This is a genomic window from Stenotrophomonas sp. YJH_SMC_91 (genome assembly GCF_059368495.1).
Window position 1 is genome coordinate 1 of sequence record NZ_JCAFRT010000016.1, and the last position, 56,059, is coordinate 56,059.

Genomic DNA, 56,059 nt, shown 5'->3' on the forward strand with positions numbered 1-56,059 from the left:
CCTTGGCGCGCATCCCGGTAGTGCCGGCCGCTGGCCGGCAACCTCATGGACCTTGGCGCGCATCCCGGTAGTGCCGGCCGCTGGCCGGCAACCTCATGGACCTTGGCGCGCATCCCGGTAGTGCCGGCCGCTGGCCGGCAGCCCCATGGACCGTTGCCAGTTTCCCTATGGTTGCCGGCCAGCGGCCGGCACTACCTTTATGAATGGGCGATATTTCCCACCCTGCCCGCCCCGCCACGGCTTCGGTATGCTGGCGCCCTTTCCTGAATCCGGCGCCGCGAGCGCACTGCCGATGAGCCTGTTCCGCCCCCGCATGCTGCTGTCCGTCGCCCTGATCGGCCTGCTGGCCGGCTGCGGTGGCGATCCGGTCCGCCCCACGCCGCCGCCGGCGCCGACCGTGGTGCCACAGGCCAAGCCGGTGAAGATCGGTATCGCCCTCGGCGGTGGCGCGGCCAAGGGCTTTGCCCACATCGGCGTGATCAAGATGCTGGAAGCCAATGGCTTCGAACCGGCGGTGGTGTCCGGCACCAGTGCCGGCAGCGTGGTCGGCGCGCTGTACGCCAGCGGCATGGACGCGTTCCAGATGCAGAGCAAGGCGGTGGCGCTGGATGAAGCCAGCATCCGCGACGTGCGGCTGTTCTCCGGTGGCCTGGTGCAGGGCCAGAAGCTGCAGGACTACGTCAACGAACAGGTTGCCAACCGTCCGGCCGAACGCCTGAAGAAGCCGTTCGCCGCCGTCGCCACCCAGCTGGAAACCGGCGAGCGGGCGATCTTCGTGCGCGGCAACGTCGGCCAGGCGGTGCGCGCGTCGAGCAGCATCCCCGGCGTGTTCGAACCGGTGAAGATCGGTGGTCGCAACTACATCGATGGCGGCGTGGTCAGCCCGGTGCCGGTGGATGCCGCGCGCCAGCTCGGCGCCGACTTCGTGATCGCCGTGGACATCTCCAGCAAGGCCAGCGGCAAGGCGCCGACCGACATGCTGGGCATCGTCAACCAGTCCATCTCGATCATGGGCCAGCGCCTGGGCGAACAGGAACTGGCACGCGCCGACATCGTCATCCGGCCGAAGGTGCTGGACATCGGCGCTGCCGATTTCAGCCAGCGCGGCACGGCGATCCTGGAAGGCGAAAAGGCCGCGATGGCCGCGATGCCGCAGATCCGCGCCAGGATCCAGCAGCTGCAGCGCGCACGCGCCGCCGCAGCGGCACCGGCACCGGTAGCCGCACCGAAGTGCGAGGAAGCCTCGCGCCTGGGCAAGCTGATGGGCCGCAAGGACAAGTGCTGATCCCTTGATGCCTGGCCACCGGGCATGCCCGGTGGCCGCTCAGGACTCCAGCTGCAAAAGCGGCAGTGCCTGGAAACCCTTCACCGTGCGCAGCACGAAGCTGGAATTGGCATCGGCCACGCCACCGGCGTTGAGCAACCGGTCCAGCAGGAAGCGAGAGAAGTGCTCCAGGTCGCGCACGTAGACGTGCAGCAGGTAGTCCATGTCGCCGGTCAGCGCATGGCAGGCCACCACCTCGTCCCACGCTTGCACGCTGTCCACGAAGTGGCCGATGGCGGCCTGGTCGTGCTTTTCCAGCTGCACGCGCACGAAGGCCTGCAGGCCCAGCCGCAGCTGCCGCGGCTCCAGCCGCGCGCCATAGCCGACGATCACACCCTCGCTTTCCAGCCGCTGCAACCGCCGCAGGCAAGCCGAAGGCGAAAGATTCACCCGCGCCGCCAGTTCGGCGTTGGTGGCGCGCCCATCCCGCTGGATTTCAGCCAGCAGGCGTATATCCGTGCGATCAAACTGGACTTCTCCGGCCATTGTTGCCCCGCAACATGGTGAGTACGCAAGGATATTGCGCCAACAGGGCCAACGGGCGCAACTTTTGCAACCCTGTTGCGCGTGCTCTGCCCTAGCATCGTAGGCATCCCGTCAAGGAGTGCCCCATGGACCTCGCCCAGCCCCGCCGCGTCGAACACCAGCAGACCGACAAGGGCTACGTGCCGGTGTACACCACCGCGCTCGTCGAGCAGCCGTGGGACACCTATACCGCCGACGACCACGCCACCTGGAGCACGCTGTACCAGCGCCAGCGCGAGCTGCTGGTCGGCCGCGCCTGCCAGGAGTTCCTGGATGCACAGGACGAGATGGGCATGAGCGCGCACATGATTCCGCGCTTCGACCAGCTCAATGAAGTACTCGGCGCCGCCACCGGCTGGACCCTGGTCGGCGTTGAAGGCCTGCTGCCGGAACTGGATTTCTTCGACCACCTGGCCAATCGCCGTTTTCCGGTGACCTGGTGGATCCGTCGCCCGGACCAGATTGATTACATCGCCGAGCCGGACCTGTTCCACGATCTGTTCGGCCACGTGCCGCTGCTGATGAACCCGGTGTTCGCCGACTACATGGAGGCGTACGGCCGTGGCGGCGTCAAAGCCCATGCGATCGGCCCGGACGCGCTGCAGAACCTCACGCGCCTGTACTGGTACACGGTGGAATTCGGCCTGATCGACACGCCCGAGGGCCTGCGCATTTACGGCGCCGGCATCGTGTCGTCGAAGGGCGAGTCGCTGTACTCGCTGGAATCGGCCGCGCCCAACCGCATCGGCTTCGACCTGCAGCGGATCATGCGCACGAAGTACCGCATCGACACCTTCCAGAAGACCTACTTCGTCATCGACAGCTTCGAACAGCTGATGCAGGCGACGTCGCCGGACTTCACCCCGATCTACGCGGCACTGGCCAGCCAGGCGCATCTGCCGGCCGGTGACGTGCAGGGCGATGACCGCGTGTTCCAGAAGGGCACGGGTGATGGCTGGGCCGACGGCGGGGACGTGTAAGCGCACGGCGTACAGCGCTTCGCATTGAAAGGAAAACGGCGCACCTGGATGCGCCGTTTTCGTTGTTGCCTGCCTGCGCCATTGCAGCGGCGCAGGCGAGGGCAGGGCACTCAGGCGTCCACGGCGCGGCAGGAACCGCGCACCATCAACTGCGGATGCACGCTGGCTGCGGTCGGCGCATCCGGCACGTCGGCCTGCACCAGCATCGACGCGGCCACGCGGCCGATATCGGACACATGGCGACGCACCGAGGTCAGAGGCGGCCACAGCCGCGACGCCAGCGGGCTGTCGTCGTAGCTGACGATCGACAGCTGCTGCGGCACCGCGATGCCCGCACGCAACGCCACCTGGTACACGCCGGCAGCCATTTCATCGTTGCCGGCAAAGATCGCACTGGGGCGTTGTCCGCCCAGCAGCAACCGTTCGGCGGCATGCACGCCGGATTCGAAGGTGTCGCCCGCTTCCAGCACGCGCTCGCCCGGCAAGGTCAGCCCCACCTGGGCCAACCGGTCAAGGAAGCCATGGGTACGCTCACGCGCCGCGCGCCGGTCACCCGGTCCGGCGATCACAGCGATGTCGCGGTGGCCGAGCGAGAGCAGGTAGCCCGCTGCTGCTGCCGCGCCATCGCGATCGTGGGTGACCACCGCCTGCACGTCTTCTTCCGACGCATGCGCGTTGATCCGCACGTAGCGGCAGTCGATGTCGTCCAGCATCTGCGCGAGTGCAACCGATTCGGATGCACGCGGGCCGAGGATCACCCCATGCAGCTTCTGCTGCTGCACGAAGCGGCGCACGCCCTGCGCGCACTCCGGGTCCTGACTGTCGCAGGGATGCACCACCAGCTCATAGCCGGTGCCGCGCAGCGCTTCCAGCGCGCCGTGCTGCAGGTCGACAATGCATTGGGCGCCGGGGTCGTCGTACACCAGCCCGATCAGGAAGGAACGGCGGAACGCGAGTCCGCGCGCCAGGGGGTCGGGCACGTAACCGACCTCGCGCATCAACGCCTCGACCTTGTCGCGGGTGTCTTTGCGCACCAGCGGCGAGTTGTTGATGATTCTTGAAACCGTTTTCTTGGAAACTCCCGACAGTCGTGCGATGTCGTTGATCGTGGCAGCCTTGCCTTTCGATGCCGGCAACGCGGCATCGCTCATATTTCGCACTGACATGTATAGAACCAGGTAAGTCGGAGAATTCTAGCCTTGCGCCCGTCGGGCGCGAAGTTGCGGAATGTCGCAGCTGGAGCGGCACAGACCGTGTTCGACACGTTCCACCGCGTGAGGTTCCATTGTGATCGCTCTACTGCGTTTGCATCTGAACCGTTTTTCACGCGTGCTTGCCATGAATGCGGGTGCCACGCGCGCGAACACCAACATTCCCTTAACCATGCTCCGCTACAGTCGGGGCATGGACCTGCAGACCTCTCCGTTTCCGGCGTTCCGTGGCCGCGACCGGTTGATCGCCGCAGTCGACGCGGCGATGACCTCCGGTGATGCCGGGCGCATCACCGCCGACCTGCAGCTGGCGCTGCAGGAAGCCATTGCGGACAGCCGCATCGAGCTACCCGAATGCGTGCACCGTCCGGTCAGTGATCATTACGCGCGACGCCCGCTGTACCACAGCCAGGAACACGGCTACAGCGTGATTGCCATGAGCTGGGGCCCAGGGCAGGGCACGCCGCTGCACGACCACGATGCCATGTGGTGTGTGGAGGGCGTGTGGTTGGGGGAACTGGAGATCACCCGTTACGAGCTGCTGGAATGCGCCGGCGAACGCTGGCGCTTCCGACGCCACGCCGCGCTGCGCGGCGGCTGCGGCAGCGCCGGCAGCCTCATTCCACCTCACGAATACCACACCCTGCGCAATGCCAGCGATGAAGCCCTGGCCATTTCGGTGCATGTATACGAAGCGCCGATGGAACGTTCGGCGGTGTTCGACCCGCTTGGGGGTGACTGGTACCAACGCCGCATTCAGGCACTGCAGGCCGACGCAGTCTGAATCCGCCGCAGGGCAGGGTACCAGCACCTTCGCAGCGTGCATGGCATCATGCGCCGCTGCGCTGCCGGACCCGGCGGCGACCCGCGATGCCCCATCGGGCAAGGAGCAAGACCATGTCCAGCGCTGATCCGCGCCTGCGCGCGCTGTTGAAGCTGGCACCGGTGATTCCGGTGTACACCCCCGAAGATGTGAATGAGGCGGTCGAAGTGGCCCAGGCGCTGTTCCGCGGCGGCCTGCCGGTGATCGAAGTGACGCTGCGCACGCCGCAGGCGCTGGATGCGATCAAGGCCATGGTCGAGGCCGTGCCCGATGCTGTCATCGGCGCCGGCACCGTGCTCAACGCCGCGCAGATGCAGGCGGCGAAGCAGGCCGGCGCGCGCTTCGCGGTGTCGCCCGGTGCAACGGCGGCGCTGTATGCCGCCGCACGCGATGCCGACCTGCCGTACCTGCCCGGTGCCGCCACCGCCTCGGACCTGATCCTGGGCCTGGAGCAGGGCACGGACACCTTCAAGTTCTTCCCGGCGGTGCAGGCCGGTGGCGCTGCGTTGCTGGCGGCCTGGCACGGCCCGTTTGCCGACGTGCGGTTCTGCCCGACCGGTGGCATCAGCGCGCAGACCGCGCCACAGTTCCTGCACCTGCCCAACGTGCTGTGCGTGGGCGGCTCGTGGCTGACCACCACGGCGCTGCTGCAGACCCGTGACTGGGACGCCATCGAACGACTGGCGCGCGAAGCATCGGTGCTGGCCAGCTGAACCTGCTGCACGGATCTTCAAAGGTTTGATCGTGATCAAAGCGCCGGCCTCGAGCCGGCGTCATTCTGTGGGCAAGCGCACTGCGGAGATCCGAACATGCAATCCACCATGAAGGCCGCCGTCGTACGCGAGTTCGGCAAGCCGCTGGTCATCGAGGAAGTCTCGGTACCGCGCCCGGGGGCGGGCGAGGTGCTGGTCAGGATCGAGGCCTGTGGCGTCTGCCACACCGACCTGCACGCCGCCGAGGGCGACTGGCCGGTGAAACCGAACCCGCCGTTCATCCCCGGCCACGAGGGCGTGGGGCACGTCGTGGCCGTGGGAGGCGGGGTAGGGCACGTCAAGGAAGGCGACAGGGTCGGCATCCCCTGGTTGTACTCGGCGTGTGGCCATTGCGAACACTGCCTGGGTGGCTGGGAAACGCTGTGCGAGACGCAGCGCAACACCGGCTATTCGGTCAACGGCGGCTTCGCCGAGTACGCACTGGCCGATGCCAACTATGTCGGCCTGCTTCCGAAGGAAGTGGGCTTCGTCGAGATCGCGCCGGTGCTGTGCGCCGGCGTGACCGTCTACAAGGGCCTGAAGGTGACCGACACCAAGCCCGGGGACTGGGTGGCGGTTTCCGGCATCGGTGGCTTGGGCCACATGGCGGTGCAGTACGCCCGTGCGATGGGCCTGAACGTGGCTGCGGTGGACGTGGACGACAACAAGCTGGCATTGGCCCGGCAGCTCGGCGCGCAGATCACCGTGAACGCGCGTACCACCGATCCGGCCGCATTCCTCAGGAAGGAGATCGGCGGTGCGCACGGCGCCCTGGTCACCGCAGTGTCGCCGAAGGCGTTCGAACAGGCTCTGGGCATGGTCCGCCGTGGCGGTACCGTTTCGCTCAACGGCCTGCCGCCCGGCAACTTCCCGCTGGATATCTTCGGCATGGTGCTCAACGGCATCACCGTGCGCGGCTCGATCGTCGGCACCCGGCTGGATCTGCAGGAGTCACTGCAGTTCGCCGCCGAAGGCAAGGTCGCAGCCACGGTCAGCACCGACCGCCTGGAAAACATCAACGACGTGTTCGCGCGCATGCACGCGGGCACCATCGAAGGCCGCGTGGTGCTCGACTTCGCCGCCTGACTGCCTGTGCATGGCCGCCGCTGCTCCGTACCCCTCTCCCACGGGCACGGCGGCCATGCCGATCCATCGGTAGTGCCGGCCGCTGGCCGGCAAAACCCCAGTCGGTTCGGTAGTGCCGGCCGCTGGCCGGCAACGCGGGCACTCTGTGGCAGCCGTACAATACGCGCATGCCTGGCCTGCTCAAGACCCTGTTCCTGTCCATCGTCGCCCTGATCGGCGGCGTGCTGTCGCTTGCGCTGGTCAGCAGCGTCGCCGGCTGGCTGCCGCCGTTGCTGGGCCTGTCGCCGGACAGCAACAGCGTGCAGCTGGGGTGGGACCTGGCCTTCAGCGTACTCGGTGGCGTCGCCGGCATTTCCTTCGCCACCTATTACGCGCCGTGCTGGCCGCGTTCACATGGCTTCTCGATCTGGTCGCTGATCGCGCTGGGCTGTGGCTACGCGATGTGGACGGCGGGTGCGGACTTCCCGTTCTGGTTCGTCATTTCGCTGTTGGCATCGCTGCCGTTGCAACTGCTGGTCGGTTGGTGGTTCGGCCGCCGCCCCTCGCGCGATCTGCGCTGAGCGCATGCAGGTAGTGCCGGGCGCTGGCCGGCAACTGCAGGATGGCCGAGGTTGCCGGCCAGCGGCCGGCACTACCGCTTCAGCGACGGCAGCCTCTGCTTCAACCGCGCGATGCCCTGCCATGGGTCACTCTTCAGCCGCTTGGCGCGCGCCAGCGCCTTGGCCATCGGAAACGCATCGGCCGCGCTCACCCGGGCCAGTTCTTCCCAGCGCAGCGGCACCGCCACGCCGGCAGCATCGCGCGCGCGCAGCGACCACGAACACACGCTGGTGGCACCGCGTGTGTTGCGCAGCCAATCGATGAAGACCACGCCGCCGCGCTTGGCCTTGCTCATCGTCGCCACGTAGCGATCAGGCTGCTCCAGCGCCATTGCCTGCGCGAACGCCTCGCAGAACGCCTTGGCCTCGTCCCAGCCAGCCTTGGGCTGCAGCGGCACCACCACGTGCACGCCCTTGCCGCCGGACAGCCGCACGAAGCTCTGCAGGCCCACCTCCTGCAGGCGGTCACGGACATCGCGCGCAGCGGCCTTCACCTGTGCCCAGCTCACCCCTTCGCCGGGGTCGAGATCGAACACCAGACGATCCGGGTGCTCGGGATCGGCCACGGTTGCGCCCCACGGATGCAGTTCCAGGGTATTCATCTGCACCAGCTGCAGCAGGCCCCGCGCATCGTCGACGTAGACGTAATCCTCGCGGCCGCTCTTCTGCTGCAGGGGTACCGCATGTACCGCGTCCCCCAGGCCGGGGCCATGGTGCTTCTGGAAGAAGCAGGCCTTGCCCACGCCGTCCGGGCAGCGCAGCAGTGACAGCGGACGTCCGGCAATCTCGGGCAGGATCCAGCGCGCCATGCGCTGGTAGTAGTCGGCCACGTCACCCTTGCGCAGTTTCTGCCTTGGAAACACCACCCGCTCCGGATGAGTGATCTCGACCTCGCCTCCGGTTTCGGCATCTGCGGTGCTCATTCCCAGGTCCTCCTTCTGCTTGTCGCTGCGCAGTCGCTTGAAACTGGCCTGGCGCAGCAGGCCTTCCTTGCCCCAGCCACGGAAGGCCACCTCGGCAACCGCCACCGGCTTCACCCAGCGTACGCTGGCAGCGCGGAACGGCACATGCGCCGGCAGCTGCAGCACGGGCGTCTTCACCGCCGAGGGCTGCAGTGCCTTGAGGAGCGCGCGCAGGCTTTGGTCGTCGAAACCGGTGCCAACGCGGCCCACATAGCGCAAGCCGCCCTTGTCCGGCGTCGCCAGCAGCAGCGAGCCGAACCCCACCCGTGAACCCTTGGGTGCCGTGTAGCCGACGATCAGGAACTCGTCGGTGTCTTCGTGCTTCACCTTCACCCAGCTGCGCGCGCGGGTATTCACGTACGGGGCATCCACCTGCTTGCTGACGATGCCTTCGAATCCGGCCTTGCCACTGGCAACGAACACCTGCGGGCCATGGTCGATCACGTGCTCGCTGAAGGCCAGGGTGCCAGGCGCCGGCCCAATGAGCTCTTTCAGGAGTGCTTTGCGCTCCAGCAACGGCGCACGACTGATATCCGCTCCAGCCAAGCCCGGAAGATCGAACACGATGTAGCGCAGCGGTTGCTTCGAACTGCCGTCGATCACCCGCTGCAACGCTGCGAAGTCACTGCGTCCTTCCTTGTCCAGCACCACCAGTTCGCCGTCCAGGCGTGCATCGCGCACCGGCAGCGCCTGCACGGCCTGCACCACTTCGGGAAAATCATCGGTCCAATCCAGACCATTGCGGGAGCGCAGCTTGACCTCGCCATTGTGCAGATCCGCCAGCAGGCGATAGCCATCCCACTTGATCTCGTGAAGCCAGCGGTCGCCGTCCGGCGCACTGTCGCGATGATCGGTCAACTGCGGTTTGAATGCATGCGGGTAGGGTGCGTCACGTGCGCCGTGCAGTTGCAGCGCGCGTGCATGCCAGCGCACATCGGCCTTGCGTGTGGCCGTGCGTGCGACGGGTGCAGCTCGCGCCGTCTTGTCTGCGGAACGCTTCTTCGCCGCAGGTGTTCGTTTCGGCATCGGTGCCGTCAGCAGGTCATCCGCCTCCGCGTCGCGCGCTTCCCCGTCACCGCGCTTGATCAAAAGCCACTGCACCTGGCGTCCTTTCATCGCGGTCCGCACCAGCTTCCAGCCACCGGCCAGGCGTTGTCCATGCAGCACGAAGTCGATCCTGCCCGCCGCCAGTGCCTGCAGTGGATCGCCTTCACAGGCCCAGGTGCCGTGATCGAAGACTTCCACGTGGCCCGCACCATAGTGGCCTTCAGGAATGTCTCCCTCGAAACCGGCGTAGGACAGCGGATGGTCTTCCACTTCCACGGCCAGCCGCTTTTCACCGACGCGCAGGGAAGGCCCCTTGGGCACCGCCCAGCTCTTCAGTACGCCGTCCATTTCCAGGCGGAAGTCATAGTGACGCGAGCTGGCATGGTGCAGCTGGATGACAAAGGTCGGCCGCTGCTTCGGGTCGCCCGGTGCGGGCGTGTCGTCGGGCTCCGTTGTCTGCCCGGCGCCACCGCCAAGCCGGCGTTTGCGCCGATACTGGTGCAACGACATGGCTCACCCCGCCTTGCGTCGGGGTGCGGTCTTCTTTGCAGCCTTCTTCGTTGTCTTCTTTGTGGCCTTCTTCACTGGCGACTTGGCGGCTGCTTTGCGCGTTGCGGCCTTCTTCGCTGGCGTTCGCTTGTTCGCATCCAGGCTCTTCTGCAGCAGCGCCATGAAGTCGACCACATTGGTACTGGCGTCCTCGCGCGGTGCCGGCTCATCGTCCACCCGCGTGGTGCCGCCCTTGGATTTGATGCGCTTGTTCAACACCTGCTGCAGGCGCTCGCGGAATTCATCGTGGTACTGCGACGGATCCCAATCGCCGGCCATCGACTCGATCAACTGCTCGGCCATCGCCGTTTCCTTGCTGGTGATGCGATAGTCGGACAGCTTGCCGGTGGGCAGCTTGTAGTCCTCGGGATCCACCAGTTCCTGCGGATAGCGCAGGATCATCAGCACCAGCGCGTCCTCATGCGGCATCACCGCACACAGGTATTCGCGCGTACGCACCACCACCCGCGCGATGCCCACCTTGCCGGTGCTGCGCAACGTTTCGCGCAGCAGCACATAGCCCTTCTCGGCCTTCTTGCCGGGCACCAGCAGATACGGTTTCTCGTAATAGCGCGGGTCGATCTGCGCCGCATCCACGAATGATTCCACCTCCACCGCTTCGTGGCTTTCAGGCGCGGCCGAGCGGATATCACCTTCCTCCAGCACGACATAGCTTCCCTTGTCGTACTCATAGGCTTTGACGATGTCCTTCCAGGGCACCTCCTCGCCGGTGTCGGCGTTGACCCGTTCGAAACGTATCGGCTTGCGGTCGCGGGAATCGAGCATGCGGAACTGCAGGTCGACCTTGCGTTCGCCGGACATCAGCGACACCGGCACGTTGAGCAGGCCAAACGACAGCGTGCCGGTCCAGATCGGGCGGGCCATGGGCGTACCTTTGGCGGAACAGGGCATCCAGCTTCGGATGGGCGGTGTAAACCACCCGTGTCGATACCGTGCACGTGGGTTCTACGCAGATGCGGTAGTGCCGGCCGCTGGCCGGCAGAGCTCGCGGCCTGAAGTTTCCTGGGGTTGCCGGCCAGCGGCCGGCACTACTGCAGCAACGGCCTCACCGCCGCCGCCGGAATATGGTCCAGCGCGCGCCAGGCGTCTTCCACCACCGGCCGCGCCTGCGACCAGCCCAAGCGTGACTGCCCGCGCATCTGTTCCCAGTGCTCGGCCAGTTCCTCGCAGGTATCGGCGGCATCACCGCGTGGCCAATCCGCAGCATGCGTGGTCAACGCGAAGGCATACACCGGGCACAGGTCGCGCCAGTTCCGGTGGCTCTGCCCGCGGCGCTCCTCGTAGTCGCTGAGCATGTACTGCAGGTAGTCCTGCGCCACCGCCTGGGGGTCTTCATGGCGACGCGTACGGCGCTGCGCGCTGCGCTGGCCGAGCGGATCGAGCAGGGCGTTGAACACGGACGGTGCGGGTCGTTCAAGACGGGGCATGGCCGGCTCCTGCAGCGGGGGCGGGTGGGCAGGAATACGCGCGGTGCCGTTACCGGGGGGTGAGCGAGATGTTCATGACGCCAGGTTCGCAACGGCTTTACCTGCGGGGCGGTGTAGTGGAATCCCCCAAGGGCAGGTACCAGACCATGAGCCGAGAGACCTCGCGAGACCCGCTGCGGGAGAACCACCCGCCCATTCCCGGCGAGCAGCGCGGCAAGCGCGATGCCGACAACGCCGACTACCGCGGCACCGGCGCGCCGTTCTTCGATGCCGAGCACGACCACCTGCCGGTGAAGCACGAGGCTGAACAGGCGGCCCAGGACCGCAAGGATGGTGGCGACCGCCATCGCGGTGGCCAGGAGAGCCCGCTCAAGCGCCGTGAACGCAAGCAGCGCGCCAGCGACAACCAGGACGAGGCGCTGGAGGAGACCTTCCCGGCCAGCGACCCGACCTCGCCGTTCGTGCCAGCCAAGGCCCCCGACTGACCGGTAGTGCCGGCCGCTGGCCGGCAACCCCCTGACGCCCTGCGCGGCGCGATGCCGGCCAGCGGCCGGCACAACCAACTCAACGCCACGACCATTGCAGGCCGACGTTGGCTCGCCGTCCCGGTCCTGGCTCGTAGAAGCGACCATTGCCGTCATTGACGATCACCGAGCCGATGTAGGCCTGGTCCAGCACGTTCTCCAGCCGGGCGAAGGCGCGCAGCTCGCCGCCCGGCAGCGTCCATCGACGGCCGGCTTCCAGGTGCAGCAGGGCGTAGCCCGGCGCGCGCTCGGTGGCCACGTCATTGACCACGGTATCGCTGCTGGCCGTTGCCTCCAGCGCCCACTGCCAATCGGCAGGGCTCCACTGCAGCCGGGCGAAGGCCTGCTGGCGCGGCACGCCGGGCAGACGGCTGCCTGCAGCGACCAGGGTGTTCGAGGTCAGGTACGGCGAGCGCACCTGCGCCTGCAGCCAGGTCCACGCCAGCTGCAGTTCCAGGTGCTCGGCCAGCGGCTGTCGGTACTGCAGCTCCAGCCCCTGGCGGCGGGTGCGGCCAATGTTGCGGTAGGTGCTGCGTCCGCCGATATTGCTGGCAACGGCCAGCTCGTCGTCGGTATCTGCACGGAACAGGCTGATATCGAGTTGGTTGCCATCCTGTGCGTGCCACTTGCTGCCAACCTCGATGGAGCGGCTGCGCGCGGCGGCCAGATCCAGTGCCAGCCCGGCTTGGCCGTCGGCGCGATAGCCCAGTTCGTTGAAGGTGGGGGTCTCGAAACCACGCCCCACGGCCGCGTGCAGCCGCCACTGCGGGCTGGCCTCGAAGCTGACGCCTGCCACCGGCGTGGTCGCCTGGTAGCGGCGGTGGCCACTGTCGTCGGGGTTGGCGCCGACGATGTAGCGGTCATTCGATTCGAATCGCACGGCGCTGTGGCGCAGCCCGGCCAGCAGCGACCAACGCGGGCTCCATTGCCACCAGGCCTGGGTGAACTGATCCACGTTCTGCACGACGTCGATCTGGTCACGACGCAGCCGCCCACGCACGCCCAAGGCGCTGCCGATGAAGTTCTCGAAGCCGGTGCGGTGCTGGCGCTGGCGGTCGGCGCTGAGCCCGGCTACCAGGTCCAGCGGTCGCCCGGCCAGATCACCGTGCCAGCCCCAGCGCGCGTCCAGCCCGCCATAGCCGCCCTGCAGATCGATCACGCCGCCGGCATGCAGCGGGCTGTTGGTCTGGGGTGCCGGCGGAATCGGCAGGTACTGGCGTACCGCGCGCTGGCCGGCATAGCCCATCAATTGCCAGCGCTGCGCTCCCGTTTCACGGGTCCAGCGCAGGCCGGCCTGCTGCTGGCGCACGGTTTTGCGGGTGTTGTACTGGTGCGCGACTGCCGTGGCCTGGCGCGGATCAGCCGCCACCTGGGCACGGGTCAGGCCCAGCGGATCCTGCGCATCGGGGGCGTCAAGCGCATTGAGCAGCAGCTCCAGCCGCCCGCCGCCCAGCTCTCCACCGATGCGTGCGTTGAGCGATTCACGGCGCGCGCGGCTATGGTCCCGCCAGCCATCGGTGCGGAAGTGATTGGCGGCGATGTTGTAGTCCAGCACTTGACCGGCACCCTTCAGCTGCGCACCGACACTGAGCGTGGTGTCGGCGCCGGCATTCACGCGCAACCGCCACGGGTCGCCGGCCTGACCCTGCGCGCTCCAGACCTGCAGCACGCCGCCGGAGGAATTGCCGTACAACGCCGAGAACGGCCCGCGCAGCACCTCGATGCGCTCGGCGCCCAACAGGCTGGCATGCGACAGCTGACCCTGGCCGTCAGGCATGGTCGCCGGCACCCCGTCGATCAGCACCCGCACCCCGCGCACGCCAAAGGTCGAGCGTGCGCCGAAGCCACGGATCGACAGCTGCGTGTCCTGGGCGAAGTTCTGCCGGTCGCGCGCCAACAGTCCGGGGACCCCAGCCAAGGCCTCAGACAGCTGCGCGCCGGTGCCCGCGCGGCTGGCGTCGATCCAGACCGTGTCCTGGCTGGCCGGCAGCGCGAACGGATCGATGCCCGGCACCCGGGCGGCCTGTACCTGCACCGCAGGCAGGGCGGTGGGCGCAGGCTCGGCCACCGCCGCCCAGGGCGACAGCAGCAGGGCGGACAGCGGCAGGCAACGGCGTCGTGCGGCGGGATTCATGATTCAGGTTGATGGATCAGGCGGCAACGCACGCCATGGTACGGGGCCGCGGATGACGATGGCGGCGGCCAGCCCCGGCAGGCTTTGTTACGATGGGCTGTTTCCGGCCGAAAAGCCGCGGACCGCGTAGCGCACTTCCTCCCCCTTTCCGTCTACCGAACGAGTACCGCCGTGTCCTTCTTTGCAAACGTGGAACTGGTCCCAGGCGACCCGATCCTGGGCCTGACCGAGGCGTACAACGCCGACAGCCGCCCGACCAAGGTCAACCTGGGTGTGGGCATCTACTACGACGAGAGCGGCCGCATTCCGCTGCTGCGCGCCGTCAAGCAGATCGAGCAGCAGCTCGCCGCCGAGGCCAAACCGCGCGGCTACCTGCCGATCGATGGCCTGCCGGCGTACACGCAGGCGACGCGTGAGCTGGTGTTCGGCAAGGATTCGCCGCTGCTGGCCGCTGGCCGCGTGACCACCGCGCAGACCGTTGGTGGCAGCGGTGCGCTGCGCGTCGGCGCCGACGTGCTGAAGAAGCTGCTGCCGCACGCCACCGTTGCGCTGAGCAACCCGAGCTGGGAAAACCACCGTGCGGTGTTCAGCGCCGCTGGTTTCGACGTGCTGGATTACACCTACTTCGACCCGAGCACCCATGGCGTCGATTTCGACGGCATGCTGGCCGACCTGGGCAAGCTGGAAGCCGGCACCGTGGTGCTGCTGCACGCCTGCTGCCACAACCCCACTGGCGCCGACCTCACGGTCACCCAGTGGAAGCAGGTCGCGCAGCTGCTGAAGGACAAGCAGCTGTTCCCCTTCATCGACATGGCCTACCAGGGCTTCGACAAGGGCATCGAGCAGGACGGCGCCGCCGTGCGCATCATCGCCGAAGCCGGCATCGACAGCTTCATCGTCGCCAACTCGTACTCCAAGTCGTTCTCGCTGTACGGTGAGCGCGTGGGTGCGCTGTCGATGGTGGCGCCGACCGCCGCTGACGCCAAGGCGGTGCAGTCGCAGGTCAAGCGCGTGATCCGCACCATCTACTCCAGCCCGTCCACCCACGGTGCCGCGCTGGTGGCCGGCGTGCTGACCAACCCGGAACTGCGTGCGATGTGGGAGCAGGAGCTGACCGAGATGCGCGAGCGCATCCACGCCCTGCGCCAGGGCCTGGTCGAGAAGCTGGCCGCTGCCGGTGCACCGCAGTTCGGTTTCATCAACGAGCAGGCCGGCATGTTCTCCTACTCCGGCCTGAGCCGTGAGCAGGTCGAGCGCCTGCGCGACGAGTTCGGCATCTACGCCGTCGGCACCGGCCGCATCTGCGTGGCCGCGCTGAACCAGAACAACCTGGAATACGTCGCCAAGGCCGTGGCCACCGTCGCCAAGGGCTGAAACAACGCTCCAGTAGCTTGAAGACAAAGGCGCCGAAAGGCGCCTTTGTTTTTTTGCTTTTGCTCTTGCCTTTGCCATCCCCACCGCGCTCGCGGCGAACCCTGAAGCGCGCGGGAGGGGGAGGCTCGACAAAAGGAAGGCGCCACGAGCGCAACGCATCTGGAAACGATTACGCCTTCCCGCGCTCACGCACGGCCCCGCCATACGGGCGACAATAGGCGTTTTCCCGCTGCCGAGACCTGCCCGCTCATGTCCCGTACTTCGTTGACCCGCTTCCTGATCCAGGAACAGCACGCCGGCCGCATCAACGCCGACCTGCGCCAGCTGATCGCGGTCGTCGCCCGCGCCTGCACCAGCATCTCCATCGCCGTCAGCAAGGGCGCCCTCGGTGGCGTGCTGGGCGATGCCGGTACCGGTAACGTGCAGGGCGAGGCGCAGAAGAAGCTGGACGTCATCAGCAACGAGATCCTGCTTGAAGCGAACGCCTGGGGTGGCCACCTCGCCGCGTGCGCCTCGGAGGAAATGGACCACAGCCAGCCGGTGCCGGACATCTACCCGCGCGGTGATTTCCTGCTGCTGTTCGATCCCCTCGACGGCAGCTCCAACATCGACGTCAACGTCTCCGTCGGCACCATCTTCTCGGTGCTGCGCTGCCCGACCAATGTCGAACTGCCGGGCGACGACGCCTTCCTGCAGCCGGGCAGCAAGCAGATCGCCGCCGGCTACTGCATCTACGGGCCCAGCACCCAGCTGGTGCTGACCGTCGGCCATGGCACCCACGCCTTCACCCTGGACCGTGAGAAGGGCGAGTTCGTGCTGACCACCGAGAACATGCAGATTCCGGCGGCTACCCAGGAGTTCGCGATCAACATGTCCAACCAGCGCCACTGGGAAGCACCGATGCAGGCCTATGTCGGTGATCTGCTGGCGGGCAAGGAAGGCACGCGCGGCAAGAACTTCAACATGCGCTGGATCGCCAGCATGGTCGCCGACGTGCACCGCATCCTGACCCGCGGCGGCATCTTCATCTACCCGTGGGACAAGAAGGATCCGTCCAAGGCCGGCAAGCTGCGCCTGATGTACGAGGCCAACCCGATGGGCCTGCTGGTCGAACAGGCCGGCGGCGCCGCCTGGACCGGCCGCGAGCGCATCCTCGACATCCAGCCCGACCAGCTGCACCAGCGCGTGCCGGTGTTCCTGGGTTCGCGCGAGGAAGTGGCCGAAGCCGTGCGCTACCACCACGCACACGACATCGCACAGGTCTGACGGCCTATCGCCTGACAGCGGTCATGGCAGAACGATGACATGACCGTGGGGTGACACCGAGGGCGGCAAACGGCACCATCAAGCCGTTGCCGCCTAAGGAATGCACGCATGCACGAGCAGGGCCCGGTCGATTTCATCGAGGTCATCCACAACGCGGTCCCCAGCGAGGTCTGCGCGGCGATCGTCGAGCGCATGCGGGCGGCGCGTGGCCTGCAGCCCGGTGCCGTGGGCAGTGGCGTGTTCCCGGAACTCAAGCACAGCAAGGATCTGCGCATCAGCGGCCTTGATGGCTGGCAGGATGTGGACCATCAGCTGCAGCACGCGGTGTTCAACGGCCTGCTGACTTATCTACGCCGTTATCCACAGGCGTTGATTGCGCCGCTGATGTTGCAGATCCAGGACAGCAACGGCCAACCGCGACGCCTGTCTGCCGAGGACTTCCCTGACATGCCGCAGCAGCAGCTGGCCGACCTGGCCCGCACCTGCCTGCGCCCGGGCGCCATCAACCTGCAGTGGTATGCGGCGGGCGAGGGCGGTTACCCGTACTGGCACTGCGAGCTGTACCCCAAGGATGCGCAGGCCGAGACCCTGCACCGGCACGTGCTGTGGACGCTGTACCTCAACGACGAATTTGAAGAGGGCGAGACCGAGTTCCTGTTCCAGGGGCGGAAGATCGCACCACGCACCGGCAGCCTGCTGATTGCGCCGACGGCGTTTACCCATACCCATCGCGGTAACAGGCCGCAGGGGGGGGACAAGTTCATCGCGACGAGTTGGATCCTGTTCCAGAGCGCGCAGAAGTTGTTTGGGGGACGGTGAGGTCATCGTACTCCTCCCGATTGGAGCCGATATCCAGGCAAGTTCGTTATGCCGTCGGTGGTTTACCGGGCCTCAGGAGAGCAGTAGTAGTCGCCGCCCCTGTCCGAGTCCCAGTAGGTTCCTCCATAGAGCTTCACCGTACTGCCTCTTGTCGTCAGCTCTACCGAGCGTGCCAGGCGATCCTCGCAGAAGACCATCAATCTGTAATGGCGCTGCCGTTTGTCTTTCTGCAGTCGCCACCGCTTCTCTGCGGCTTGTTTGATGAAGAAAGCGGCGATCTGCTCTGGATCAGATTCGAGTTCGGCGTCGAAGACGGCCCCCAGGAACGTGACCTTCGGTAAGAACTTAACGTTCGTGGGATGGACCCCTGAAGGGAGTTCAAAGGTATCGGTAGCAGCGCGCAGTTCTGCTTCTGTTGGCTTTCCGGTCCAATCGCCACCTCCGATGGATCCAAACATTGAAAGATAGGTACCGCCTATCAGGGCCGCAATCACAGCGTATAGAAGCAAATGAGCCAATGATTTCTTCTTCACCAACCATTCCCCCAATCGCCATCCTTCTTAGACAGCTCACCCGGTGATGCACCGCCGCCAATTCCAATACCAATTTCAGTGGAAGTTCCACCGCCGGCGGAATAGTTGATACCTCCACCAACTCCAGCTCTACATTAGGGCTTCGGCTTCCTCCACGGTCTGATCAGGGTTTTGTACATGACCCAGGCAATCCAGCCGCAGACCAACCCAACCCCAGCGACAGTGATTTCCTCTTCCCCGAAAGGAGATCCACTTACCCCTTGATAGACGACGAAGACAGTTGCTCTCAACGACAACAGGGCAAATATCACTACAGGTGCCCAAAGTATGAACTTCATCATTCCCCCGTGTGCAATGCATGGACCCATGCTCGACAACTGGCCGTCTAGACTCTCTGTCCCGACATCTGCGGCATCATGATCTTCTTGCATGTACGGATTACCGGCATGAGGTTCCTCTTTCCGCTCTTGCCTCCGCGGTACTACCGCCGAGAATCGATGTCAGAAGAGGCAGCATTTTCCCTCAGAACGCGGTGCCAGTACGCGTAACTCCAAGCTTTCCATGCTAGCTGTTGCAGCTTCCAGAACCCGAAAGCCATCAGCCTCAGATTGGCTGTTGCAAGCGGCCGTGGCAAATAGAGTCCAGCTTGCTCGACTTCGCTCCAGATAGAGTCGGGCGGGCTCGACGCTACCGCGGGCGACGGCGATAGAGAATCCCGCCTGCCACAGCGCCGAACACCGCCACACCGAAACCAACGAGCTCTTCTTCTCCAAGCGCGTCGCCGGAGATCGGCTTGCCGCCCGTCAGCAACAGAAGGTTCAACGGAAGCATCCACAGGAACGCGATGCCCAGCCAGTAGATGATCTTCATGTCATGTGCTCACGGGTCCGGATACATCGACTTGAACCAGTAGGCGGATCTGTTCCGCATCCATGAGCTGAATTCTCCCGTCTCCAGTTTCCGCAGCTGGCGCATGTCTATTCCATAGCGCTGGAACAGCGAAATCAACTCTCTCATATCTTCGTCATCCACAGCCGACGGATCAACAGAGACGTTGATCGTCCTGAGGAACCCTTCGACAGACACCACGCCCGGAATCTGGTTCAACCTGGAGAAGAACGCATCCTCGTCCAGTCGTGATTAGAACCTCAGGGAATGAATTTCTATTTTCAGCATTGCCAGTCGTCGCAGAAGTGATTGCATGCAGGCAGTTCCACCCGGCTATCGGGTGGGACCAAAGGATCCCCAGAGATCGTCGTTTCCTCCTTGCCAGGCACTGAGCTTCTCGACAGGGATTTCCTTCAGTTGACAGGTGAACTGGAGATAGAAGGAACGGTCTTCTTTTCGATAACTGTTCCACCCGACAGCCGTCACTTTGACTTCCATCCGATTATCGCGCTCATGCGGCTGATGTAGTTCTACGTCGACTGAATCGGACAGCCAGTTGTCTCCCTTGTGCACAAAGCCCGCGCCGCCACTGGTGAGGCGTGCATCCACTACCTCCGGCGTCCCTTCCGACGAGGGCGCGTATCGCTTCAAGCTGCCTGTGATCTTGATGTACTGCTGGGAGTCGATCACGCCTGGCGACTCCGAGAAGAGGCGCAGCAGAAGGAGGGTATCGGTGCCCTTGCGCACCCTCTGACCTGTATCTGCCACCCACAGACGCTGTTCGAACTCGTCCAGGCCAGCCGGCATGTCAGTGACGATCGCGGCCTGCGGAACGATGATGCATTCGTGAATGGAGCGAGCTTCCACCTGCACGCTCGCAAGGTAGAGAAGGAGACCACTGGCGTGGAAGCAGTGAGTGCGTTTCATCATGTACAGCACGTTCGTGCGGATTCAGTTGCGCGAACGTCTGGAGGGGTGTGCCTGTTCGAAGGGGGATGCCTCCGGATCATGCACTCCCGTCCATGCATCAAGCTGCTCCAGAGACAATGGCTTGGCTCTCAGATGCTCTGACACTGTGGTCGGTGCCTCGCACTCTCCCGGCCACTGCAGTGGGCTTGCAGAGCGAAACGTTGCATCGACCTGGACCTCGATGCCGAAGTCTCCTGCGGAAACCACGGTAATCTGCCCTGCGACCGGCACTGCGTAGCAGCCCGTCTTTCCGGCAAACGCGCTGGACCCTCTGCTATGGAACATCCGTACTCGATCATTTGGGACAGAGAACCGGTCGCCTGCTTTCGCATCAGCGGGGAGCTGGATCGTGAGCTTGCTGAAGGTGGAACGGTCGGTCCTCCACGACGTGCGGAATCGTCTCAGCCCGATCACTCGGCTGTCCCCGGCAACGATCTGGTGACAAGCGAAGAGCCGCTGGCGCGGCTCGACCGTAAGGCAGGTGGGGTCGCGCATGGCAGCGTCTTCAACCACAAACGCACGGGCAGCCTCTGCATCGGTACCACAGAAAAGCAGAAACGCACCACAGCTGAAGGCATGTGAGCGCTTCATGTGCGAACCGATTCGTCGTCAAGCGAACGGCATCGCACTGTCACGGATCCTGGGTCATCCATCTGCATCCCTCCCTGGCTTGCAGGCCATCCGGCCAAGCGCAGATTGTTGCCGGTAAGCCGGGCAGCGGTCCAGCGTTCTAGAACAGACTTCCCTGCGGCGAATCCTTCTTCGGCGTCAGCGGCTTCACGAACCGGCTGCAATCCAGCTTCGGCCAATGGCTGTTCTGCGCATTGAAGCCGAGACGCTTTCGCGCCAGCTTGAAGCGGTTGTTCAACAGATCGGCATACACGCCCTGGCCACGCATGCGGGTGCCGAACTGGCTGTCGTAGTCCTTGCCGCCGCGCAGCTGCTGGATGGTACTCATCACATGTGCGGCGCGATCTGGATGATGGGTGTCCAGCCAGTCGCGGAACAGCGGCGCCACTTCCAGCGGCAGGCGCAGCAGCACGTAGCCTGCGGTGCTGGCGCCAGCATCGTGCGCGGCCTCCAGCACGGCTTCCAGCTCGCTGTCGTTGATCCACGGAATCACCGGCGCCACCATCACACCGACCGGAATGCCCGCTTCATGCAGGCGCTTCATCGCACGCAGCCGTGCATGCGGCGCCGACGCGCGTGGCTCCAGCTTTGCGGAGAGATGCGGGTCCAGCGAGGTCACCGAGAAATGCACGCTGACCAGGTTCTCCGCCGCCAGCGGTGCGAGCAGATCGATGTCGCGCTCGACCAGTGCGTTCTTGGTGATCAGCGAGAACGGATGCCTGGTTTCCAGCATCACTTCGATCAGCTGGCGGGTGAGCTTGAACTTGCGTTCGATCGGCTGGTACGCATCGGTGTTGATGCCCAGCGCGATCGGTTGCGGCACGTAACCCGGCTTCGACAACTCCTTGCGCAGCAGCTGCGGCGCATTGGTCTTGGCGAACAGCTTGGTCTCGAAGTCCAGGCCTGGCGACAGGTTCAGATAGGCGTGCGAGGGGCGCGCGAAGCAGTAGGAGCAGCCATGCTCACAACCGCGGTACGGATTCACCGATTGGCTGAAGCCGACGTCCGGTGAGGTGTTGCGGCTGATGATGCTGCGTGCGGTCTCGGCACGTACTTCAGTGCGCAGACGCGGGGCGAGGAATTCCTCGCTCTCATCGACCGCCCAGCCGTCGTCCACCGCCTCGCTGACGGTGCTTTCAAAGCGCCCGGCAAGGTGGGACGTGGAACCTCGGCCCTTGATCGCGATACCCATTGCGGCAGGTTACGCCGCAGCCGTCTCAATGGCTGCGACGGCTGCCTGAAGGGTTCAGCGCGGTGCTGCGTCGAGCATGGCTCAACGCTACAGGAGAGCGGTCAGAGCAACGCCAGGTACCCGCGCACGGTGGCATCCAAGCCGTCGTACAGCGCCTCACCGATCAGCGCGTGGCCGATCGACACCTCCAGCACGTCCGGCACGTGGGCCAGGAAATCGCGCAGGTTGTCCTGCGACAGGTCGTGCCCGGCGTTGACGCCCAGGCCCACCGCCTGCGCCCGCCGCGCCGCAGTGGCGAACAGTTCCAGCATCGCCGCAGCGTCGCCGGCCGCGTGTGCTTCGGCGTAGGGGCCGGTATACAGCTCGACACGATCTGCACCGACGTCGGCCGCCTGCTCCAGCAGTGGGTTGCCCGCATCGACGAACAGGCTGACCCGGCAGCCCTTCGCCTTCAGTTCGGCGATCAGTGGTCGCAGCCGCTCGGCATCCCGCTTGAAGTCGAAGCCATGGTCGGAGGTGATCTGTCCATCGCCATCCGGCACCAGCGTCGCCTGCGCCGGGCGGGTCTGCGCGCACAGCGGCAGCAGGCCTGGGTAGCCCTCGCGCGGCGGTGCGAACGGGTTGCCTTCGATGTTGAATTCCACGCCACGCGCGCGGGTCAGCGTGGACAGCGCCAGCACGTCCTCGGCGGTGATATGGCGGCGGTCCGGCCGCGGGTGCACGGTGATGCCATGTGCACCGGCATCCAGGCAGGCCTGGGCGGCGCGCACCACGTCCGGTTCGGCGCCGCCGCGCGAATTGCGCAGGACGGCGATCTTGTTGACGTTGACGCTGAGCTGGGTCATGGAACGGAACTACTTGGAAAGAGGGGACGGATCGTGGTCGTTGGCGTCGACATTGCGGCGGGCCTGGGCCTGCTCGCGCAGGCGGCGCAGCTCCTCGGCATCGACAAGGGTGGCAGGGTCCCGCTGAAGGTCGCCGAAGCGGGCTACATAGCGACCGCGCACCCAGGCCAGCAGGAAGGCGAGGGCGGCCAGCAGGCACAGGGTCATCAATGCGGCGCTGGGGGTCTTCAGGGCGAAGGCGAAACAGCCCAGCGCCAGCAGCAGGTACAACCAGTACATAGTCGGGCTCCCCGGATGATCGCCGCAGTGTAGCGCTGCGTCAGAGCAGCGGCGAGGCCAGCCGGGCGAAAGCCTCGGGCAGGCGGTGCAGCCACAGCGAACGGCCGGCCTGGTCGTGCACGCGGGTGGCGCGGTCGAACTCTCCCTGCAGCAGCCCGGCCAGAGCGGCGACACGGTCACGGTCGCTGATCATCATCGACAGCTCGAAGTTCAGGCGGAAGCTGCGGTGGTCGAAGTTGGCGCTGCCGACGATGCAGACATCGTCGTCGGCGATGAAAGCCTTGGTATGCAGCATGCGCGGGCCGTACTCGTAGATCTTCACCCCGGCGTGCAGCAGTTCGTCGAAATAGGAGCGCGCGGCCTGGGTGACAAACCAGGAGTCGCTCATCTTCGGCACCAGCAGGCGCACGTCCAGTCCACCCAGTGCCGCCGAAGTCAGCGCCATCCGCGCCGCTTCGCCCGGCACGAAGTAGGGCGTCACCAGCCACACGCGCTCGTGTGCTTCCTGGATGGCCGCCACGTGCAGGCGGTGGATCGTTTCCCAGCCCGAGTCCGGGCCGGAGACCAGCACCTGGGCGTTGATCGCACCATCGCCGCGCAGCGGCATGTCAGCCGGCCACAGACGGGCAATGTCCATGCGCGAGGGATCCTGGCCACTGGCATAGAGCCAGTCCTCGGCGAACACCAGCTGCAGGCTGCGCACGACGTGGCCGCGGATGCGCATGTGCAGGTCGCGGTAGGCGTTCGGCTTGCGGCTCTCGTCTTCATCGTCGGTGATATTGATGCCACCGGTGAAGGCCAGCCGGCCATCGACGATCACCAGCTTGCGGTGCGTACGCAGGTTCAACCACGGCCGCTTGAACGGCTTCAGCAGCTGCCGCGGATGGAACCAGACCGCCTCGCCACCGGCATCGATCAGGGGCTGCAGGAAGCGGCGAGGCAGGGCGGAAGAACCCACTGCATCCAGCAGCAGGCGCACCTGCACGCCGGCACGGGCGCGCTCGACCAGGGCGTCGCGCAGGGCGGTGCCGGCATGGTCCGGATTGAAGATGTAGTACTCCAGGTGCACGTGATCGCGAGCCTGCGCCACCGCTTCCAACAGAGCGGCGTAGGTAGCGGCACCATCCACCAGCCAGGTCACTTCGGTCGCGCTGCTCGGCGCCAGGCCCGTGGTGGCCTGCGCGATCTTGGCCAGCTCGGTGCAGTCGGCATCCGGTGGGCAGACATCGCTGTAGTGCTCCATGCCCGAACGTGCGCGTCCGCGGCGCAGCCGTTGCCGCTTCACCTTCTGCGGGCCCAGCAGGTAGTAGATGAAGAGGCCCAAGTAGGGCAGCAGCGCCAGTGACAGGATCCAGCTCAGCGTGGCGACCGGCTCACGCTTCTGCAGCATGATCCAGCCCGCCAGCGCGAACAGATACAGCAGATAGGCCACCGCCAGGATCGAGCCAAGGTGGGCGATGCCGTCGAGCCAATGACGCAGGGAGTCGAAGAGGGCGAGCATCCGCCGATCATAGCGGTCCAGGCCGGCAGGCATAAAAAAAAACGCCCCTGTCTCCAGGGGCGTCTGCAGTCGCGTCATGACTGTTGTGTTGCGGTGTAGCGATTACTGCTGCACAAAACCGATCTTCTTCATCTGAGCATTCTTCGCGGCGGCCAGAACCTTGGCCATCACGTCGTACTCGGAATCCGGGCTGGCGTCGATGCGCAGTTCCGGCTGGTTGGTCGGGTCACGCTGGACCTCCTGCTCCATCCGCTGCTGCAGCTCGCTGGTATTGATCGGGCTGTTGTTCCACGAGACCTGGTTGCTGGCGTCGATCTTCAGTTCGATCGGCGGCGGCGGTTCGACCAGCTGCGGCGGTGGGTTGAGCACGCGCTGCGGCAGGTCGACGGCGATCGGGTACGTCATGATCGGCGCGGTCACGATGAAGATGATCAGCAGAACCAGCATCACGTCCACGAGGGGCGTGACGTTGATGTCTGCCATGGGGCCCTTGCCACCACCACTACTGAATGCCATGGCTTATTGCCCCTTTTCTTTGGTCGCGACGAAGCCGACGTCCAGCATGCCCTGCTCCTGCGCGACCTTGGTCAGGTCGTTGATGACGCGCATCTTGGTGGTGCGGTCACCACGCAGGTTCAGCGGCGGCTGCGGGGTCTGCTGGGCGGCGGTCGCCAAGCGCGACTCGAGAGTCTGCTTGTTGATTTCTTCGTCGTTCCAGTAGATCGAGCCGTCTTCCTTGACTGCCAGGGTGATCGGTCCGGAACGCTTTTCAGCGTCTTCCGGCTTCTGGATCAGGTTGGCTTCCGGCAGATCCACCTTGACCTTGTGGGACATCAGGGGCGCCGTGATGATGAAGATGATCAGCAGCACCAGCATCACGTCCACGAGGGGCGTAACGTTGATGTCGGCCATGGGGCCGCCGCTGTTACCACTACTGAAAGCCATAACGGGCTCCGTCTAGATCTTGGTGACTACTTACGTTCGTCGCTGGGTGACGCGCGCCGCAATTAGCGGACGCGCGAGCCGGTGGCGAAGAAGTCGTGCAGGTCGTGCGCGAAGGTATCGAACTTGCTGATGGTCGCGCTGTTGATCTTGCTGAAGAAGTTGAAGGCGAACACGGCCGGGATCGCGACGAACAGACCGATCGCGGTCATGATCAGCGCTTCACCCACCGGGCCTGCAACGGCGTCGATCGAAGCGGAGCCGGTGGCACCGATCTTGATCAGGGCGCCGTAGATGCCCCACACGGTACCCAGCAGACCGACGAACGGAGCGGTCGCACCGACGGTGGCCAGCAGGGTCATGCCCGACTGCAGCTTGTTGCTTTCGCGGGTGACGGCCTGGCGCAGGGCGCGGTCGACGAACTCCGAACGGCTCAGGTTCTCACCCACGCCGCCGGTGGCGCCGCCTTCAGCGCGCTGGTGGTGCGCAGCAGCCTGGGCAGCGTCCAGGGCGATCTTCGAGAACGGCTCCGAAGCCGGCTGCTCTTCCATGGCACGGATGGCGTCCTGCGCGTTCGGGGTATCCCAGAACAGGCTGACGACGCGATCAGCAGCGCTCTTCAGGCGGGTCGCACGGAAGATGTTGATGACGGTCCAGTACCAGGACATGGCCGACATGGCGATCAGGGTCAGCAGCACGACCCAGGAAACCGCGAAATCACCCGGCTTGGTGGTCATTTCGTGGATCAGGTGCTCGAAGCCCATCTGCGACAGGGCGTTGGACGGATTGCCCCCGGCAGCAGCGGCGATGAAAATTTCCTGCAGCATGACGCTTACCTTTGTTGTGTGTGGTGATAAAGGGTGTAGCTAAGCTAAACAATCGAACCGGGAGCGGGGGTGGCCATGCGGCCACCCGGGCGCATCAGTTCAGCGCAAAGTTGACCGGGACGCGAACGCGACCTGCCGCCTTCTTACCGCCAGATTCAGCGGCGTTGAAGCGCCACTTGCGAGCCGCTTCCATCGCGGCACGGTCCAGGTCGCGGTTACGGCTGGACTTTTCCACCGTGACATTGGTGACGTTGCCGTTGGCATCGACATCAATGATCAGGATCACTTCGCCCTGGATACCCGCGCGGAAGGCGGCCGGCGGGTAGCGCGGCGGATTCATGGCCTTCGACGAGATGTCCACGCTGGCCTCGATCGAGGTCGCAGGTGCCGGCGGCGCGGGGGGCGACGGCGGGGTGACGATATCGCTCGGGCGCGGCTCCGGCACGTCCACGACCGGCGCCTGCGGCGGCGGCGGGACCGGCGACGGCTTCGGCGGCGACAGATTCTTCACCGGCGGCGGCGGAGTATCGGTCGGCGGCGGCGGCGGCGGCGGGGGCGGCGGCGGCGGCGCATCGACGATGGTCACCATGACGTTGCGCTCCTTCTCAGCCACGGCCTTGGGAGCCACGGCGGGAATGAGGAGCATCATGAAGGCGGCCAGATGCAGGGCAATTACAAACGCGATGCCGACGATGCGAGGCCAGCTCAGCCCCTTGTCATCGGGTTGTTCGTACCGGTGAACGACTAGTTGTTCCGTCATGCGCCAAGAGCTCAATAGTGGGGCCGGGATGCCGGGGGCGGAATCCCTGATCAGCGGTGCATGACACCGCAGGAACCTCCAAGCTTATACCAATCCTGAGCGCCTGCGCATCAACTGGGCAGGCATTCAGGCGTTATTCCTACTTACTTCAGGTTGATGATTTTCTTGGCATCAGCCTGGTTCTTCACACCCTTCGCCAGCGCCTGCTGGGCGGCCTGCTTGGCCTCCGGGATGCGACCTTCGGCATGCAGGACGCGTGCCAGGTTCAGGTAGGTCTCACCGTCCTTGGACAGCGGGGCAGCCTTCTGCCACGCATCGATCGCCTGCGGCACCTGGTCGGAGTAGTAGTAGGACTGGGCCAGCGCCAGGTAAACCTGGTAGTCCGGCTTCAGGATGCCCTTCTGCAACCCTTCGTTGATGACCGCGATGACGTCCTTTTCCTTTTTGTCGGTGTTGGCATAGATGGAGTACAGCTGCTTGTACTCGCGCTCTTCGGTGAGCTGGCCGCTGCTGCGCAGCTTGTCCATCACCGCGGCCGCCTTGTCCATCTGGTCGGCCTGCATGTACATGCTGGCCAGGTTCAGCTGGGCCTTCTTGTCGTTCGGGTTCTTGGCGGCCAGCGCCTCGGCTTCCTTGACCGCTTCGCCGGACTGGCCGGCTTCGGACAGGGCCGCCATCAGCAGCTGGTTCCAGTTGTCCTTCGGTTCGGCGGAGCCGGCGATGGCCTGCTTCAGCACCGGAATCGCTTCCTGGTAGCGCTCCAGCTGGTACAGCGCCTGGCCCTTGGCGATCAGTTCTTCCGGCTTGGTCGACTTGCTCTCGGCGAAGTACTTGTCGAGGGTTGCCAGGCCTTCGGCTGTCTGGTCTTCCTGCAGCTGCAACTGGCCCAGCATCAGCATCGACTGGAAGTGGCCGTTGTTGTCCAGGCCGTTGAACTGCAGGACCTGCTTCAGGTAGGCGATGGCAGCCGGGGCGTCATCGGTCTGGTAGGCAGCCTGCGAGGCCAGCTGCGCGGCCAGCGACTTGTCGTACTCGTTCGCGGCGCTGTCAGCCAGGATGGCGTCGGCCTGGGTGCGGGTTTCCGGGAACTTTTCCTTGTTGTAGCTGTCGATCATTTTCTGCAGCTTGCTGCCCATCTTGGCCGAAGCCTTGACCGTCGGCTCCTGGCGGGTCGCGTTCGGGTACAGCGCCTCGGCCTTGGCCTGCTTGCCGCCACGGTTGCCGCGCTCGGAGGAACGCGAGGACTGCGCGAAGGCATCGGTGACCACGGCGCCGGTCAGGGCGGTCGCGACGAGGACGGAAAGCACAGCTTTGTGGTTACGGAAAATCATCGTTCACCTCGATCGAACCGCCGGTTAGCGGCAAAGTCGGACTGTCAGAAAAATCTGAGCCGCCAAACGTATCAGAAACAGATGGCGTGAGAAATCGTTTTATGTGCTGCAATACAGCATAGAACTGCGCACTCATCCGCACTTTGGCCGTAGCCCGGCCGCCTGCGCCTGCTGATAGACCGGCGTCAGGCCCGGGGCATCACGTCGCAGTTCCTGGATCCGGTTGGCCGGATCCGGGTGGGTGGACAGCCATTGCGGGCTGCGACCGCCGCTGGCGGCCATCATGTTCTGCCACAGGTCGACCGCCTGCGCCGGATTGAATCCGGCCTGGGCCATCAGCCGCTGGCCGATCACGTCAGCCTCGCTTTCCTGCGTCCGCGAGCCCGGCAGCAGGAAGGCAGTCTGCGCGCCCATGCCACCGAGCTGGTTGACGGTGCTGGCAGCACCTTCGCCGTAGGCTGCGCCAGCCAGCGCGCCGAGCACGGCCAGCCCGGTCTGCGCACCCATCTGGCGGGTGATGCGCTCTTCGTGGTGGCGGGCGATGACATGACCGATTTCATGGCCGATCACGGCAGCCAGCTGATCCTGGTTCTTGGCCACGGTGAAGATGCCGGTGTTCACGCCGACCTTGCCGCCGGGCAGGGCGAAGGCGTTGGGTTCCTTGTCGACGAATACCGCCGTCTCCCACCGTACGCCACGGTATTGAGCTGGCAGCTGCGCGACCAGGGCGTTGACCACGCACTGCACGTAACCGTTCTGGCGGCCGTCGGTGCTGATCTTTTCCTTCTGCTTGGTTTCGGCGAACGCCTGTGCGCCGAGCTGGTCCAGCTGCGCCTGCGAGACGCCGCCCACCATCTGCCGGCGACCGGTAGGGGAGGTGGTGGTCGCGCAGGCGCTGACCAGGGTGGTGATGACAAGGGCCAGCAGCAGTTGTTTCATGGAAACTCCCCCGTGTTCATATGCGGAGTGTGTAGCGTAGCGGCTTAATCTTTCGTCAAGCGGACGCGGCCTTACGTTGACCCCAGGAACACCATCGCCGCAAGGGCGACCGCATTGTTCAGCGCATGGGCGGTGACCGCCGCCCACAACGTGCCGGTGCGCCGGTAGAGCCAGCAGAACGCGGCCCCCATGCCACCATAGACCAGCCACAGCTGTGCGATTTCGGCCGGGCCATTGGCACTCGTGCCAGGGATCTCATGGATCAGGGCAAATGCGAGGCTGCTCAGTACCACGCCCAACCCAGGCCGCCCGGCCTGCCACAGGCGGCCAAACAGCACGCGGCGGAACAGCAGTTCCTCGTAGGCCGGCGCCAGGACCACCGCGAACAGCACCAGGAACAGCGGGAAACGTGCGATCGCGCTCTGCATCAGCGCCAGATTGGTGGGGACCGGCTCGACGCCGACCTGCTTGGCCAGGAAGGCGATGCCGTTGCTGCCGAGCACGATCAGGGTCGCCACCAGCAGGGTCCAGCCCCAGGTGGAGGGGCGGCGCAGCGCCTGGCGCGAGGCGTGGCGCTCGGCGGCGTTGGCCGGCCGTCGCCAGAAGTACAGCAGCAACGCGGCACCACCGGTGGCGAACAGTGCCATGAGAATCTGCGCAAGCGCGCCGGGCTGGCCCAGTGACGCCGCGACCGAACTGGCGTCGGGTGCGCCAGCGCCAGCCTGCGCGTTCGCGTAACCAACCACCACGCCACGGTACAGTCCCCACAGCAGGCCGCTGACCAGGCTCAGGCCGAACAGGGTGACAGCGGCGATGCCCAGGTCGATGAAGAACCCCGCCAACGGCGAAATGGCACGCGGCGCGGCAGAAGCCGGCGGAACCGGGGGCGGAGCGGAAACCGGGGCGGATGCTGACATCAGGTACCTGTGTTCAAGAGTCGAAGGCCGGCGCGCCTCCCCGCGCGCCGGCCGTGTCCCGATTGTGTCAGATATCCAGGTTTGCGACCTTCAGCGCGTTGTCTTCGATGAAATCGCGACGCGGTTCGACGACATCACCCATCAGGGTGCTGAAGATCTGGTCGGCTGCGACAGCGTCCTCGATACGCACCTGCAGCAGTCGGCGGGTTTCCGGGTTCACCGTGGTGTCCCACAGCTGCTCCGGATTCATTTCACCCAGACCCTTGAATCGCTGGATCTGGCGGCCGCGCTTGGCCTCCTCGAGCAGCCAGTTCTGTGCCTTGGCAAAGCTGTCGACTTCGATCGACTTGGCACCGCGGGAAATGGTCGCGCCTTCGCGGACCAGACCGTGCAGCAGCTTCGATGCCTGGTGGATCGCGCGCAGTTCGCCGCTTTCGAAGGCCGACATCGGCAGCACCTGGATGTGCTGTTCGCCCATGTGGCGTCGGGTCACCAGCACAGCGGCCGGGCGCTCGTCGTTGGCTTCCTGCAGTTCCAGCGTGAAACGCGGGCTGCCCAGGCTGCCCTGGTTGAGGCGCTTGGCCAGTGCATCCAGGCCCTCGCCTTCGCCGGCAGCGCGCAGGCTTTCCAGGTCCATCGGCACGAAATCGACCAGCGCTTCAAGCAGGTTGCGGTCGTAGCGATGTGCGTTGCGCTCGATCGAATCCAGCGCGGCCGCGTAGGCCAGCAGCAGCTTTTCCAGCGCAAGGCCTTCGATGCCGGGCTCGCCGGTGGCCGGCACCAGCGCAGCGTTTTCCACCGCGCTGCTGGCCAGGTAGCTGTCCAGCGCCGGGTCGTCCTTCAGGTACAGCTCCTGCTTGCCCTGCTTGATCTTGTACAACGGCGGCAGGCCGATGTAGACGTAACCGCGCTCGATCAGCTCCGGCATCTGACGGTAGAAGAACGTCAGCAGCAGGGTGCGGATGTGGGCGCCGTCGACGTCGGCGTCGGTCATGATGATGATCTTGTGGTAACGCAGCTTGTCCGGGTTGTACTCGTCTCGGCCGATGCCGGTGCCCAGCGCCGTGATCAGCGTGCCGACCTGGTCGGAGGACAGCATGCGGTCGAAGCGCGCGCGTTCCACGTTGAGGATCTTGCCGCGCAGCGGCAGCACCGCCTGGTTCTTGCGGTTGCGGCCCTGCTTGGCCGAGCCACCTGCCGAGTCACCCTCGACGATGAACAGTTCGGACAGCGCCGGATCCTTTTCCTGGCAGTCGGCCAGCTTGCCCGGCAGGCCGGCGATATCCAGCGCGCCCTTGCGGCGGGTCAGGTCGCGGGCCTTGCGCGCCGCTTCACGTGCGCGCGCGGCGTCGACGATCTTGCCGGCGATCGCCTTGGCTTCGTTCGGGTTCTCCTGCAGGAACTCTTCCAGGCGCGCACCGAAGGCGTTTTCCACCGCCGGACGCACGTCGGAGCTGACCAGCTTTTCCTTGGTCTGGCTGGAGAAGCTCGGGTCCGGAACCTTCACCGACAGCACCGCGATCATGCCTTCTCGCATGTCGTCGCCCGTCAGGTTGATCTTGGCCTGCTTGGCGATGCCGTTCTGCTCGATGTAGTTGTTGAGCACACGGGTCAGCGCACCGCGGAAACCGGCCAGGTGGGTACCGCCGTCCTTCTGCGGAATGTTGTTGGTGAAGCAGTACATCGTCTCCTGATAGGAGTCGGTCCACTGCAGCGCCACATCCACGACGATGCCGTTGTGCTCGCCGGTGACTGAAATGACGTTCGGGTGCAGCGGCGTCTTCAGCTGGGCCAGATGCTCCACGAAGCTGCGGATGCCACCCTCGTAGTGGAAGTCATCGCGACGGCCGTCGCCACGCTCGTCGGCAAGGACGATCTTGACGCCGGAGTTCAGGAACGACAGTTCGCGCAGGCGGCGGGCCAGGATGTCGTAGTGGAACTCCACGTTGTCGTGGAAGGCGACGGTGGACGGCCAGAAGCGCACGGTAGTGCCGCGCTTGGTGGTGGTTTCCAGCTTGGCCAGCGCGGTCACTGCGGCGCCGTTGCTGAATTCCTGCTGGTAGTGGAAGCCGTTCTGGAACACGTCCACCAGCAGCTTCTGCGACAGCGCGTTGACCACGCTGACGCCGACGCCATGCAGGCCGCCCGAAACCTTGTAGCTGTTGTCGTCGAACTTGCCGCCTGCGTGCAGGACGGTCATGACGACTTCGGCTGCAGACACTTCGCGACCGAGCTTGGCACTCATCTGCTCGTGCTTGCCAGTCGGGATACCACGGCCGTTGTCGGACACCGAGACCGAACCGTCGGCGTGGATCGTCACCGCAACGTGGTCGGCGTGGCCGGCCAGCGCTTCGTCGATCGAGTTGTCGACGACCTCGAACACCATGTGGTGCAGACCGGTGCCGTCATGCACGTCACCGATGTACATGCCGGGACGCTTGCGGACAGCCTCCAGGCCTTCCAGGGCGGTAATGCTGTTGGCGTCGTAATTGCCGTTGTTTGCCGGGGTGTTCTGTTCGTCGCTCATTGCGCTTGCCGTAGGCTCCGCAGGTCGGCCACCGCTTGGAGCGATGTGCCGAGAATGAAAGGATTCCAACCCGAATTATACCAGCCGGGGTCGAGCGGCCCTGGTGTGCCCACTATGGCACAGCCACGATCTGTGCATGTTCCACGTGGAACCGGGCGATGTGGGTCAGGTCCAGCAGCGCCGCCGGGGTTTCGGTAGCGGTGATGAAGATCTGTGCCGGCCCATTGAGCAGGCGCTCCAGCACCCGCGCCTGATGGGTGCGATCCAGCTCCGAGGCCAGATCGTCCAGCGCGATAACCGGCCATTCGCCGCGCTGTTCCGCATAGTCCTCGGCCTGCGCCAGCAGGCAGGCCAATGCCGTCAGCTTGGCCTGACCACGGGACAACGCATCACGGCCCGGAATGCTCTGGAAATCCACACTCCAGTCTGCCCGGTGTGGGCCGACCGAGGTATAGCCGGCCTGCCGGTCGCGTTCCCGGGCCAGAAGCAGGGCATCGGCCAAGGGAAGCTCATGCCGCCGCCAACCGGGGCTCAGTTCCAGACCCTGGATGCCGAGTTGCGGAGCCAGGCTGGCGGCCAAGGCCACCGTGCGCTGCTGCAGACGCTCCAGGTAGTGCTGACGGCGGCTGGTCAGCGGTTCCCCGGCCTCGGCCAGCTCGTGATCCCAGGTATCTAGCATCCGCGACGGCCCGCCCTGCTTGAGCAGAGCATTGCGCTGCTTCAGCGCCCGGGAATAGCGGCGCCACAGGGAGAGAAAATCCGGTTCCACGTGGAACAAGCCCCAATCGAGGAAGCGACGGCGAGGTTCGCCCCCCCCACTGACCAGTGCATGGCTCCCCGGCTCGAACGTCACCACGGCCAGCGCTGCGCAGAGATTGCCCAGCTGCGCGACGTCTTCACCGTCCAATCGTCCCTTCCAGTCCTGGCCACTGTGGCGCAGCCCGGCCTTTCGGCGGTGCGGCGGGTGATCGGCACGCTGTTCGTCCCATTCCACGAAGATCTCCAGCGCTTCCTGGCCCTGGCGCACCAGACCGTCGCGCACCCGGCCACGGAAGCTGCGCCCGTAGGCCATCAGGTGCAGGGCTTCGAGCACGCTGGTCTTGCCGGCACCGTTGTCGCCGGTCAGCAGGTTCAATCCAGGCTGGGGCGACAGGTCCACCGCACTGAAGCGACGCAGTTGGTGCAGGGCGAGGCGGCGGATAAGCATGGGGCGCGAAAGACCATCCGCACGAGGCGGTAGTGGGACAGGGAATCCATCAGCTTACTGCATCGGTCAAGCCAGCCGTGGCGCGCCAGACATCGCCACTGTGCTGAAGCCTCCGCCTGGCAACCCTACGCGTGTTCCACGTGGTGGCGCTCCCTCATCTGGGCTCGCCTGGGTCTGGATATGCCCGGGAATCCTTGAATTCTGAGCGGCGGCGCAGGGTACAGGCCTTCAGATTTCAGCGATTTCAGCCTCATTCCGCGAGCATCGCCAGGTTCCCTCGACGGTGGGTTGCGCGAACACCGCGCGGATTTCTTGAAATCTACGATGCGATGCCATGGAGGGTTCCACAGATTTCAAAGAATTCAGCCCGTTCGTTTCACGCTGTCCACAGCGGGTCTGTATGACTTATACACAAGGTATGGGCAAACTGTGGATAAAAAAGTCCTTTTGCCCGACCTGCCAAACTATCCACAGGTTCCCCCCCAGCCTGAGGGGCCTCTATACAGGGGGTTTCAGCTGCATAAATCTCTTAAAAATCAATTGGATAATGCATTTTTCCACGAAATCTGGGCCTACCATCACCACCATGCTTTAGATTTATACCCAGATTTAGAAGCTAGGCCAGCTCTGATCCGGCCCCAACCGGGCCTGTGGACAGTGACGTCTGCAGATGAAGCAACCACTGCGATAGCGGATGCGATCCGCTTCATCCATCCGACCAGATCGGGTCACCTGCAATCAGGCTGAGGACCCGGAACTGCGTACTCGATCGAAGTTGGCTGGGCAGCGCCCAGGTCAGCAACCTGGATTCCTACCGCGTAGGGCCGATTGCATCGGAGGGGCAACCAAGAACAATCGGCAAGCAGCAATCTCGAGCAAGACATTCGTCCAGACCTGGAGATTCCGCGAACTCCGATGCTCCACGTGGAACCTGCAAAAAAAAACGCCCGGGGAGATACCGGGCGTCCTTCGGTTCCACGTGGAACAGGCTGCTGTCAGAGACGCAGCGGCATGACCACGTGACGCGACTTCTCACTGCTGGATTCACGAACCAGCGCAGAAGAGTTGGAATCGCGCAGCTGGATGATGACCTCCTCATCGCGCAGCGCGGAGAGGGCATCCAGCAGGTAGTTCACGTTGAAGCCAATGGCCAGATCACTGACCGTGGTGTCGGCTTCGATCTCTTCCTGGGCTTCTTCCTGTTCCGGGTTGTGCGCGCTGATCTTCAGGTTGCCCGGCGAGACTTCCACGCGGATGCCGCGGTACTTCTCGTTGGACAGGATCGCGGCGCGCTGCAGCGAGGCACGCAGTGCTTCACGATCAACCTTCACTTCGCGGTCGGCACCGATCGGAATCACCGCTTCGTAATCCGGGAAACGACCGTCGATCAGCTTCGAGGTGAAGGTGACATCGTCGCGCTTGACGCGCACGTGGCTGCGGCCGACTTCCAGTTCGATCTCGCGATCGCCGCTCTCCAGCAGGCGCTGCAGTTCGGTCACGCCCTTGCGCGGCACGATGATCTGGCGCTTGGAACCGCTGGGCTTGGCCAGATCGGTTTCACACAGGGCCAGGCGATGGCCGTCGGTGGCGACCGTGCGCAGCGCATCGCCGCGCAGGTCGAACAGCAGGCCATTGAGGTAGTAGCGCACGTCCTGCTGGGCCATCGCGAACGCAGTGCGCTCGATCAGTTCCTTCAGGGTTGCTTCGCCGATGGCCACGCGCTCGGTGGCTTCCACTTCGTCCACCGACGGGAAGTCGTTGGAGGGCAGGGTGGCCAGGGTGAAGCGGCTGCGGCCGGCCTGCACGGTGATCTTGTCACCGGTCTGCGAGACGGTAATCCGGCTGCCGTCGGGCAGGGCGCGGATGATCTCGAACAGCTTGCGGGCGGGAATGGTGGTTTCGCCGTCCTGGGCATCTTCAACCGCGATCCGCGACACCATCTCCACTTCCAGGTCGGTACCGGTCAGCGACAGCTGGCCGTTCTGCACCTGGACCAGGAAATTGGCCAGAACCGGAAGGGTCTGGCGGCGTTCGACCACGTTGACGACCTGTGCCAACGGCTTGAGAAAGGCTTCGCGCTGCAGTGTGAAACGCATGTGGTTCCGTGCCCCTATGCTTTAAAAAATGTGGAATAAATCAAAAGCTTGGTGGTGCTGGTAGAGACAGAATCGCTGGAAAACAACGCTAAGTCTTTGTAAATAAAAGGATTTCAGGCATCGAAACCCTCTGTATTACCGACCCCCAGGGGGTGGGGAAAGCTGTGGATAAAACCGACGCGATTTCAAACGCCATTTTTATCCACAACGTGTCCCGCGCTTGCTACCGGATTCTGCACCGTTTTGTGCGATGACGCCTCATCGGCATCCGTGCATCATTCGCTCAGCTTCCGGATCAGCTTGTCCCAGTCCTCGCGGAGCTTGCCGTCGGTTTCCATCAGGGTCCGGATCTGGCGGCAGGCATGCAGCACCGTGGTGTGATCGCGACCGGCAAAGGCATCGCCGATCTCGGGCAGGCTGTGCTCGGTCAGTTCCTTGGTCAGGGCCATGGCGACCTGGCGCGGGCGTGCCAGCGAGCGGGTCCGACGCTTCGACAGCAGATCCTTGATCTGCAGGCCGTAGTAGTCGGCAACGGTTTTCTGGATGTTGGGAATGCTGATCGCCTGCTGCTGGGCGCGCAGCAGGTCGCGCAGGGTTTCCTGGGCGAATTCGGTGGTGATCGCGCGGCCGGTGAAATTGGCGCGGGCGGTCAGGGTATTGAGCGCGCCTTCGAGGTCGCGCACGTTGGAGCGCATCTTCTTGGCGATCAGGAACGCAACATCATCGGGAATCTCGGCACCGCGTTCGCGTGCCTTGGCCAGCACGATCGCGGCGCGGGTCTCGAAGTCCGGCGGTTCGATCGCGACCGACAGGCCCCAGGCAAGCCGCGACTTCAGGCGCGCTTCCAGGCCCTCGACTTCGCGCGGATAGCGGTCGCAGGTCAGGATGATCTGCTGCTTGCCATCGAACAACGCGTTGAAGGTGTGGAAGAACTCTTCCTGGGTGCGGTCCTTGCCGGCGAAGAACTGGATGTCATCGATCAGCAGCGCGTCCACCTGCTGGAACTGGCGCTTGAACTGATCCATGGTCTTTTCCTGCAGGGCCCGGATCATCGCGCTGAAGAACTGTTCCGAACGCAGGTACAGCACCTTCGCGCCCGGATTGGCCTGGCGCATGGCGTTGCCGGCGGCGAACATCAGGTGGGTCTTGCCCAGGCCGGTGCCCCCGTACAGCAGCAGCGGGTTGTGCGCGCGGTCGCCCGGCTTCTGCGCCGCCTGGAAGGCGGCGGCCAGGCCCAGCTGGTTGCTGCGGCCTTCGACGAAGTTGGCGAACGTGTAGTGGTTGTCCAGGTTGCCGGCAAACGGCACCTGCGGTTCGCTGGACACATGCGCCGACGGCGTGGAAACCGGCGCGTTCTGCGCCTCCACAGGGCGCGGGCGCGAGCCGATTTCAAGAAAAACGTCGCTGAAACCGGCGAAGTGCGCCAGCAGTTCGCGGATCCGGGCCAGGTACAGCTCGCGGACCTGGTCGACGATGAAGGCATTCGGTGCATACAGCACCAGGCTGTCCACGCGCAGATCGGCCTGCAGTGGCTTCAGCCAGGTATGAACGTCTTCCGGCGGGAACTCCGCTTCGAGGCGCTCGAGACTACGGGACCAAGCATCCATCAGCAATAATCGTCCGGTGGCCGGGGCATGGACGCGACAAGGCGCCCAAACACAGGCCTGAAAGGGGGGAAATGGATGGCTCAGACTACCACCGAGCGCCCGCCTTCGGAATGCTTGTCCCCTACTTATTCACAAAAACATCCACAGCTATTGCACAGCCCGGTGAATTCGCGTAGCTGCCAGGGGTTGACTTGGGGCAGGGTACCTCTCTAGAATTTCCGGTTCTTTCCGTCCCATTCATACGAGAGGCCCCCAATGGCCACGAAGCGCACCTACCAGCCCAGCAACCTCAAGCGTAAGCGCGACCACGGCTTCCGTGCCCGTATGAAGACCGCTGACGGCCGCAAGATCCTGTCGCGTCGCCGCGCCAAGGGCCGCAAAGTCCTGAGCGCCTGATTGCCATGCCGCACTCCGCGGCAGACGCAATCCCTTCGACAGTGAATACTGCAGACCCGCGCAAGCGATTCCCTCGCTCTGCGCGGGTTCGCACGCGTGCCGAATACTCAACGGTCTTCAACGGCGCCCGCCGTGTGTCCGATCCGCTGATGACCCTGCACTGGCTGCCGGCTGACCGGCCGGCCAGGCTGGGTCTGGCGGTTTCCCGCAAGGTTGATCCGAACGCCGTCGGGCGTAACCGGATCAAGCGCGTCCTGCGCGACATCCTGCGTCAGACACGTACCGACATCCAGCCAGGCGACTTTGTCGTCGTGGCTCGTAGTGCTGCGCGTTCCGCCAGCAACGACGAGATCCGCCAGGCCTTCCTGCGCCTGCTGCGTCGCCTGCGTGCATTGCCCACGCCGGGCGTGGACGGCACAATGCCGCCGCCTGATGGCATCGCAACTCCTTCTTTGACCGAGCCGGCATCGCGTCCCGGCCCCGCCGAGCCTGTCCGCTGATGAACCAGACCCGCGTATTCCTCATTTTTGCCTGGCTGATGGTGGCCGTGCTGCTGTGGATGGAGTGGAGCCGTGAAAAGGCTGCTCCGACCCCGGCACCAACCACCACGTCGGCCCCGGCCGCCGCACAGAGTGTTCCGGGCGCGAACCCCGGCGCCATCCCCAGCGCCCAGGTGCCGGGCGCCCCCGGCCAGGCCGCCGCACAGGCCCAGGCCAGCGCTACCCCGGCCAGCCAGCGCGTGACCGTCACCACCGACGTGCTGCGCCTGGTGCTCGACGGCGGTCGCGTGCTCGATGCCGAGCTGCTGCAGTTCCCGCAGACCAAGGACGAAGGCAGCCCGCCGGTCCGCCTGCTGACCGAAGACCCCGCGCACCCGTACAGCGCGATCAGTGGCTGGGCCAGCGAAGACAAGAACACCCCGGTCCCCGGCGCCGACGGCTTCAAGCTGGTGGGTGACACCAAGGACTTCGTGCTGGCCAAGGGCCAGAACGAGCTGCAGATCCCGTTCGTGTGGACCGCCGACAACGGCGTGACCATCAAGCGCACCCTGACCGTCTCGCGCAACGAGTACGCCGTGCGCTTCAAGGACGAAGTCAGCAACGCTGGCGCCGCGCCGTGGAACGGCTACGTCTACCGCACCCTGGACCGCACCCCGACCATCCTGTCGCGGAGCATGACCAACCCGGATTCCTTCAGCTTCAACGGTGCCACCTGGTACGACAACGACAAGAAGTACCAGCGTCGTGCGTTCAAGGACTACCTGGAAGACGGCACGCTGAACCAGAACATCACCGGCGGCTGGCTGGCGATGCTGCAGCACCACTTCTTCACCGCCTGGATCCCGCAGAAGGACCAGACCGCACACTACGTGCTGTCGCAGGTGGCCGGTCGTGACCTGATCGAAGCGCGTGGCCCGGCCTTCACCGTGGCCCCGGGCCAGTCCACCAGCACCGAAGCCCGCCTGTGGGTCGGCCCGAAGCTGGTCAACCTGATCGCCAAGGAAGACGTGCCGGGCCTGGACCGCGTGGTCGACTACAGCCGCTTCTCGATGATGGCGGTGATCGGCCAGGGCCTGTTCTGGGTGCTGAACCAGGTGCACAAGCTGGTCGGCAACTGGGGCTGGGCGATCGTCGGCCTGGTGGTGCTGCTGAAGCTGGTGCTGTACCCACTGTCGGCAACCCAGTACAAGAGCGGCGCCAAGATGCGTCGTTTCCAGCCGCGCATCGCGCAGCTGAAGGAACGCTATGGCGATGACCGCCAGAAGTTCCAGACCGCGATGATGGAGCTGTACAAGAAGGAAAAGATCAATCCGATGGGGGGCTGCCTGCCGATCCTCATCCAGATGCCGATCTTCTTCGCCCTGTACTGGGTGCTGGTGGAATCGGTCGAACTGCGCCAGGCGCCCTGGTTCGGCTGGATCCAGGACCTGACCGCACGCGACCCGTACTTCATCCTGCCGGTCATCAACGTGGCAGTGATGTGGTTCACCCAGAAGCTGACCCCGGCACCGGGCATGGACCCGATGCAGCAGAAGATGATGCAGTTCATGCCGCTGGTGTTCGGCGTCATGATGGCCTTCATGCCGTCCGGCCTGGTCCTGTACTGGGTGGTCAACGGCGGCCTGGGCCTGCTGCAGCAGTGGTGGATGACCAAGCGCCATGGCGGCGAGCCGGTCCCGGCCACCACCGCGCCGGCCCCGGTCAAAAAGAAGTAATCCCGACCTGTAGAGTCGACTGTTGGTCGACTGGCAGTAGAGCAGTCGACCAACAGTCGACTCTACTACCGCCCCGGTCGATGAGAAGCCCGCCGCAAGGCGGGCTTTTCGCATGCGGCGTTAGAATCGCCGGCACACCGTTCCTCCCACCTTCGAGTCCACCATGCAGCGTGCGTCGTCGTTCCGCCTGTTCCTGCCGTCGCTGTTGTTGACCCTGGTCGTTGCCGGCTGTGGCGACAAGGACGCGAAGGCGCCGGCGACCACGGTCACCCAGCCCAGCGCGCAGGCCGCGGCCGCCGCCGATCCTGCCGCTGCACCGTTGCTGGCCGCGCTGCAGAAGCAGCTCGACGGCTACCGCCGCATCATCGTGCTGCTGGCCGACGAGGAACAGCAGTCGGCTGCCGACCGCGGTACCTCCACGCGCGTGGGCCAGCAGCTGTTCCACGATGGCCTGGAACAGCGCACGGCCATCGCCGCGCAGTTCGACACGCTGCTGCGCGGCTCCAGTCCGCAGCGCTTCGCCACCCTCGGCACCGTGCTGGACTACATCGAGTCGGCGCCGGAACTATTCGACGCCGACCGCCTGGCCTTCCGCGAAGTGCTGCGTGACCTGCATGAACGGGTCGGCACCGATTCGTCGCTGCCGGCGGTGAAGCTGCACCAGCGCATCGGTGAGGACCTGGAGGCGCTTGATGAGATCGAGCGCAACTACAACCAGGAACTGACCCGCATCTTCAGCCGCTTCGAGCGCACCCGCGCCATCGAACTGAAGCGTGAGAAGTGGGACGACTACATCGCCCACCTGCACAAGGACTACAGCCGCGAAGCGATCCTGCGCGACTATGGCGTGATCGAGCCGTACCCGATGTCGATGAAGGACAGCGACCGCGAGATCTTCGGCCGCGACCTGCCGGCCAAGACCGTTGTGCTCACCTTCGACGATGGCCCGCACAAGGCCTACACCGATGAAGTGGTGGCCATCCTCAAGCGCTACGATGTGCCGGGCGTGTTCTTCGAAGTGGGCCGCAACCTCGGCAAGGTCGAGGCCGACGGCAAGGTCAGCCTCGGCCCGATGGCGAAGATCAGCCGCAACCTGATGGAAGAGGGCTATGCGGTCGGCAATCACAGCCTGACCCACGCCCAGCTGTCGCGCACCACCGGTGACGCGCTGCGCCAGCAGGTGCTGGACACCGACACGCTGCTGAAGGATGTCGACAGCAAGCGCGCGCCGCTGTTCCGCTTCCCCTATGGCGCACGCAATGCCGAAGGCCTGCAGCTGCTCAACGAAGCCGGGCTGAAATCCATCATGTGGAATATCGATTCGATGGACTGGGCCGACCCGGTGCCGGAGTCGATCGTGCAGCGCGTACTCGACCAGGTGAACAAGGAACAGCGCGGCATCATCCTGTTCCACGACATTCACGATCGTGCGGTGAAGGCGCTGCCGCAGATCCTCGACCGGCTGATCGCCGATGGCTACCAGTTCGCTGGCTGGAACGGCCGCGACTTCACGGTCGCCCGTGCGCGCAAGGGCGATACCGGTGCCGCCACCGTCACCACCGGCTACGAGAAGTCCTGGGCAATCGTGGTCGGCATCGACAACTACGCCAAGTGGCCGAAGCTGGAGTACGCCAGCCACGATGCGCAGGCGGTGGCCGATACCCTGACCGGGCAGTTCGGCTTCCCGTCCTCGCAGGTGATCGTGCTGAAGAACGAGCAGGCCACGCGCAACAACATCCTGGCTGCCTTCCACGACCGTCTGGCCGATGACCGCACTGGCAAGAACGATCGCGTGTTCGTGTTCTTCGCCGGCCATGGCGCGACCCGCCAGCTCGCCTCCGGGCGCGACCTCGGCTACATCATCCCGGTCGATTCGGACCCGAAGGAATTCGCTACCGACGCCATCGCGATGACCGACATCCAGAACATCGCCGAGAGCATGCAGGCCAAGCACGTGATGTTCGTGATGGATGCCTGCTACAGCGGCCTGGGCCTGACCCGTGGCGGTCCATCGTCGTCGTCGTTCCTGCGCGAGAACGCGCGGCGCAGCGCGCGGCAGATGCTGACCGCCGGCGGTGCCGACCAGCAGGTGGCCGACGCCGGTCCGAACGGCCACTCGGTGTTCACCTGGGTGCTGCTGCAGGCATTGGCCGGCAAGGGCGACCTCAACGGCGATGGGCTGATCACCGGTACCGAACTGGCCGCCTACGTTGCGCCGGCCGTCTCAGCCGTTTCACACCAGACCCCGGCCTTCGGCAGCCTGCCCGGTTCGCAGGGCGGCGAGTTCGTGTTCCAAGTGCCGGACAGCCAGGAGTTCCTCAATGCCGATACGCGCCAGTTGACCGCCGATGCGATCGCACTGAACAACAAGGTTGAAGCCGCCAGCGAAGCCAAGGGCAGCCAGGCGCCGGTGACGGTGGCCGACCTGCAGGGCGGCAAGGCCAAGCTGGTGGTGCCCACTGCGGGCCCGGCGTCGGATCGCCAGCGCGCGCAGCAGGCCAATGACCGCGGCCTGCAGCTGTACCGCGAGAAGCAGTACGACGAGGCGGTGGCGCAGTTCACCGAAGCACTGAAGCTGCGTCCGGACTTCGCCCAGGCCGCCAACAACCTCGGCTTCGTCTACTACCGCCAGCAGCGCTATGCCGAAGCGGCGCGCTGGCTGGAGAACACGCTGAAGATCGACCCCTCGCGTGCAGTGGCCTATCTCAACCTGGGTGATGCCTACTTCAACGCCGGCGACAAGGCCAAGGCCAAGCAGGCCTACACCACCTACTTGGCCTTGCAGCCGCAGGGCAGTGGCGCGGCCCAGGCGCGCGCACAGCTGGAGAAGCTCTGAGCCATGAACGACGCGATCCGCACCGACACCATCGTCGCCATCGCCAGCGCCCCTGGCGCCGGCGGTGTCGGCCTGCTGCGCCTGTCCGGCCCGCGTGCTGCGGCCATCGCCAATGCACTGGGTGCACCTGCACTGCGTCCGCGCCACGCGCACTACGCGCGCCTGCGTGATGCCGAAGGCGAGGTCATCGACGATGGCATCGTGCTGTGGTTCCCGGCACCGAACAGCTTCACCGGCGAGGAAGTGGTGGAACTGCAGGGCCACGGCAGCCCGGTGCTGCTGCAGCAGCTGGTCGCGCGCTGCATCGCGCTCGGCGCGCGCCAGGCGCGGCCGGGTGAGTTCAGTGAACGGGCATTCCTCAACGGCAAGCTCGACCTGGCCCAGGCCGAGGCCATCGCCGACCTGATCGCCGCGGGCGACAACCGCGCCGCGCGCGCGGCACGTCGCTCGCTGGATGGCGTGTTCTCGCGCCGCATCGACGCCGTGGTCGAGCAGCTGGTGCTGCTGCGCATCCACGTGGAAGCGGCCATCGATTTTGCCGACGAACCGCTGGATACGCTCGGTGGCGCGCAGGTGCGGCGTGGGCTGGAACAGGCGCGCAGCGATCTGGCCCTGCTGCGCCGCGATGCCGAACGCGGCCGTCGCCTGCGCGATGGCCTGCACGCGGTGCTGATCGGTCCGCCGAACGCCGGCAAGAGTTCACTGCTCAACGCGCTGGCCGGCAGCGAACGCGCCATCGTCACCGACATCGCCGGTACCACCCGCGACACCCTGCGCGAGACCATCCGCCTGGACGGCCTGGAGCTGACCCTGGTCGACACCGCCGGCCTGCGCGACGGGGGTGACGCCATCGAACGCGAAGGCATGCGCCGCGCCCACGTGGAAATCGAGCGCACCGATCTGGCGCTGATCGTGCTGGATGCGCGCGATCCGGCGGCTGGCGAAGCGGCGCTGGGCGAGGCCGTGGCGGCGGTGCCGCACAAGGTCTACATCCACAACAAGTCGGACCTGCTGGAGGCGTTGCCGTCGCTGGACGATCCGGACCGCGTGTTCGTTTCGGCCGCCACCGGCGCCGGGCTCGACGATCTGCACGCGCGTCTGCGTTCGATCGCTTCGGCCGGGGCAGGGGAGCAGGTGGATGGCGAGTTCTCCGCGCGCACGCGCCATGTGGATGCAATCGAACGTGCGCAGGAACATGCGCAGCGCGCCGATGGCGAGCTGGCGCACGAGCACCTGGAGCTGGCCGCCGAGGAACTGCGGCTGGCGCATGACGCGCTGGGTGAGATCACTGGGCAGATGAGTGCCGATGATCTGCTGGGGAGGATCTTCTCCAGCTTCTGCATCGGCAAGTAAGCCTTGGTAGTGCCGGCCGCTGGCCGGCAACCCAGCCGAACGAGCTCCTCGGGATCGCTACGGGGTCGGAGCCCCTGCGGGGATCCGACCCCAGGTCCCCCACCTGTCACATTGCCGCCGCATACTGACGCCCATCACATACCGCTTGGGGAAGTCGCAGTGAAGTCGTGGGGTTGTGCGTTGCTGTTGTCGCTGGCCGTGGCACCATCGGTGGCCATGAGTGCTGAATCCTCCACCCCGGCCGCGCACAAGGTGTCGGTCTATGGCCATCGCGGGGCGAGCGCGTTGCTGCCCGAGCACACCCTGGCCGCCTATGCGCAGGCGATCGCCGATGGCGCCGACTACATCGAGCCGGACCTGGTGATGACCAGGGACGGGGTGATGGTGGCCCGCCACGAGAACGAGATCAGCGGCACCACTGATGTGGCCTCGCATCCCGAATTCGCCAGCCGCCGCACCAGCAAGGTCATCGACGGGCAGAAGGTGGACGGCTGGTTCACCGAAGACTTCACCCTGGCCGAGCTGAAGACCCTGTACGCCCGTGAGCGCCTGCCGGAACTGCGCAGCACCGCCTACGACGGCCAGTTCCGCATCGCCAGCCTGGACGAGATCCTGGCCTTCCTGGTGCAGCAGGCCGGGCGTGCCAACCGCGGCATCGGCCTGGTACCGGAGATCAAGCACCCGACCTACTTCCAGTCGATCGGCCTGCCGATGGAAGACAAGCTCCTGACCGCGCTGCGTGGCAATGCCTATACCAACGTCGGCCCGGTCACCATCCAGTCGTTCGAGACCGCCAACCTGCGCTACCTGCGCGGCAAGATCCCGCGCGGCAGTAACATCCGCCTGCTGCAACTGCTGTGGAAGGGCGACACCCAGCCGGCCGACATCGCCAAGGCCGGTGGCAAGCTGACCTACGCGCAGATGATGACGCCGGCAGGACTGAAGGACATCGCCAGCTACGCCGACAGCATCGGCCCGGAACTGCGCTCGATCATTCCGCTGGATGCCAAGGGCGCGCTGAGCACTCCGACCACGCTGGTACAGGACGCACATGCAGTGGGCCTGATGGTGATTCCGTACACCTTCCGTCCGGAGAACCACTTCCAGGCCAGCAACCTGCGCAAGGGCGCCGACAATGCGCGCAATGCCGAGGGTTCGATTGCCGAGATGCGTGCCTATCTGGCCACCGGCATCGATGCCTTCTTCACCGATGACCCGGCACTGGGCCGGCAGGCGGTGGATGGCATGGGCGCGGCGGGGAATGCGGCGAACTGACGGACTCTGGTAGGTGCCAACCTTGGTTGGCACACTACAACCGCGCCGACCAAGGTCGGCCACTACCGGTTCATGAGGGTGCCGGCCAGCGGCCGGCACTACCGGGGCATTTTCAGCCGCGCGGCTCGTCTGGCCGGCGGAACGGGATCACCACGTAGTCCTGGCCTTCGCGCGGCTGCCACAGCACCGGCACGCGCTGCGGTGACGGCGGTTCCAGCTCGTCGTCGGGTAAAGGTTCGACGTCTTCTTCTTCGTCTTCCCAACTGTAACGCGGGCGCGGCGGCAGCGGGTCGGCATTGCGGAACAGCAGCGCGGCGATGATGCCGGCGAAGGCGCCGCCCATGTGCGACTGCCAGGACACGCCGTCGGCGTGCGGCAGGATGGTCATCAGCATGCCGCCGTAGAACAGCATGCCGATCAGGCCGGTGGCAATCGCTGCACGGTCGCGGCGCAGCAGGCCCAGGCTGGCCAGCAGGAACATCAGGCCATGGGTGACGCCGCTGGCGCCCAGGTGCACGCTGCCCGGATTGCCCAGCATCCACGCACCGATGCCCGAGCCCAGCCACAGCAGGGGCAGGGCGCGCACGGTGGCTTTCGGGTAGACGCTGCCGGCCAGCGTGCCCAGGATCAGGATCGCGATGCTGTTGGCGGCGATGTGCTCGACCGAGGCATGCAGCATCGGGCCGCCGATCAGGCCAAGCAGGCCCTTGGCTTCCAGCGGCGCGACCGCCCAGGGCCGCCAGTCGAAGGTGCCCTGCAGGGCGAACACGGCCACCAGCACCAGCACGGCGGCCAGGCTGACATTGAACGCCCGCAGGATACGCGAGCGGTCATTGCGGGGGGCCGGCAGGTCGCCAGCGGGCAGGGGCGCGTTGTTGTCCATACCTCAGCAATGGCGGTGACTGGCGCGAAACCAAGGCCACCGCAACGGGAGAGTGGGTGCGGCCGGCGGGACAATCCCGCCGGCCGGCCATGATCAGGCGTGGCCGGAGCCTTCCTTCGGCGGGTACTTCAGGCTCAGTACCACGGTGGCGGCGATGATCACCGCGACCACGCCCAGCGACACCGGGGTCGGGATCTTGAACAGGTCGATGATCATCATCTTGATGCCGATGAAGCCCAGCACCAGCGCCAGGCCATACGGCAGCAGGTGGAAGCGGTCGGCCATGCCGGCCAGCAGGAAGAACATCGCGCGCAGGCCCAGCACCGCGAACACGTTGGAGGTGAGCACGATGAACGGGTCGGTGGTGATCGCGAAGATCGCCGGAATGCTGTCCACGGCGAAGATCACGTCGGTGACCGCGATCAGGATCAGCACCGCGAACAGCGGGGTGAACCAGCGCACGCCGTCGCGCTTCACGCTCAGTGCGTTGCCGGCATAGTCCGGCAGCAGGCGCAGGTGCTTGCGCATCCAGCGCAGGGCGGGATTGGTCTCCAGGTCCGGCTCCTGGCCGGCGGCGAACCACATCTTCCAGCCGGTGAACAGCAGGAAGGCACCGAACACGTAAAGCAGCCAATGGAACTGGCTGATCAGCACGCTGCCAGCGAAGATCATGATCGTACGCAGCACGATCGCGCCCAGGATGCCGATGATCAGCACCTTCTGGCGCTGCTCCTCCGGCACCGCGAAGTAGCTCATGATCATCAGGAACACAAAGATGTTGTCGACCGCCAGCGCCTTCTCGACCAGGTAGCCGGTCAGGAACTCGAGGCCGACCTTGTTGGCCACCACCTGGCCGGCGGTCTCATTCAGGTAGTACCAGAGGCCCGCATTGAACAGCAGGGCCAGCGCGACCCAGCCGATGGACCACCACAGGGCCTCCTTGAAGGTGACCTTGTGCGGTCCACCATGGCGCATCAACACGAGGTCGACCAGCAGGGCGATGACCACCACCGCTGCGAAGCCGCCCCACAACCACACGTTACCGATCGTCTGCATTGGGAATGTCCGTTGGAAAGATGAATGCCAGGCCGGACGGCGAGGATCTGCAACGGAGGATCGGGAGGGGGATCCAGGGACAGAGCTTCGCCAGTACGGCGAAGGTCTCGCTCGCAGTTCCAGTCGGCTGGAACTGCCGTTGCACCGGAGCCTGCGGGCTCGAAATGACGGCGACAACGTCTGGGAGCTACTCCCCTTCTGGCGCCGATTCTGCCGTCTGGCCCCGCCGCCGTCAAATGGGGGAGGCCAGGGGTCGGATCCCCAAAGCGGCTCCGACCCCATCGTCGCCACACTGGGGTCAGAGCCCCTGCGGGGCTCCGACCCCGGCACCCGGTTTACAATGGGTGGATGAATACCCCCCTTCCGATTGTCCGCCTCAAGAATGCGTGGCGTTCCAGCCACCCGTGGATCTTCCAGAAACTGGTCGAGAAACCGACCGTCCGGCCCAAGCCCGGTTCCATCGTCGACGTGGTCGGCATCGATGGCGAGTTCATTGGCCGCGGGTTCTACAACGGGCACTCGCGCATCGCCGTGCGCATCCTCGAAACCGACCAGAACGTGCCGGTCGATGCCGGCTGGTTCTCGCGCAAGATCGCCCAGGCGGTGTCGCTGCGCCGTGAGGTGCTGAAGCTCGACGCGGTCTCCGACGCCTGGCGCGTGGTGCACAGCGAAGGCGACGGCCTGTCCGGCCTGGTGGTGGATCGCTACGGCGACCTGGTGGTGGTCGAGTTCTTCGCCGCCGGCATGTTCCGCCACCGCGAATGGATCTACGACGCCCTGCGCGAGCAGTTCCCGGGCTGCCGTTTCCACAGCTTTGCCGACGAACACGTGCAGAAGCAGGAGAGCTTCGACTTCCACGGCAACACCAGCACCGAAGCGTCGGTGATCACCGAGTACGGCATCAAGTTCCGCGCCGACCCGGCCGGCGCGCACAAGACCGGTTTCTTCGCCGACCAGCGCGAGAACCGCGAGTGGCTGAGCCAGCAGGTGGAAGGCAAGAGCGTGCTGGACCTGTGCTGCAACACCGGCGGTTTCGCCGTGTATGCCGCTGCGCGTGGCGCTTCGGAAGTGGTCGGCATCGACATCGATGAGGACGTCATCCAGATCGCCAAGGGCAATTCGCGCCTGAACAACGTGCGCCCGAAGTTCATCCAGTCCGACATCTTCCCGTGGCTGCGCGACGCCGCCAACCGCGGCGAGCAGTACGACGTGGTGATCCTGGATCCGGCGAAGATGACCCGCGACCGCGACCAGGTGATCACCGCGCTGAAGAAGTACCTGGACATGAACAAGCTGGCGCTGGGCGTGGTCAAGCCCGGTGGCCTGTTCGCCACGTTCTCCTGCACCGGCCTGGTTGCCGAGGACCAGTTCCTCGACATGCTGCGCCGCGCGGCCTATTTCTCCGGCCGCACGATCCAGATCCTGAAGGTGGCCGGCGCCGGTCCGGACCATCCGTTCATGGCCCACGTGCAGGAATCGCGTTACCTGAAGGCCGTGTTCTGCCGCGTGGTCGACTGATTTCCAGATGTAGAGTCGAGCGATGCTCGACTCGCGGTGCCTGATCAGTCGAGCACGCCTCGACTCTACAAATCTGCTGGCCGCAGCGCTATGGTCGGGCTCTTCCCATTGCCGGTGAGAGCCCATGCCATCGTTGCGCCACCTGTCCGTCGTGCTTGCCCTGGCGCTGTGTGCGCCGCTGTCGGCTCATGCCATCGAGTTCAGCGCACAGGAACTGGCCCGCGCCAAGGCCCTGCAGCAGCGCCTGGTCACGCTCGACAGCCACCTGGATACGCCGGCCAATTTCGGCCGGACCGGCTTCGACATCGAGCAGCGCCACGACCGCAACGCACTCTCGCAAGTGGACTACCCGCGCATGGTCGAGGGCGCGCTGGACGGCGGCTTCTGGGCGATCTACACCGATCAGGGCGACCGCAGCCCAGCCGCGCACCTCGCCGAGCGTGACCATGGCCTGCAGCGGCTGCTGGAGATCCGCGAAATGCTGGCCGCCAATCCCGAGCGTTTCGCGCTGGCATTGACCGCCGATGACGCGGCACGCATCAAGGCCGCCGGCAAGCGCGTGGTCTACATCAGCATGGAAAACGCCAGCCCGCTGGTGGAAGACCCCAGCCTGCTCTCGTTCTACCACCGTGCCGGCCTGCGCCTGCTCAGTACCGTGCACTTCGCCAACAACGAGTTCGCCGATTCGGCCACCGACCCCAAGGGAGCGGAATGGAAGGGCCTGAGCCCGGCCGGCAAGGGCCTGGTGCAGCAGGCGGTGAAGCTGGGCATCGTGATCGACCAGTCGCATGCGTCCGACGCGGTGTTCGATGACCTGCTGGCAATGATGCCGGTGCCCTTCGTGCTGTCGCACAGCTCAGCCAAGGCGGTCTACGACCACCCGCGCAATCTTGATGACGCGCGCCTGCGCAAGCTGGCCAAGGCCGGCGGCGTGATCCAGGTGAACGCCTATGGTGGCTACCTGATCGACACCGCAAAGACGCCCGAGCGCAAGCAGGCCGAGGAAGCGCTGAGCAAGCAGCTGGGTGGCTGGGAAGGCATGGGCATCGAACAGGGCGTTGCCCTGCTGAAGGCCGAGCAGGCGCTGGACCACGAGCACCCGGTGCGCCATGCCAGCCTCGACGACTTCTTCGCCCACTTCGAGCACATCCTCAAGGTGGTCGGCCCCGAGCACGTGGGCATCGGCCTGGACTGGGATGGCGGCGGCGGCCTGAGCGACCTGCCCGATGTCAGCCAGCTGCCGAAGATCACCGCGTGGCTGCTGCGCAAGGGTTACACCGAGCAGCAGATTGCCGGCATCTGGGGCGGCAACCTGCTGCGGGTGATGCGCCAGGCGCAGGACTACGCGGCAAAGCAGGGCGGTTGACCGCCCTGCGGTAGTGCCGGCCAGCGGCCGGCATTGCCTGTATCAACAGGATGCGAGGTGCCGGCCAGCGGCCGGCACTACCGGCGATCCGGTTATTTCGCGATCAGCGCGTGGCGACGGCTGTACAGGAAGTACAGCACCAGGCCGGCCACGTTCCACAGCAGGAAATACAGCTGGGTGGTGTGCGGCAGGCTGAGGAACAGGTAGATGCAGCCCAGCGCGGCCAGCGGGCCGACCACGAAGGCCAGCGGCGTGCGGAACGTGCGCTCGCGGTTCGGCTCGCGCAGGCGCAGCACCACCAGGCAGATGCCGACGGCGGTGAACGCGGCCAGGGTACCGGCGTTGGCCAGCGCGGCAATCTCGTCCAGGCGCGCCACACCGGCCAGCGCCGACACCACCACTGCGGTGAACAGCGTGGTCGCCACCGGCGTGCCGGTGCGCGCGTTGACCTTGGACAGGCCACGCGGCAGCAGGCCATCACGGCTCATCACGAAGAAGATGCGGCTCTGGCCGTACAGGAAGGCCAGCAGCACGGTCGGCAGGGCGATGATCGCGATCACGCCGATCACCATCGCCGCGGTCGGATGGCCCAGCTGGCGCATGATCAGCGCCAGCGGCTCGGCGCTGTGGCCGAACACGGCGTAGCTCATCGCACCCACGGCGGCCAGCGCCACCAGCACGTAGACGATGGTGCAGCCGATCATCGAACCGATGATGCCGATCGACAGGTCGCGGCCCGGGTTCTTGGTTTCCTCGGCGGCGGTGGAGATCGCATCGAAGCCGTAGAAGGCGAAGAAGATGATCGCCGCGGCCGCCATCACGCCGTGCTCAACGCCGTCAGGGCCCATCGACTTGGCGAAGCCATACGGCATGAACGGCTGCAGGTTGGCGCTGTCGAAGGCGGGCAGGGCCACGGCCACGAAGATGGCCAGCGCGATCAGCTTGAACACCACCAGGACGGCGTTGAGGGTGGCGCTTTCCTTGGTGCCGGCCATCAGCATGCCGGCCACCAGCCAGGTGATGATGATCGCCGGCAGGTTGATCATGCCGCCTTCCACGTGCGGGCCGGCCGCCAGCCAGGCCGGCAGGTGCACGTTCCAGCCGAACTGGGTGTGGACCCATTCGAGGAAGCCGACGAAGTAGCCGGACCAGCCCACCGCCACCGTACTCACCACCAGCGAGTACTCCAGGATCAGACTCCAGCCCACCACCCAGGCAAACACCTCGCCCAGCGCACTGTAGCTGTAGGTGTAGGCACTGCCGGCGGCCGGCATCATCGTCGACAGCTCGGCGTAGGACAGCGCCGCGCAGGCGCAGACCGCACCGGCGATGGCGAAGGAGATCAGCACGGCCGGGCCGGCCAGGTTGGCACCGACGCCGATCAGCGTGTAGATGCCGGTACCGACGATGGCGCCAATACCCAACGCGATCAGGTGCGGCCAGCTGAGCGTCGGGATCAGACGCCTGCCGGCTTCGTGGACGGTGACGGAATCTAGGGACTTGCGCCGGAACAGGGACATGCAGGCCTCGGAAGGGGTGACTAAGAACGACAAGTTCCCGAGTGTGACCGAACGCAGCGCAGCATTACCACTGACGGGGGTCATGCATGGCGGGGCGCGCGCTGCACCCCGGCCACGCTGCCGGAATCGGCACAAATGCTGGCAGGGTTCGAAATGATTCGATCCCTCAAGGCGAGCCCGGAGGCGATTGAAGTACGAGAGCAGGGGCCAGATCGATGCTGACCCGCTGCGGATCGATCACCGGCGCCGCACCTTGGGTTCTCAACTGGGCCACCAGCACTTCGAAGCCATGCGCGCGGCCGAACGCGTGCTCGTCCAGGGTCAACGGCAGCAGCTGCAGGAAGTCGAATCGTCCCGATGGCAGTTGCTGGGGTCCCGGAAAGTGCAATGACGGCACGAAGACGGCCGCCTGCAGCATGCTCCCTGCGTGATCCACCGGCCCCCCCAGCTTCAGCCGGTCCCATGGCGCCAACGGATTGCCGGGCATGCGTGAGTGGCACAGCAGCAGGTGGTACGCGGTGAACCAGCGCAAGGTGGTCAGCGCCCACGTCGCTTCATCCTGCGTCTCAAGCATCAGTTCGATGCCCCACCCCGAATCTCCATCTTCGTGCCGCCCTTCCCAGGGGTTGGACAGGCCGGTGCTGACATAGATCCAGTGCCGTCGATCACCGTGCGGAGGGCACGCATTGACGCCGACATGCAGCCAGCGCGGGTCGATCTGCTCCTGCTTGAAGACGTTGCGCAGCAGATCCATGTCGAGGGGGTAGATCCCCGGTCCGGTATCGCCGAACAACCGCCGGTACAGCGTCTCCTCCCGATACTCCCAGCTGCGCTCCAGCAGGGTGTCGTCGTCGATGGTGCTCACTCAGCCACCCTGCCGGGCCAGCGGCAGCCGTCTTCCTGCCAGGCTTCGGGGTCGTCGTGGAAGGTGGTGCTGCGGCCATCGCGGGCGCGTTCGTAACGCAGATCCAGCACCAGGGCACCCTGCGTGCTCAGCAGGTAGCGGCCGTTGAGGCGTCCGTCGATGCGTTCTTCCCAGACGCTGTCGAACTGGTACGGGCGATCTTCGGCCAGCACCGTGGTCTCCATCGAGATCCGGTGCAGGGGCAGGCGCTCGCGCTGCCCGGCGTAGCGCACATCGGCCCGGCCGTCTTTCAGCCAGCGCCATTCCAGGTGGATGCTGTCATTGCGACCGCCGCTCAGGCAGCGATGGTCCTGCACGGTGGTGCCAGAGGCGGTGCCGGCGAGCAGTAGTGCGACCGCGGTTGCCAGCCAGGCCTTCATCCGTTCAACCCCAACCGGATGCCGAACCCGACAAGGAACAGGCCGGCCACGCGGCGCAGCGCATCGCTGATGCGCGGATGCTGGATCAGGCGGCGACGGGCCAGGTTGCCCACGCCGATCAGCATCGAGCAGTAGGCGATGCTGACCACCAGGATGATGCCGGCCAGGGCCGCGAAGGTGGCGATGCCCTGGTGCGCCTTCGGATCGATGAACAGCGGCAGGAAGGCCATGTAGAACAGGATCGCCTTCGGGTTGAGCAGGCTGACCAGGATCGCCTGCTGGAAGTAGCGGCCCGGCTGCATGCGGATCGGACCAGCATCACCGCCCTCGTGCTTCGGCGTGCGCAGCAGGCTGATGCCCACCCATACCAGGTAGGCCGCACCCAGGTACTGCACAGCGTGGAAGACCAAGGGGTTGGCCTTCAGCAGTGCGGCGACACCGGCCAGCGCCAGCCACATCAGGATCTGGTCACCCACCAGCAGGCCGGCCAGTGCGGTGTAGCCGCCGCGCACGCCGCCCCGACCGGTGGCGGTCAGCAGGGTGAAGGTGCCGGGGCCGGGCAGGGCGAGAAACACCAGCACAGCGACCAGAAACGTCCACAGGTCCTGGATGCCCATCCACGGCATGGCGGTGTTCTCTCTTACGGGGGGCCGCCATTGTCGGCCAGCACCGGGGTGGGCGACAGGGGGCGGGGAAGTCCATCGGGCATGCCAGACAGCAGCGGTTGCAGGTGCTGGCGCAGCTGCGCGTGCAGTTGCCGTACCGCGGGCGAGAACTGCTTGCGGTGCGGGCATACCAGCTGCAACGGAATGCTGCTGCCAACACCGTCGAGCAGCAGCTGCAGGCGCCCGGCCAGCACGTCCTCGCGCAGGTCCAGCCAGGACTTGTAGGTGATGCCTTCGCCGGTCACCGCCCAGCGCCGCACCACGTCGGCGTCGTCGCAGACCAGCGGGCCGCGCACCGGGATCACCGTGCGGCGCCCGTCGACCTCGAACGACCAGCGATCGTAGGCGCGGCCACTGAGCTGGTAGACCAGGCAATCGTGCTCACGCAGTTCGTCCAGGCGCACCGGCGTGCCCCGTCGCTGCAGGTAATCGGGCGAAGCCGCGAGCACACGACGGTTGCCTTCGAGCAGGGGCAGGGCCACGTAGCTGGCGTCGTCGAAGTGGCCGATGCGGATCGCCACGTCGACCGGATCGCGGAACACGTCGGCCACTTCATCGGACAGCCGCAGGTGCAGGCGCAGCCGTGGATGCGCGGCTCGGAACGCGGTCAGCCACGGCAGCAGCAGGTTGCGACCGAAATCCGACGGTGCCGACAGCTGCAGCGTGCCGTGCAGTTCGGCGTCCTCGCCCTGTACGCGGGCCCGCCCTTCGCGCAGGGTAGCCAGTACCTCCTGCGCATACGGCAGGTACAGCGCGCCCTCGCCGGTCAGACGCAGGCTGCGGGTGGTGCGCACGAACAGGCGCAGGTCCAGTTCGCGTTCCAGCCGCGCCACGGCAGCAGCGACCTGGCCGGGTAACAGATCGGCCTCGCGGGCCGCCTGCGAGAAGCTGCCCAGTGCGGCCGTGCGGACGAACAACTGCAGGTCGTCGAAGCGGATCATCTTCATTGCCGGAGTGAAAGTGCTGCCCGATTCTGCGCCTTTCTGAGCGACCGTGCGCGGCGCAACCTGTGCACTCCTTCCCCACCGGACCGCTGCCATGCGCGCCATTGCCTACACCCACGCCGGCCTGCCGATCGATGATGCCCAGGCCCTGATCGACATCGAACTGGAGCTGCCGCAGCCCGGCCCGCGTGACCTGCGCGTGGCGGTACGCGCGGTGGCGGTGAACCCGGTCGACACCAAGGTCCGTCGCGGCGTGGCCACCGATGGCCCGCGCGTGCTGGGCTGGGATGCGGTCGGCATCGTCGACGCGGTGGGCAGCGAAGTCACCCTGTTCCAGCCTGGCGACGCGGTCTACTACGCCGGCGTGATCGACCGCCCGGGCAGCAATGCCGAGTACCAGCTGGTGGACGAGCGCAGCGTCGGCCGCAAGCCGGCCAGCCTCGATGATGCCGCCGCCGCCGCGCTGCCACTGACTGCAATCACCGCCTGGGAGCTGCTGTTCGACCGCCTGCGCATCCCCGAGGGCGGTGGCGAAGGCCAGACCCTGCTGGTGATCGGTGCTGCTGGCGGTGTCGGTTCGATCCTGGTGCAGCTGGCGCGGAAGCTGACCAGGCTGACCGTGATCGGCACCGCCTCGCGTCCGGATACCCAGGACTGGGCGTACGCAATGGGCGCACACCACGTGATCGACCACAGCCTGCCGCTGGCCGAGGGACTGGCACGGCTGGGCATCAGCGAGGTGCAGCACGTGGCCAGCCTGACCCACTCCGAGCAGCACTACGCGCAGATCGTGGAGCTGCTGGCGCCGCAGGGCCAGTTCGGCCTGATCGACGATCCGGGCCAGGTGGACGTGATGGCGCTCAAGCGAAAGGCACTGTCACTGCACTGGGAGTCGATGTTCACCCGCCCGCTGTACAAGACCGCGGACATGCAGCGCCAGCACGACCTGCTGAACCGGGTGGCCGAGCTGATCGATGCCGGCGTGCTGCAGACCACCCTGGGCGAGCATTTCGGGCGCATCGACGCGGCCAACCTGCGGCGCGCGCATGCGCTGCTGGAGAGTCACCGCGCCAAGGGCAAGATCGTGCTGGAAGGCTGGTAACGCTGGTTGTTCCCGCGTCCTCGGGGTCAGATCCCTTTCCCGTTGGGAAAGGGATCTGACCCCTGCCTCAGGCCACGCCGTTGTCGACGTGTTCGGCGAAACCGGGCTGCTGGCGCAGGCGTTCGAACCACGCCGCGAGGTGTGGCAGTGCGGGCTTGTGGCCGGGTGTGCTGCGCCAGCGCTGGGTCGACAGCCCCAGCACGATATCGGCGAGGGTAAAGGTGTCGCCCGCC

At 65.6% G+C, this 56,059-nt stretch carries 53 protein-coding genes (1 of these 53 cut by a window edge); 20 read left to right on the forward strand and 33 right to left on the reverse strand.

Translation table 11 applies throughout. The features are described 5' to 3' along the window. Positions 1–292: 292 nt before the first annotated feature. Positions 293–1,285: a patatin-like phospholipase family protein gene (locus AC5P5X_RS16945; RefSeq protein WP_005411784.1), complete on the forward strand. Its 993-nt coding sequence runs from the start codon at positions 293–295 to the stop codon at positions 1,283–1,285. A gap of 39 nt (positions 1,286–1,324) precedes the next feature. Here the strand turns inward: AC5P5X_RS16945 and AC5P5X_RS16950 are convergent, their stop codons facing one another. Continuing rightward, entirely contained in the window at positions 1,325–1,810 is a 486-nt protein-coding gene (locus tag AC5P5X_RS16950; protein ID WP_111189258.1) for an Lrp/AsnC family transcriptional regulator, read from the reverse strand. A 125-nt stretch (positions 1,811–1,935) separates the two neighbouring features. Between AC5P5X_RS16950 and phhA the strand changes: the two genes are divergently transcribed. Then, positions 1,936–2,829: a phenylalanine 4-monooxygenase gene (phhA, locus tag AC5P5X_RS16955; RefSeq protein ID WP_049402965.1), complete on the forward strand. Its 894-nt coding sequence runs from the start codon at positions 1,936–1,938 to the stop codon at positions 2,827–2,829. 110 nt (positions 2,830–2,939) lie between these two features. On the opposite strand, the gene AC5P5X_RS16960 is transcribed toward phhA, so the two are convergent. Then, positions 2,940–3,995, reverse strand: coding sequence for a LacI family DNA-binding transcriptional regulator (locus AC5P5X_RS16960; RefSeq protein ID WP_032966311.1), 1,056 nt, complete (start codon positions 3,993–3,995; stop codon positions 2,940–2,942). Between the two features lie 238 nt (positions 3,996–4,233). On the opposite strand from AC5P5X_RS16960, the gene AC5P5X_RS16965 reads away from it, so the two are divergent. The 4 genes from AC5P5X_RS16965 (at position 4,234) to AC5P5X_RS16980 (ending at position 7,261) form a co-directional block, all read left to right on the forward strand. Next, a complete protein-coding gene (locus AC5P5X_RS16965) occupies positions 4,234–4,824 on the forward strand; it encodes a cysteine dioxygenase family protein (protein WP_005411799.1) in 591 nt (196 codons plus the stop codon). Positions 4,825–4,937: 113 nt separating this feature from the next. Next, positions 4,938–5,576, forward strand: coding sequence for a bifunctional 4-hydroxy-2-oxoglutarate aldolase/2-dehydro-3-deoxy-phosphogluconate aldolase (gene eda / locus AC5P5X_RS16970; protein ID WP_099527421.1), 639 nt, complete (start codon positions 4,938–4,940; stop codon positions 5,574–5,576). 96 nt (positions 5,577–5,672) lie between these two features. Further along, positions 5,673–6,701 carry an alcohol dehydrogenase AdhP gene (adhP, locus tag AC5P5X_RS16975; RefSeq protein WP_033833528.1) on the forward strand — a complete coding sequence of 343 codons (1,029 nt, stop codon included), beginning with the start codon at positions 5,673–5,675 and terminating at the stop codon, positions 6,699–6,701. A gap of 167 nt (positions 6,702–6,868) precedes the next feature. Next, positions 6,869–7,261 (forward strand): hypothetical protein, encoded by a 393-nt coding sequence (locus tag AC5P5X_RS16980; RefSeq protein ID WP_005411776.1) that lies wholly within the window; start codon positions 6,869–6,871, stop codon positions 7,259–7,261. A 71-nt stretch (positions 7,262–7,332) separates the two neighbouring features. Here AC5P5X_RS16980 and ligD read toward each other — a convergent pair whose 3' ends face one another. The 3 genes from ligD to AC5P5X_RS16995 form a co-directional block, all read right to left on the reverse strand. Then, a complete protein-coding gene (ligD, locus tag AC5P5X_RS16985; RefSeq protein WP_099527419.1) occupies positions 7,333–9,819 on the reverse strand; it encodes a DNA ligase D in 2,487 nt (828 codons plus the stop codon). 3 nt (positions 9,820–9,822) lie between these two features. Further along, a complete protein-coding gene (gene ku, locus AC5P5X_RS16990; protein WP_099527418.1) occupies positions 9,823–10,743 on the reverse strand; it encodes a non-homologous end joining protein Ku in 921 nt (306 codons plus the stop codon). Between the two features lie 164 nt (positions 10,744–10,907). Further along, complete coding sequence (locus tag AC5P5X_RS16995) at positions 10,908–11,306, reverse strand: hypothetical protein (RefSeq protein ID WP_012478657.1); 399 nt, start codon at positions 11,304–11,306, stop codon at positions 10,908–10,910. A gap of 146 nt (positions 11,307–11,452) precedes the next feature. Between AC5P5X_RS16995 and AC5P5X_RS17000 the strand changes: the two genes are divergently transcribed. Beyond that, positions 11,453–11,791, forward strand: a complete 339-nt coding sequence (locus tag AC5P5X_RS17000; RefSeq protein WP_005411772.1) for a hypothetical protein — start codon at positions 11,453–11,455, stop codon at positions 11,789–11,791. A 79-nt stretch (positions 11,792–11,870) separates the two neighbouring features. On the opposite strand, the gene AC5P5X_RS17005 is transcribed toward AC5P5X_RS17000, so the two are convergent. Then, the gene (locus AC5P5X_RS17005) at positions 11,871–13,964 is read right to left on the reverse strand and encodes a TonB-dependent receptor family protein (RefSeq protein WP_060380386.1); all 2,094 of its coding nucleotides are present in this window, start codon (positions 13,962–13,964) and stop codon (positions 11,871–11,873) included. 171 nt (positions 13,965–14,135) lie between these two features. On the opposite strand from AC5P5X_RS17005, the gene AC5P5X_RS17010 reads away from it, so the two are divergent. From AC5P5X_RS17010 to AC5P5X_RS17020, 3 genes are all read left to right on the forward strand, one after another. Then, the gene (locus AC5P5X_RS17010; protein WP_043035284.1) at positions 14,136–15,338 is read left to right on the forward strand and encodes an amino acid aminotransferase; all 1,203 of its coding nucleotides are present in this window, start codon (positions 14,136–14,138) and stop codon (positions 15,336–15,338) included. A gap of 249 nt (positions 15,339–15,587) precedes the next feature. After that, positions 15,588–16,604 carry a class 1 fructose-bisphosphatase gene (locus tag AC5P5X_RS17015; protein ID WP_495216014.1) on the forward strand — a complete coding sequence of 339 codons (1,017 nt, stop codon included), beginning with the start codon at positions 15,588–15,590 and terminating at the stop codon, positions 16,602–16,604. 108 nt (positions 16,605–16,712) lie between these two features. Further along, positions 16,713–17,423, forward strand: coding sequence for a 2OG-Fe(II) oxygenase (locus AC5P5X_RS17020; protein WP_049461425.1), 711 nt, complete (start codon positions 16,713–16,715; stop codon positions 17,421–17,423). A 62-nt stretch (positions 17,424–17,485) separates the two neighbouring features. Here the strand turns inward: AC5P5X_RS17020 and AC5P5X_RS17025 are convergent, their stop codons facing one another. The 4 genes from AC5P5X_RS17025 to AC5P5X_RS17040 form a co-directional block, all read right to left on the reverse strand. After that, a complete protein-coding gene (locus AC5P5X_RS17025; protein WP_224119319.1) occupies positions 17,486–17,956 on the reverse strand; it encodes a hypothetical protein in 471 nt (156 codons plus the stop codon). A gap of 687 nt (positions 17,957–18,643) precedes the next feature. Then, positions 18,644–18,826: a hypothetical protein gene (locus tag AC5P5X_RS17030; RefSeq protein WP_223846460.1), complete on the reverse strand. Its 183-nt coding sequence runs from the start codon at positions 18,824–18,826 to the stop codon at positions 18,644–18,646. 9 nt (positions 18,827–18,835) lie between these two features. Next, positions 18,836–19,063 carry a hypothetical protein gene (locus AC5P5X_RS17035; RefSeq protein WP_062606456.1) on the reverse strand — a complete coding sequence of 76 codons (228 nt, stop codon included), beginning with the start codon at positions 19,061–19,063 and terminating at the stop codon, positions 18,836–18,838. 114 nt (positions 19,064–19,177) lie between these two features. Then, positions 19,178–19,774, reverse strand: coding sequence for a hypothetical protein (locus AC5P5X_RS17040; RefSeq protein WP_223846461.1), 597 nt, complete (start codon positions 19,772–19,774; stop codon positions 19,178–19,180). Between the two features lie 315 nt (positions 19,775–20,089). On the opposite strand from AC5P5X_RS17040, the gene AC5P5X_RS17045 reads away from it, so the two are divergent. After that, a complete protein-coding gene (locus AC5P5X_RS17045; protein ID WP_138970112.1) occupies positions 20,090–20,395 on the forward strand; it encodes a hypothetical protein in 306 nt (101 codons plus the stop codon). 148 nt (positions 20,396–20,543) lie between these two features. On the opposite strand, the gene AC5P5X_RS17050 is transcribed toward AC5P5X_RS17045, so the two are convergent. The 15 genes from AC5P5X_RS17050 to dnaA all read right to left on the reverse strand — a co-directional run bounded on the left by AC5P5X_RS17050 (position 20,544) and on the right by dnaA (position 37,413). Further along, positions 20,544–21,635 carry a PA0069 family radical SAM protein gene (locus tag AC5P5X_RS17050; protein ID WP_049450315.1) on the reverse strand — a complete coding sequence of 364 codons (1,092 nt, stop codon included), beginning with the start codon at positions 21,633–21,635 and terminating at the stop codon, positions 20,544–20,546. A 101-nt stretch (positions 21,636–21,736) separates the two neighbouring features. Next, positions 21,737–22,480 (reverse strand): pyridoxine 5'-phosphate synthase, encoded by a 744-nt coding sequence (locus AC5P5X_RS17055; RefSeq protein WP_049395275.1) that lies wholly within the window; start codon positions 22,478–22,480, stop codon positions 21,737–21,739. A 9-nt stretch (positions 22,481–22,489) separates the two neighbouring features. Then, positions 22,490–22,759 carry a hypothetical protein gene (locus AC5P5X_RS17060; protein WP_005411742.1) on the reverse strand — a complete coding sequence of 90 codons (270 nt, stop codon included), beginning with the start codon at positions 22,757–22,759 and terminating at the stop codon, positions 22,490–22,492. A gap of 40 nt (positions 22,760–22,799) precedes the next feature. Beyond that, positions 22,800–24,260, reverse strand: a complete 1,461-nt coding sequence (cls, locus tag AC5P5X_RS17065; protein WP_012478630.1) for a cardiolipin synthase — start codon at positions 24,258–24,260, stop codon at positions 22,800–22,802. Between the two features lie 102 nt (positions 24,261–24,362). Then, entirely contained in the window at positions 24,363–24,776 is a 414-nt protein-coding gene (locus tag AC5P5X_RS17070; protein ID WP_005411740.1) for an ExbD/TolR family protein, read from the reverse strand. Positions 24,777–24,779: 3 nt separating this feature from the next. After that, complete coding sequence (locus AC5P5X_RS17075; protein ID WP_005411739.1) at positions 24,780–25,205, reverse strand: ExbD/TolR family protein; 426 nt, start codon at positions 25,203–25,205, stop codon at positions 24,780–24,782. A 62-nt stretch (positions 25,206–25,267) separates the two neighbouring features. Next, the gene (gene exbB / locus AC5P5X_RS17080) at positions 25,268–26,029 is read right to left on the reverse strand and encodes a TonB-system energizer ExbB (RefSeq protein ID WP_005411738.1); all 762 of its coding nucleotides are present in this window, start codon (positions 26,027–26,029) and stop codon (positions 25,268–25,270) included. Positions 26,030–26,123: 94 nt separating this feature from the next. Beyond that, positions 26,124–26,789 (reverse strand): energy transducer TonB, encoded by a 666-nt coding sequence (locus tag AC5P5X_RS17085; protein ID WP_164225556.1) that lies wholly within the window; start codon positions 26,787–26,789, stop codon positions 26,124–26,126. Positions 26,790–26,932: 143 nt separating this feature from the next. Continuing rightward, positions 26,933–28,120 (reverse strand): tetratricopeptide repeat protein, encoded by a 1,188-nt coding sequence (locus AC5P5X_RS17090; protein ID WP_005411736.1) that lies wholly within the window; start codon positions 28,118–28,120, stop codon positions 26,933–26,935. 132 nt (positions 28,121–28,252) lie between these two features. Then, positions 28,253–29,059 (reverse strand): M48 family metallopeptidase, encoded by an 807-nt coding sequence (locus AC5P5X_RS17095; RefSeq protein WP_005411735.1) that lies wholly within the window; start codon positions 29,057–29,059, stop codon positions 28,253–28,255. Positions 29,060–29,130: 71 nt separating this feature from the next. Beyond that, positions 29,131–29,976 carry a CPBP family intramembrane glutamic endopeptidase gene (locus AC5P5X_RS17100; protein WP_062606451.1) on the reverse strand — a complete coding sequence of 282 codons (846 nt, stop codon included), beginning with the start codon at positions 29,974–29,976 and terminating at the stop codon, positions 29,131–29,133. A 67-nt stretch (positions 29,977–30,043) separates the two neighbouring features. Then, positions 30,044–32,503: a DNA topoisomerase (ATP-hydrolyzing) subunit B gene (gene gyrB / locus AC5P5X_RS17105; RefSeq protein WP_005411733.1), complete on the reverse strand. Its 2,460-nt coding sequence runs from the start codon at positions 32,501–32,503 to the stop codon at positions 30,044–30,046. A gap of 112 nt (positions 32,504–32,615) precedes the next feature. Next, positions 32,616–33,710, reverse strand: a complete 1,095-nt coding sequence (recF, locus tag AC5P5X_RS17110) for a DNA replication/repair protein RecF (RefSeq protein ID WP_005411732.1) — start codon at positions 33,708–33,710, stop codon at positions 32,616–32,618. A 995-nt stretch (positions 33,711–34,705) separates the two neighbouring features. Continuing rightward, positions 34,706–35,806, reverse strand: coding sequence for a DNA polymerase III subunit beta (gene dnaN, locus AC5P5X_RS17115; RefSeq protein WP_005411731.1), 1,101 nt, complete (start codon positions 35,804–35,806; stop codon positions 34,706–34,708). A gap of 275 nt (positions 35,807–36,081) precedes the next feature. After that, positions 36,082–37,413 (reverse strand): chromosomal replication initiator protein DnaA, encoded by a 1,332-nt coding sequence (dnaA, locus tag AC5P5X_RS17120; RefSeq protein WP_005411730.1) that lies wholly within the window; start codon positions 37,411–37,413, stop codon positions 36,082–36,084. A 255-nt stretch (positions 37,414–37,668) separates the two neighbouring features. Between dnaA and rpmH the strand changes: the two genes are divergently transcribed. The 6 genes from rpmH to AC5P5X_RS17150 all read left to right on the forward strand — a co-directional run bounded on the left by rpmH (position 37,669) and on the right by AC5P5X_RS17150 (position 45,488). Beyond that, complete coding sequence (gene rpmH, locus AC5P5X_RS17125) at positions 37,669–37,809, forward strand: 50S ribosomal protein L34 (RefSeq protein WP_005411729.1); 141 nt, start codon at positions 37,669–37,671, stop codon at positions 37,807–37,809. A gap of 5 nt (positions 37,810–37,814) precedes the next feature. Then, entirely contained in the window at positions 37,815–38,309 is a 495-nt protein-coding gene (gene rnpA, locus AC5P5X_RS17130) for a ribonuclease P protein component (RefSeq protein ID WP_012481687.1), read from the forward strand. Next, entirely contained in the window at positions 38,309–40,024 is a 1,716-nt protein-coding gene (gene yidC, locus AC5P5X_RS17135; RefSeq protein ID WP_005414969.1) for a membrane protein insertase YidC, read from the forward strand. The genes rnpA and yidC overlap by 1 nt, the downstream gene beginning before the upstream one ends. Positions 40,025–40,187: 163 nt before the next feature. Continuing rightward, on the forward strand, positions 40,188–42,860 hold the full coding sequence (locus tag AC5P5X_RS17140) for a polysaccharide deacetylase family protein (RefSeq protein WP_111189418.1): 2,673 nt from the start codon (positions 40,188–40,190) through the stop codon (positions 42,858–42,860). A gap of 3 nt (positions 42,861–42,863) precedes the next feature. Beyond that, the gene (mnmE, locus tag AC5P5X_RS17145) at positions 42,864–44,213 is read left to right on the forward strand and encodes a tRNA uridine-5-carboxymethylaminomethyl(34) synthesis GTPase MnmE (protein ID WP_005411725.1); all 1,350 of its coding nucleotides are present in this window, start codon (positions 42,864–42,866) and stop codon (positions 44,211–44,213) included. A 159-nt stretch (positions 44,214–44,372) separates the two neighbouring features. Beyond that, positions 44,373–45,488, forward strand: a complete 1,116-nt coding sequence (locus AC5P5X_RS17150; RefSeq protein WP_005411724.1) for a glycerophosphodiester phosphodiesterase — start codon at positions 44,373–44,375, stop codon at positions 45,486–45,488. A 112-nt stretch (positions 45,489–45,600) separates the two neighbouring features. On the opposite strand, the gene AC5P5X_RS17155 is transcribed toward AC5P5X_RS17150, so the two are convergent. Together AC5P5X_RS17155 and AC5P5X_RS17160 are read right to left on the reverse strand one after the other, a co-directional pair. Next, a complete protein-coding gene (locus AC5P5X_RS17155) occupies positions 45,601–46,371 on the reverse strand; it encodes a rhomboid family intramembrane serine protease (protein ID WP_005411723.1) in 771 nt (256 codons plus the stop codon). 93 nt (positions 46,372–46,464) lie between these two features. Further along, the gene (locus AC5P5X_RS17160) at positions 46,465–47,427 is read right to left on the reverse strand and encodes a TerC family protein (protein WP_005411722.1); all 963 of its coding nucleotides are present in this window, start codon (positions 47,425–47,427) and stop codon (positions 46,465–46,467) included. 348 nt (positions 47,428–47,775) lie between these two features. Between AC5P5X_RS17160 and AC5P5X_RS17165 the strand changes: the two genes are divergently transcribed. After that, positions 47,776–48,945, forward strand: coding sequence for a class I SAM-dependent rRNA methyltransferase (locus AC5P5X_RS17165; RefSeq protein WP_099562727.1), 1,170 nt, complete (start codon positions 47,776–47,778; stop codon positions 48,943–48,945). A gap of 124 nt (positions 48,946–49,069) precedes the next feature. After that, positions 49,070–50,311, forward strand: a complete 1,242-nt coding sequence (locus tag AC5P5X_RS17170; RefSeq protein ID WP_049395270.1) for a dipeptidase — start codon at positions 49,070–49,072, stop codon at positions 50,309–50,311. Positions 50,312–50,403: 92 nt separating this feature from the next. Here AC5P5X_RS17170 and AC5P5X_RS17175 read toward each other — a convergent pair whose 3' ends face one another. From AC5P5X_RS17175 to AC5P5X_RS17195, 5 genes are all read right to left on the reverse strand, one after another. After that, positions 50,404–51,831, reverse strand: coding sequence for an amino acid permease (locus tag AC5P5X_RS17175; protein WP_012481681.1), 1,428 nt, complete (start codon positions 51,829–51,831; stop codon positions 50,404–50,406). Between the two features lie 166 nt (positions 51,832–51,997). Further along, complete coding sequence (locus AC5P5X_RS17180; protein WP_005411718.1) at positions 51,998–52,696, reverse strand: suppressor of fused domain protein; 699 nt, start codon at positions 52,694–52,696, stop codon at positions 51,998–52,000. Next, entirely contained in the window at positions 52,693–53,115 is a 423-nt protein-coding gene (locus AC5P5X_RS17185; RefSeq protein ID WP_005411717.1) for a hypothetical protein, read from the reverse strand. The genes AC5P5X_RS17180 and AC5P5X_RS17185 overlap by 4 nt, the downstream gene beginning before the upstream one ends. Continuing rightward, positions 53,112–53,741: a leucine efflux protein LeuE gene (gene leuE, locus AC5P5X_RS17190; RefSeq protein WP_005411716.1), complete on the reverse strand. Its 630-nt coding sequence runs from the start codon at positions 53,739–53,741 to the stop codon at positions 53,112–53,114. Before leuE ends, AC5P5X_RS17185 begins: the two co-directional genes overlap by 4 nt. A 14-nt stretch (positions 53,742–53,755) precedes the next feature. Beyond that, positions 53,756–54,727 carry a LysR family transcriptional regulator gene (locus tag AC5P5X_RS17195; RefSeq protein ID WP_044571094.1) on the reverse strand — a complete coding sequence of 324 codons (972 nt, stop codon included), beginning with the start codon at positions 54,725–54,727 and terminating at the stop codon, positions 53,756–53,758. A 91-nt stretch (positions 54,728–54,818) separates the two neighbouring features. On the opposite strand from AC5P5X_RS17195, the gene AC5P5X_RS17200 reads away from it, so the two are divergent. Further along, positions 54,819–55,826, forward strand: coding sequence for a zinc-binding alcohol dehydrogenase family protein (locus tag AC5P5X_RS17200; RefSeq protein WP_012481679.1), 1,008 nt, complete (start codon positions 54,819–54,821; stop codon positions 55,824–55,826). 67 nt (positions 55,827–55,893) lie between these two features. Here AC5P5X_RS17200 and AC5P5X_RS17205 read toward each other — a convergent pair whose 3' ends face one another. Continuing rightward, positions 55,894–56,059 carry the 3' portion of a glutathione S-transferase family protein gene (locus tag AC5P5X_RS17205; RefSeq protein ID WP_049395266.1) on the reverse strand. Its footprint extends 440 nt past the window's final position, so 166 of the gene's 606 nt are visible here — the last part of the coding sequence; its start codon lies off the right edge, out of view; its stop codon occupies positions 55,894–55,896.

Excerpts from the sequence above, each read along its gene's own strand:
- AC5P5X_RS17030 (WP_223846460.1), bottom strand. The coding sequence starts at position 18,826 with ATGAAGATCATCTACTGGCTGGGCATCGCGTTCCTGTGGATGCTTCCG.
- AC5P5X_RS17060 (WP_005411742.1), bottom strand. The coding sequence starts at position 22,759 with ATGTACTGGTTGTACCTGCTGCTGGCGCTGGGCTGTTTCGCCTTCGCC.
- phhA (WP_049402965.1), top strand. The coding sequence starts at position 1,936 with ATGGACCTCGCCCAGCCCCGCCGCGTCGAACACCAGCAGACCGACAAG.
- AC5P5X_RS17015 (WP_495216014.1), top strand. The coding sequence starts at position 15,588 with ATGTCCCGTACTTCGTTGACCCGCTTCCTGATCCAGGAACAGCACGCC.
- AC5P5X_RS17005 (WP_060380386.1), bottom strand. The coding sequence starts at position 13,964 with ATGAATCCCGCCGCACGACGCCGTTGCCTGCCGCTGTCCGCCCTGCTG.
- AC5P5X_RS17170 (WP_049395270.1), top strand. The coding sequence starts at position 49,070 with ATGCCATCGTTGCGCCACCTGTCCGTCGTGCTTGCCCTGGCGCTGTGT.
- AC5P5X_RS17000 (WP_005411772.1), top strand. The coding sequence starts at position 11,453 with ATGAGCCGAGAGACCTCGCGAGACCCGCTGCGGGAGAACCACCCGCCC.
- rnpA (WP_012481687.1), top strand. The coding sequence starts at position 37,815 with ATGCCGCACTCCGCGGCAGACGCAATCCCTTCGACAGTGAATACTGCA.
- dnaA (WP_005411730.1), bottom strand. The coding sequence starts at position 37,413 with ATGGATGCTTGGTCCCGTAGTCTCGAGCGCCTCGAAGCGGAGTTCCCG.
- AC5P5X_RS16945 (WP_005411784.1), top strand. The coding sequence starts at position 293 with ATGAGCCTGTTCCGCCCCCGCATGCTGCTGTCCGTCGCCCTGATCGGC.
- AC5P5X_RS17200 (WP_012481679.1), top strand. The coding sequence starts at position 54,819 with ATGCGCGCCATTGCCTACACCCACGCCGGCCTGCCGATCGATGATGCC.
- mnmE (WP_005411725.1), top strand. The coding sequence starts at position 42,864 with ATGAACGACGCGATCCGCACCGACACCATCGTCGCCATCGCCAGCGCC.
- AC5P5X_RS17100 (WP_062606451.1), bottom strand. The coding sequence starts at position 29,976 with ATGTCAGCATCCGCCCCGGTTTCCGCTCCGCCCCCGGTTCCGCCGGCT.
- AC5P5X_RS16980 (WP_005411776.1), top strand. The coding sequence starts at position 6,869 with ATGCCTGGCCTGCTCAAGACCCTGTTCCTGTCCATCGTCGCCCTGATC.
- AC5P5X_RS17090 (WP_005411736.1), bottom strand. The coding sequence starts at position 28,120 with ATGATTTTCCGTAACCACAAAGCTGTGCTTTCCGTCCTCGTCGCGACC.
- AC5P5X_RS17160 (WP_005411722.1), bottom strand. The coding sequence starts at position 47,427 with ATGCAGACGATCGGTAACGTGTGGTTGTGGGGCGGCTTCGCAGCGGTG.
- gyrB (WP_005411733.1), bottom strand. The coding sequence starts at position 32,503 with ATGAGCGACGAACAGAACACCCCGGCAAACAACGGCAATTACGACGCC.
- AC5P5X_RS17085 (WP_164225556.1), bottom strand. The coding sequence starts at position 26,789 with ATGACGGAACAACTAGTCGTTCACCGGTACGAACAACCCGATGACAAG.
- AC5P5X_RS17155 (WP_005411723.1), bottom strand. The coding sequence starts at position 46,371 with ATGGACAACAACGCGCCCCTGCCCGCTGGCGACCTGCCGGCCCCCCGC.
- AC5P5X_RS17075 (WP_005411739.1), bottom strand. The coding sequence starts at position 25,205 with ATGGCTTTCAGTAGTGGTAACAGCGGCGGCCCCATGGCCGACATCAAC.
- AC5P5X_RS16960 (WP_032966311.1), bottom strand. The coding sequence starts at position 3,995 with ATGTCAGTGCGAAATATGAGCGATGCCGCGTTGCCGGCATCGAAAGGC.
- recF (WP_005411732.1), bottom strand. The coding sequence starts at position 33,710 with ATGCTTATCCGCCGCCTCGCCCTGCACCAACTGCGTCGCTTCAGTGCG.
- AC5P5X_RS17055 (WP_049395275.1), bottom strand. The coding sequence starts at position 22,480 with ATGACCCAGCTCAGCGTCAACGTCAACAAGATCGCCGTCCTGCGCAAT.
- AC5P5X_RS17185 (WP_005411717.1), bottom strand. The coding sequence starts at position 53,115 with ATGAAGGCCTGGCTGGCAACCGCGGTCGCACTACTGCTCGCCGGCACC.
- ligD (WP_099527419.1), bottom strand. The coding sequence starts at position 9,819 with ATGTCGTTGCACCAGTATCGGCGCAAACGCCGGCTTGGCGGTGGCGCC.
- ku (WP_099527418.1), bottom strand. The coding sequence starts at position 10,743 with ATGGCCCGCCCGATCTGGACCGGCACGCTGTCGTTTGGCCTGCTCAAC.
- leuE (WP_005411716.1), bottom strand. The coding sequence starts at position 53,741 with ATGCCGTGGATGGGCATCCAGGACCTGTGGACGTTTCTGGTCGCTGTG.
- AC5P5X_RS17165 (WP_099562727.1), top strand. The coding sequence starts at position 47,776 with ATGAATACCCCCCTTCCGATTGTCCGCCTCAAGAATGCGTGGCGTTCC.
- AC5P5X_RS17040 (WP_223846461.1), bottom strand. The coding sequence starts at position 19,774 with ATGATGAAACGCACTCACTGCTTCCACGCCAGTGGTCTCCTTCTCTAC.
- AC5P5X_RS16950 (WP_111189258.1), bottom strand. The coding sequence starts at position 1,810 with ATGGCCGGAGAAGTCCAGTTTGATCGCACGGATATACGCCTGCTGGCT.
- dnaN (WP_005411731.1), bottom strand. The coding sequence starts at position 35,806 with ATGCGTTTCACACTGCAGCGCGAAGCCTTTCTCAAGCCGTTGGCACAG.
- AC5P5X_RS17175 (WP_012481681.1), bottom strand. The coding sequence starts at position 51,831 with ATGTCCCTGTTCCGGCGCAAGTCCCTAGATTCCGTCACCGTCCACGAA.
- AC5P5X_RS17070 (WP_005411740.1), bottom strand. The coding sequence starts at position 24,776 with ATGGCATTCAGTAGTGGTGGTGGCAAGGGCCCCATGGCAGACATCAAC.
- yidC (WP_005414969.1), top strand. The coding sequence starts at position 38,309 with ATGAACCAGACCCGCGTATTCCTCATTTTTGCCTGGCTGATGGTGGCC.
- AC5P5X_RS17095 (WP_005411735.1), bottom strand. The coding sequence starts at position 29,059 with ATGAAACAACTGCTGCTGGCCCTTGTCATCACCACCCTGGTCAGCGCC.
- AC5P5X_RS17020 (WP_049461425.1), top strand. The coding sequence starts at position 16,713 with ATGCACGAGCAGGGCCCGGTCGATTTCATCGAGGTCATCCACAACGCG.
- eda (WP_099527421.1), top strand. The coding sequence starts at position 4,938 with ATGTCCAGCGCTGATCCGCGCCTGCGCGCGCTGTTGAAGCTGGCACCG.
- exbB (WP_005411738.1), bottom strand. The coding sequence starts at position 26,029 with ATGCTGCAGGAAATTTTCATCGCCGCTGCTGCCGGGGGCAATCCGTCC.
- AC5P5X_RS16995 (WP_012478657.1), bottom strand. The coding sequence starts at position 11,306 with ATGCCCCGTCTTGAACGACCCGCACCGTCCGTGTTCAACGCCCTGCTC.
- rpmH (WP_005411729.1), top strand. The coding sequence starts at position 37,669 with ATGGCCACGAAGCGCACCTACCAGCCCAGCAACCTCAAGCGTAAGCGC.
- AC5P5X_RS17045 (WP_138970112.1), top strand. The coding sequence starts at position 20,090 with ATGGAACATCCGTACTCGATCATTTGGGACAGAGAACCGGTCGCCTGC.
- cls (WP_012478630.1), bottom strand. The coding sequence starts at position 24,260 with ATGCTCGCCCTCTTCGACTCCCTGCGTCATTGGCTCGACGGCATCGCC.
- AC5P5X_RS17050 (WP_049450315.1), bottom strand. The coding sequence starts at position 21,635 with ATGGGTATCGCGATCAAGGGCCGAGGTTCCACGTCCCACCTTGCCGGG.
- AC5P5X_RS16965 (WP_005411799.1), top strand. The coding sequence starts at position 4,234 with ATGGACCTGCAGACCTCTCCGTTTCCGGCGTTCCGTGGCCGCGACCGG.
- AC5P5X_RS17195 (WP_044571094.1), bottom strand. The coding sequence starts at position 54,727 with ATGAAGATGATCCGCTTCGACGACCTGCAGTTGTTCGTCCGCACGGCC.
- adhP (WP_033833528.1), top strand. The coding sequence starts at position 5,673 with ATGCAATCCACCATGAAGGCCGCCGTCGTACGCGAGTTCGGCAAGCCG.
- AC5P5X_RS17140 (WP_111189418.1), top strand. The coding sequence starts at position 40,188 with ATGCAGCGTGCGTCGTCGTTCCGCCTGTTCCTGCCGTCGCTGTTGTTG.